Origin of the sequence: Pseudomonas sp. AP19 (assembly GCF_001728855.1) — a bacterium.
GTDB classification, from domain to species: Bacteria; Pseudomonadota; Gammaproteobacteria; order Pseudomonadales; family Pseudomonadaceae; genus Aquipseudomonas; species Aquipseudomonas fluorescens.
This window is the reverse complement of sequence record NZ_LXJP01000039.1, coordinates 1-57,158: the sequence shown is the minus strand read 5'-3', so window position 1 is coordinate 57,158 and position 57,158 is coordinate 1. Positions and strand designations below refer to the sequence as shown.

At 60.3% G+C, this 57,158-nt stretch carries 51 protein-coding genes and 2 pseudogenes (1 of these 53 running past the window's edge); 23 read left to right on the top strand and 30 right to left on the bottom strand.

From position 1 onward, the window contains the following. The 4 genes from A7D21_RS23550 to A7D21_RS23535 all read right to left on the bottom strand — a co-directional run. Positions 1–1,491, bottom strand: partial view of an acetate--CoA ligase family protein gene (locus tag A7D21_RS23550; protein WP_053255488.1) — the 5' portion only. 618 nt of this gene lie to the left of the window's left edge; only the first 1,491 of its 2,109 coding nucleotides appear in the window; its start codon is at positions 1,489–1,491; its stop codon lies off the left edge, out of view. Positions 1,492–1,509: 18 nt separating this feature from the next. Further along, positions 1,510–2,670 carry an acyl-CoA dehydrogenase family protein gene (locus tag A7D21_RS23545; protein ID WP_053255487.1) on the bottom strand — a complete coding sequence of 387 codons (1,161 nt, stop codon included), beginning with the start codon at positions 2,668–2,670 and terminating at the stop codon, positions 1,510–1,512. A gap of 27 nt (positions 2,671–2,697) precedes the next feature. Further along, positions 2,698–3,489, bottom strand: a complete 792-nt coding sequence (locus A7D21_RS23540; protein ID WP_053255486.1) for an enoyl-CoA hydratase/isomerase family protein — start codon at positions 3,487–3,489, stop codon at positions 2,698–2,700. Positions 3,490–3,637: 148 nt separating this feature from the next. Next, on the bottom strand, positions 3,638–4,276 hold the full coding sequence (locus tag A7D21_RS23535; RefSeq protein ID WP_053255485.1) for a TetR family transcriptional regulator C-terminal domain-containing protein: 639 nt from the start codon (positions 4,274–4,276) through the stop codon (positions 3,638–3,640). Between the two features lie 194 nt (positions 4,277–4,470). Between A7D21_RS23535 and dkgB the strand changes: the two genes are divergently transcribed. Then, positions 4,471–5,289: a 2,5-didehydrogluconate reductase DkgB gene (gene dkgB, locus A7D21_RS23530; protein WP_069552811.1), complete on the top strand. Its 819-nt coding sequence runs from the start codon at positions 4,471–4,473 to the stop codon at positions 5,287–5,289. Here dkgB and A7D21_RS23525 read toward each other — a convergent pair. The 14 genes from A7D21_RS23525 to A7D21_RS23465 all read right to left on the bottom strand — a co-directional run bounded on the left by A7D21_RS23525 (position 5,286) and on the right by A7D21_RS23465 (position 24,225). Further along, the gene (locus A7D21_RS23525) at positions 5,286–5,708 is read right to left on the bottom strand and encodes a hypothetical protein (protein WP_053255483.1); all 423 of its coding nucleotides are present in this window, start codon (positions 5,706–5,708) and stop codon (positions 5,286–5,288) included. The two genes, dkgB and A7D21_RS23525, sit on opposite strands and share 4 nt — an antisense overlap. A gap of 134 nt (positions 5,709–5,842) precedes the next feature. Next, positions 5,843–9,469, bottom strand: coding sequence for a transporter substrate-binding domain-containing protein (locus A7D21_RS23520; protein WP_069552810.1), 3,627 nt, complete (start codon positions 9,467–9,469; stop codon positions 5,843–5,845). 6 nt (positions 9,470–9,475) lie between these two features. Beyond that, complete coding sequence (locus tag A7D21_RS23515; protein ID WP_053255481.1) at positions 9,476–10,102, bottom strand: response regulator transcription factor; 627 nt, start codon at positions 10,100–10,102, stop codon at positions 9,476–9,478. A gap of 304 nt (positions 10,103–10,406) precedes the next feature. Beyond that, positions 10,407–11,123 (bottom strand): MgtC/SapB family protein, encoded by a 717-nt coding sequence (locus A7D21_RS23510; protein ID WP_069552809.1) that lies wholly within the window; start codon positions 11,121–11,123, stop codon positions 10,407–10,409. Between the two features lie 106 nt (positions 11,124–11,229). Continuing rightward, positions 11,230–13,935: a magnesium-translocating P-type ATPase gene (mgtA, locus tag A7D21_RS23505; protein ID WP_069552808.1), complete on the bottom strand. Its 2,706-nt coding sequence runs from the start codon at positions 13,933–13,935 to the stop codon at positions 11,230–11,232. 435 nt (positions 13,936–14,370) lie between these two features. Further along, a complete protein-coding gene (locus tag A7D21_RS23500; RefSeq protein WP_069552807.1) occupies positions 14,371–15,000 on the bottom strand; it encodes a LysE family translocator in 630 nt (209 codons plus the stop codon). A gap of 78 nt (positions 15,001–15,078) precedes the next feature. Beyond that, positions 15,079–15,681, bottom strand: a complete 603-nt coding sequence (locus A7D21_RS23495; RefSeq protein ID WP_053255477.1) for a formyltransferase family protein — start codon at positions 15,679–15,681, stop codon at positions 15,079–15,081. Positions 15,682–15,737: 56 nt separating this feature from the next. Beyond that, a complete protein-coding gene (locus A7D21_RS23490; RefSeq protein ID WP_069552806.1) occupies positions 15,738–17,057 on the bottom strand; it encodes an aspartate aminotransferase family protein in 1,320 nt (439 codons plus the stop codon). A gap of 26 nt (positions 17,058–17,083) precedes the next feature. After that, positions 17,084–17,227 carry a hypothetical protein gene (locus A7D21_RS35885; protein WP_167422755.1) on the bottom strand — a complete coding sequence of 48 codons (144 nt, stop codon included), beginning with the start codon at positions 17,225–17,227 and terminating at the stop codon, positions 17,084–17,086. 31 nt (positions 17,228–17,258) lie between these two features. Further along, positions 17,259–19,100, bottom strand: a complete 1,842-nt coding sequence (locus A7D21_RS23485) for a carbamoyltransferase (RefSeq protein WP_053255475.1) — start codon at positions 19,098–19,100, stop codon at positions 17,259–17,261. Between the two features lie 89 nt (positions 19,101–19,189). Next, complete coding sequence (locus A7D21_RS23480; RefSeq protein WP_053255474.1) at positions 19,190–19,813, bottom strand: LysE family translocator; 624 nt, start codon at positions 19,811–19,813, stop codon at positions 19,190–19,192. Positions 19,814–19,826: 13 nt separating this feature from the next. Further along, positions 19,827–20,870, bottom strand: a complete 1,044-nt coding sequence (locus A7D21_RS23475) for an inosamine-phosphate amidinotransferase 1 (RefSeq protein WP_069552805.1) — start codon at positions 20,868–20,870, stop codon at positions 19,827–19,829. 18 nt (positions 20,871–20,888) lie between these two features. Then, complete coding sequence (locus A7D21_RS23470; RefSeq protein ID WP_069552804.1) at positions 20,889–23,090, bottom strand: iron-containing redox enzyme family protein; 2,202 nt, start codon at positions 23,088–23,090, stop codon at positions 20,889–20,891. A 121-nt stretch (positions 23,091–23,211) separates the two neighbouring features. After that, positions 23,212–24,225 carry an SGNH/GDSL hydrolase family protein gene (locus A7D21_RS23465; protein WP_069552803.1) on the bottom strand — a complete coding sequence of 338 codons (1,014 nt, stop codon included), beginning with the start codon at positions 24,223–24,225 and terminating at the stop codon, positions 23,212–23,214. 289 nt (positions 24,226–24,514) lie between these two features. Here A7D21_RS23465 and A7D21_RS23460 point away from each other — a divergent pair, with 289 nt between their 5' ends. Beyond that, positions 24,515–25,972: a PLP-dependent aminotransferase family protein gene (locus tag A7D21_RS23460; protein ID WP_053255471.1), complete on the top strand. Its 1,458-nt coding sequence runs from the start codon at positions 24,515–24,517 to the stop codon at positions 25,970–25,972. A gap of 24 nt (positions 25,973–25,996) precedes the next feature. On the opposite strand, the gene A7D21_RS23455 is transcribed toward A7D21_RS23460, so the two are convergent. After that, positions 25,997–26,596 carry a GNAT family N-acetyltransferase gene (locus A7D21_RS23455; protein WP_053255470.1) on the bottom strand — a complete coding sequence of 200 codons (600 nt, stop codon included), beginning with the start codon at positions 26,594–26,596 and terminating at the stop codon, positions 25,997–25,999. 12 nt (positions 26,597–26,608) lie between these two features. Further along, positions 26,609–26,953: an FKBP-type peptidyl-prolyl cis-trans isomerase gene (locus A7D21_RS23450; protein WP_053255469.1), complete on the bottom strand. Its 345-nt coding sequence runs from the start codon at positions 26,951–26,953 to the stop codon at positions 26,609–26,611. A gap of 397 nt (positions 26,954–27,350) precedes the next feature. Between A7D21_RS23450 and A7D21_RS23445 the strand changes: the two genes are divergently transcribed. Together A7D21_RS23445 and A7D21_RS23440 are read left to right on the top strand one after the other, a co-directional pair. Then, positions 27,351–27,596 carry a DUF6124 family protein gene (locus A7D21_RS23445; RefSeq protein ID WP_053255468.1) on the top strand — a complete coding sequence of 82 codons (246 nt, stop codon included), beginning with the start codon at positions 27,351–27,353 and terminating at the stop codon, positions 27,594–27,596. 165 nt (positions 27,597–27,761) lie between these two features. Next, a complete protein-coding gene (locus tag A7D21_RS23440) occupies positions 27,762–28,649 on the top strand; it encodes a nitrilase family protein (protein ID WP_053255467.1) in 888 nt (295 codons plus the stop codon). A gap of 9 nt (positions 28,650–28,658) precedes the next feature. Here A7D21_RS23440 and A7D21_RS23435 read toward each other — a convergent pair whose 3' ends face one another. Next, complete coding sequence (locus A7D21_RS23435) at positions 28,659–29,279, bottom strand: hypothetical protein (RefSeq protein ID WP_053255466.1); 621 nt, start codon at positions 29,277–29,279, stop codon at positions 28,659–28,661. 78 nt (positions 29,280–29,357) lie between these two features. Beyond that, entirely contained in the window at positions 29,358–30,326 is a 969-nt protein-coding gene (locus A7D21_RS23430; RefSeq protein ID WP_069552802.1) for a hypothetical protein, read from the bottom strand. 196 nt (positions 30,327–30,522) lie between these two features. Here A7D21_RS23430 and A7D21_RS23425 point away from each other — a divergent pair, with 196 nt between their 5' ends. The 3 genes from A7D21_RS23425 (at position 30,523) to A7D21_RS23415 (ending at position 32,691) form a co-directional block, all read left to right on the top strand. Further along, positions 30,523–32,019 carry a PAS domain S-box protein gene (locus tag A7D21_RS23425; RefSeq protein ID WP_069552801.1) on the top strand — a complete coding sequence of 499 codons (1,497 nt, stop codon included), beginning with the start codon at positions 30,523–30,525 and terminating at the stop codon, positions 32,017–32,019. Between the two features lie 130 nt (positions 32,020–32,149). Then, complete coding sequence (locus A7D21_RS23420; RefSeq protein WP_053255463.1) at positions 32,150–32,401, top strand: CsbD family protein; 252 nt, start codon at positions 32,150–32,152, stop codon at positions 32,399–32,401. A 14-nt stretch (positions 32,402–32,415) separates the two neighbouring features. Then, the gene (locus tag A7D21_RS23415) at positions 32,416–32,691 is read left to right on the top strand and encodes a DUF1652 domain-containing protein (protein WP_069552800.1); all 276 of its coding nucleotides are present in this window, start codon (positions 32,416–32,418) and stop codon (positions 32,689–32,691) included. On the opposite strand, the gene A7D21_RS23410 is transcribed toward A7D21_RS23415, so the two are convergent. The 4 genes from A7D21_RS23410 to A7D21_RS35880 all read right to left on the bottom strand — a co-directional run bounded on the left by A7D21_RS23410 (position 32,678) and on the right by A7D21_RS35880 (position 34,869). Continuing rightward, on the bottom strand, positions 32,678–32,863 hold the full coding sequence (locus A7D21_RS23410; RefSeq protein ID WP_053255461.1) for a hypothetical protein: 186 nt from the start codon (positions 32,861–32,863) through the stop codon (positions 32,678–32,680). The two genes, A7D21_RS23415 and A7D21_RS23410, sit on opposite strands and share 14 nt — an antisense overlap. Positions 32,864–32,869: 6 nt before the next feature. Continuing rightward, a complete protein-coding gene (locus tag A7D21_RS23405) occupies positions 32,870–33,178 on the bottom strand; it encodes an RcnB family protein (RefSeq protein ID WP_053255460.1) in 309 nt (102 codons plus the stop codon). 55 nt (positions 33,179–33,233) lie between these two features. Further along, entirely contained in the window at positions 33,234–34,250 is a 1,017-nt protein-coding gene (locus A7D21_RS23400; RefSeq protein ID WP_078827995.1) for a hypothetical protein, read from the bottom strand. A gap of 460 nt (positions 34,251–34,710) precedes the next feature. Next, a complete protein-coding gene (locus A7D21_RS35880; RefSeq protein ID WP_171902633.1) occupies positions 34,711–34,869 on the bottom strand; it encodes a hypothetical protein in 159 nt (52 codons plus the stop codon). On the opposite strand from A7D21_RS35880, the gene A7D21_RS23390 reads away from it, so the two are divergent. From A7D21_RS23390 to A7D21_RS23375, 4 genes are all read left to right on the top strand, one after another. Next, on the top strand, positions 34,858–35,415 hold the full coding sequence (locus A7D21_RS23390; protein ID WP_069552798.1) for a helix-turn-helix domain-containing protein: 558 nt from the start codon (positions 34,858–34,860) through the stop codon (positions 35,413–35,415). The genes A7D21_RS35880 and A7D21_RS23390 overlap by 12 nt on opposite strands. Positions 35,416–35,426: 11 nt before the next feature. Continuing rightward, positions 35,427–36,773 (top strand): glutamine synthetase family protein, encoded by a 1,347-nt coding sequence (locus A7D21_RS23385; RefSeq protein ID WP_053255458.1) that lies wholly within the window; start codon positions 35,427–35,429, stop codon positions 36,771–36,773. Between the two features lie 16 nt (positions 36,774–36,789). Next, positions 36,790–37,890, top strand: a complete 1,101-nt coding sequence (locus A7D21_RS23380) for a DNA alkylation repair protein (protein WP_069552797.1) — start codon at positions 36,790–36,792, stop codon at positions 37,888–37,890. Positions 37,891–38,036: 146 nt separating this feature from the next. Next, positions 38,037–39,896 (top strand): DUF3857 domain-containing transglutaminase family protein, encoded by a 1,860-nt coding sequence (locus tag A7D21_RS23375; RefSeq protein WP_069552796.1) that lies wholly within the window; start codon positions 38,037–38,039, stop codon positions 39,894–39,896. A 130-nt stretch (positions 39,897–40,026) separates the two neighbouring features. Here A7D21_RS23375 and A7D21_RS23370 read toward each other — a convergent pair whose 3' ends face one another. Further along, a complete protein-coding gene (locus A7D21_RS23370; RefSeq protein WP_053255455.1) occupies positions 40,027–40,920 on the bottom strand; it encodes a LysR family transcriptional regulator in 894 nt (297 codons plus the stop codon). Between the two features lie 129 nt (positions 40,921–41,049). Here A7D21_RS23370 and A7D21_RS23365 point away from each other — a divergent pair, with 129 nt between their 5' ends. From A7D21_RS23365 to A7D21_RS23340, 6 genes are all read left to right on the top strand, one after another. After that, complete coding sequence (locus tag A7D21_RS23365; protein WP_069552795.1) at positions 41,050–42,696, top strand: GMC family oxidoreductase; 1,647 nt, start codon at positions 41,050–41,052, stop codon at positions 42,694–42,696. Between the two features lie 65 nt (positions 42,697–42,761). Beyond that, a complete protein-coding gene (locus A7D21_RS23360; RefSeq protein ID WP_053255453.1) occupies positions 42,762–44,384 on the top strand; it encodes an MFS transporter in 1,623 nt (540 codons plus the stop codon). Positions 44,385–44,609: 225 nt separating this feature from the next. Continuing rightward, positions 44,610–46,562 (top strand): DNA topoisomerase III, encoded by a 1,953-nt coding sequence (locus A7D21_RS23355; RefSeq protein WP_069552816.1) that lies wholly within the window; start codon positions 44,610–44,612, stop codon positions 46,560–46,562. 131 nt (positions 46,563–46,693) lie between these two features. Next, positions 46,694–47,134 carry a CBS domain-containing protein gene (locus tag A7D21_RS23350; RefSeq protein WP_053255452.1) on the top strand — a complete coding sequence of 147 codons (441 nt, stop codon included), beginning with the start codon at positions 46,694–46,696 and terminating at the stop codon, positions 47,132–47,134. A gap of 8 nt (positions 47,135–47,142) precedes the next feature. After that, entirely contained in the window at positions 47,143–47,991 is an 849-nt protein-coding gene (locus tag A7D21_RS23345) for an NAD-dependent protein deacetylase (protein WP_069552794.1), read from the top strand. Between the two features lie 516 nt (positions 47,992–48,507). Further along, a complete protein-coding gene (locus tag A7D21_RS23340) occupies positions 48,508–48,837 on the top strand; it encodes a hypothetical protein (RefSeq protein WP_053255450.1) in 330 nt (109 codons plus the stop codon). A gap of 72 nt (positions 48,838–48,909) precedes the next feature. Here A7D21_RS23340 and A7D21_RS23335 read toward each other — a convergent pair whose 3' ends face one another. Further along, on the bottom strand, positions 48,910–49,815 hold the full coding sequence (locus A7D21_RS23335; RefSeq protein ID WP_069552793.1) for a LysR family transcriptional regulator: 906 nt from the start codon (positions 49,813–49,815) through the stop codon (positions 48,910–48,912). A gap of 133 nt (positions 49,816–49,948) precedes the next feature. Between A7D21_RS23335 and A7D21_RS23330 the strand changes: the two genes are divergently transcribed. Genes A7D21_RS23330 through A7D21_RS23320 form a run of 3 tightly spaced genes read left to right on the top strand, consistent with a single transcriptional unit; the run spans position 49,949 to position 52,531 of the window. After that, entirely contained in the window at positions 49,949–50,647 is a 699-nt protein-coding gene (locus A7D21_RS23330) for a CoA transferase subunit A (RefSeq protein WP_053255448.1), read from the top strand. Positions 50,648–50,678: 31 nt separating this feature from the next. Further along, entirely contained in the window at positions 50,679–51,338 is a 660-nt protein-coding gene (locus A7D21_RS23325) for a CoA transferase subunit B (RefSeq protein WP_053255447.1), read from the top strand. Positions 51,339–51,349: 11 nt separating this feature from the next. Continuing rightward, positions 51,350–52,531 (top strand): acetyl-CoA C-acetyltransferase, encoded by a 1,182-nt coding sequence (locus A7D21_RS23320; RefSeq protein ID WP_053255446.1) that lies wholly within the window; start codon positions 51,350–51,352, stop codon positions 52,529–52,531. Between the two features lie 92 nt (positions 52,532–52,623). Here the strand turns inward: A7D21_RS23320 and A7D21_RS23315 are convergent, their stop codons facing one another. Then, positions 52,624–53,040 carry a PaaI family thioesterase gene (locus A7D21_RS23315; protein WP_069552815.1) on the bottom strand — a complete coding sequence of 139 codons (417 nt, stop codon included), beginning with the start codon at positions 53,038–53,040 and terminating at the stop codon, positions 52,624–52,626. Positions 53,041–53,197: 157 nt separating this feature from the next. Here A7D21_RS23315 and A7D21_RS23310 point away from each other — a divergent pair, with 157 nt between their 5' ends. Then, on the top strand, positions 53,198–53,983 hold the full coding sequence (locus tag A7D21_RS23310; RefSeq protein ID WP_053255445.1) for a DUF4349 domain-containing protein: 786 nt from the start codon (positions 53,198–53,200) through the stop codon (positions 53,981–53,983). Here the strand turns inward: A7D21_RS23310 and A7D21_RS23305 are convergent. Continuing rightward, a pseudogene (locus A7D21_RS23305) lies at positions 53,984–55,069 on the bottom strand (DUF1615 domain-containing protein). A gap of 145 nt (positions 55,070–55,214) precedes the next feature. Here A7D21_RS23305 and A7D21_RS23300 point away from each other — a divergent pair. Together A7D21_RS23300 and A7D21_RS23295 are read left to right on the top strand one after the other, a co-directional pair. Then, positions 55,215–55,829, top strand: a complete 615-nt coding sequence (locus tag A7D21_RS23300; protein WP_053255443.1) for a LysE family translocator — start codon at positions 55,215–55,217, stop codon at positions 55,827–55,829. Between the two features lie 216 nt (positions 55,830–56,045). Next, a pseudogene (locus tag A7D21_RS23295) lies at positions 56,046–57,158 on the top strand (type IV secretion protein Rhs); the annotation flags it as partial.

Here is a 57,158-nt window from a genome sequence, read left to right as displayed (position 1 = left end):
GCCAAATGCGCGCAACGCCTGTTTGGACGCCCACTCATCCAGGGTCACACCACGGCCGGCCAGAGCCCGAGGGCACAGTGGTTCGAGGATCGATTCGCCCCGCTCAAGCAAGACGCGCCGATGGTGTTGGTAGTCGGCAATCCGCGCCCACGCCGCGAGCGCGTCTTCCACGCCCTGCAAGGCTGGAATGCCGTGGGCATGCAGGCGTTCACGGGCATGGACCGGCAACAGCTCGGGAAAAGCCGAGGTGACGAAACCGCGCTTGCCATGGCGGCTGAGCGCCGCGCAAAACAGCTCCAGCAGCAGGTCGCATTCCTGGCGCTCGCCGGTCAAGGCTGCCGGGTAATCCAGCACCAGCATGGCGGCATCAGTGTCGGTGCGCAGGGCCGTATCAAGCATGCGCTGCAGCGCTTCACGGTCGCCCCAGATGGCGGTGGTGAAATCCAATGGGTTGACCAGGTTCGCGTAACTGGGCAGCACCTGCGCCAGTTCAGCGCGCTGGCCTGCGTCGAGTTTCGGCAGGGCCAGATGGTTGCGCTCGGCGTAATCGGCAATCAGCCCAGCGTCACCACCGGAACAAGCCAGCGCGATCAGGCGCTTGCCTGACGGCAGGTTGCCGCACGCTGCGGCCTTCAAGGTTTCGACAAAACTCACCGGCCCGCTCACGCGGATCACGCCCAGACGGGCAAACAAACTGTCGTACAGCGCATCGGAGCCGGACAGTGAACTGGTGTGACTTAACGCCAGCTCGGCGCCGATCTGCGAGACGCCGGTTTTCAGCGCGATGATCGGAATGCCTTGTTCCAGGGCTTTGTGCGCCGCGCGGGCAAACCCTGGCACATTCTTCAGGCCTTCCAGGTGCAGGCCGATCGCGGTAACGCGCGGTTCGTCGAGCAATACGTCCATCAATTCGGCCACGCCCAGTTGTGCCTGGTTGCCCACTGAAGCCATGTAGGCAACCGGCAACGAGCGGTCGCTCATCGACAGGTTGTAGGCGAAGTTGCCGCTCTGGGTCAGTATCGCGACGCCCTTCTCTACCGGCTTGCCGCCATGGGCCACCGGCCACAACGCCGAGCTGTGCAGGTAGTCCAACAGGCCGTAGCAGTTGGGGCCGAGCAAGGCCATGTCGCCTGCCGCGTTGAGCAACTGCTGTTGCAGAGCTGCACCGTCGGCGCCGGTTTCGGCAAAGCCTGAGGCGTAGCAAATCGCGCCGCCTGTGCCGATGGCGGCGAGCTCGGCGATGCAGGTCAATGTCAGCTCACGGTTAGTGGCGACAAACACCGCATCCGGGCCGCACGGCAAATCCGCCACGCGGCGCACACAAGGGATGCCGTCAAGGTGGTCATGGTGCGGGTTAACCAGCCACATTTGCCCGGTGAAACCGCCGTCGGCGCAACGCTTTAAGGCGCGAGCCATGCTGCGCCCGCCAACAAATGCCAGGTGCCGGGGCGCCAGCAGGCGCTTGAGGTTGTCGCCCATAGTCTGGGACATAAGCGTTCTCCGCGCCGATCAGCGCAACAGCGGCCGCAACAGTTCGCGCGCAATGATATGGCGCTGGATTTCCGAAGTGCCTTCCCAGATCCGTTCGATCCGTGCGTTGCGCCAGATGCGCTCCACCGGTCCTTCATCCATCAAGCCCATGCCGCCAAAAATCTGCACGGCTTCGTCGGCGACCTTGCCCAGGGTTTCGCTGGCAAACAATTTGGCCATGCCAGCCTCGCCGTCAGTCATGCTGCCCTGGTCCATCTTCCAGGCCGTGTGCAGGGTCAACAATTCCGCAGCGCGAATCTGCGTGGCCATGTCCGCCAGCTTGAAACTCACGCCTTGATAGGTGCCGATGGGCTGGCCGAACTGCTTGCGATCCGCCGCCCATTGCAGCGACACGTCCAGCGCCCGCTGAGCCTGGCCGACGCAATTGGCGGCGACCATCACGCGGCCGGCGGTGAGCCAGGCATTGGCGACATCCCAGCCCTTGCCCACGTCGCCGAGCACCTTGGACGCCGGTACGCGGCAGTCGTCGAAGAACATCTCATAGGTGTGATAGCCGCGGTTGCTCACGCACTTGGGGCCTCGGCGGATGGTCATGCCCGGGGTGCCTCGGTCGACCAGAAACGAGGTCACCTCGTTGCGTGGGCGGCCGTGGTATTCATAGGTGTCGGTCACGGCAAACACGATGGCGAAATCGGCGTGCCCGGCATGGCTGATAAAGTGCTTGCTGCCGTTGATCACAAAGTCGTCGCCGCTGCGCACGGCGCGGGTCTTGATCGCGTTGGCGTCAGAACCGGCACCCGGTTCGGTCAGCGCGAAGCAGTCGATCTTCTGGCCCTGCACGCAGGGCAACAAGTAGTCCTCAACCTGCGTGCCGGTGCAGGCCATCAGGATCTTGGACGGGCGCGCGACAAACACATGCAGCGCCCACGAGACCTTGGACAACTCTCGCTCGATCAGTGCCTGGGACAGGTAATCGAGGCCGCCGCCACCGACCGCTTCGGGCATGTTGAACGCATAGAAACCGGCAGCGATGGCCTTGTCACGAATCTGCGCGGCAAGCGCCGGCGAGACCTCATCGGCACGGTCCACCGCCACCTCATGAGGCAGCAACTCCTTGGTCACAAAACTGCGTACCGCATCCACCAACATGTCTTGTTCTTGGCTGAGTTGGAAATTCATCGCGCTACCTGCTCGGAGGTGTTGGGGTTATTGGCCGCAGAAATGTGCCGGGCGCTTTTCCATGGCCGCGCGCAAGGCTTCGCCACCGTCGACACTGCGCCCGCACAACAGGCCGGCAGCCAGTTCGGCCTGCAGTTGCTCGGGCAGGCTGCGACCTTCGCCTTCGCGGATCAGGGTCTTGGTCTGGGCGAAGGCGAAGGTCGGGCCGTTGGCCAGGCGCGTCGCCAACTCAGTGGTGTGCGCGTGGAGTTGATCGTCGGCGACCACCTCGCCGACGAGGCCGGCAGCCAGGGCACGGTCGGCGCTCCACAGTTCATCGAGGAACAGCAGGCGCTTGGCCTGTTCGCTGCCGATCAGGCGCGGCAAGTGCCAACTGGCACCGGCATCCGGCGAGTAAGCCATGCGGGTGTAGCCGGCCTTGAAGCGCGCCGACTGCGCGGCGATGCGCAGGTCGCAACACAAGGTGAGGTCCATGCCGGCGCCGACGGCGGTGCCGTTGATCGCAGCAAGGGTGGGTTTGTCGAGGGTGTGCAGGCGGGTCATCAGGGCGTGCGCGGTTTCGGTCCAGCCGTAGGTTTCCAGGGCGCCACGCGCTTGGGCTTCAGCCCATTCCGCCAGGTCGGCGCCGGCGCAGAAGCTGCGCCCGTTGCCGGTCAACACCACCGCACGCACAGCGGTGTCGGTATTGAGCGTATCGAGCAAGGCATGCAGATGCTTGAGGGTCGGAATGTCCAGTGCATTGTGCTGGGCCACCCGGTTGAGAGTGATCCAGGCAACGCCTGCTTGCACATGGCTGAGCACGGGCGAATCGGTCGTCATGGCTTCCTCGAATTATTTTAATTGGTTTGAGGGGTGCGACATGGCGAGATACTAAACGAGTGTTCAGCAAGGAGGCAATCGGCAAACTGCAAATATTTTCAAACGGGAAATACCGGCCTGGACCTTGCGTCCAGGCGGCGAGAAAGGCTCAGGCTTTGAGTGGGTAACGCAGGCGACCGCCGCCCTGCAAGCCATCGACCCAGGCTTCGCAGATCTGGATGCCCTGCTCCGGCGTAAAGGTGCCCGGGTTGAGCCCCGACTCCAACCACAACCCATCGAGCAAGGCGCTCAAGCCGATGGCGGCCAGGTCGGCGTCGAACTGCTCCCATCGCTCCTCCCTGGCCATGTCCGTCAGGGCCGAGCGCATGATGGTGCGGTACTCGCCATAGGAGTGTTCGTGGGCCAGGTTGATGGCAGGCGCGGTCTTGACCGCGCCCCAGAATACCAGCCAGGCATCCAGCAGTTGCGGGTCGAGCAGCTGCGGAGAAAACGAGCCACGAAACAACGCCGACAAGCGTTCCCGAGGTTGCGGGGGTGCCTTGGCCATGGTCTCGCGCAACAGGCTCATGACTTGGGCGGTGATCGTGCGATAGGCCTCGGCCACCAGTTCATCCTTGCCCGAATAGTGGTGGCTGATCAGCCCCACCGACACCCCGGCCTCGGCACTGATCTTGCGAATCGAGGCGCCCTGGAAACCGTCGCGCTTGAGGCACGTGAGCGTCGCCTGGACCAGATTGGCCTTGCGCAATTCCGGCTCCATTCGGGAGAAACGGGATTCCTGGGTCATAGGGCGATTTCCTGCGGTTGAGTCGGCTGCACGACTCTACATCAGTCGCGGTAACCGAGCGACACCCGATCCAGCCTGCGCAGCAACGCCACTCGTGACTTCTGGTAAAGAGTCCTTTTCGGCTTCGGCGGTTTTTCCGAAGGAACGACGCGGGGATACTCGACGCCATTGTTCACCCCCTTGAGGAGTTACTGATGTCCATCCCGACCCACAACGTCCCCGCCTTCGGCCTCGGCACTTTCCGCCTGCAAGGCCAGGTGGTCATCGATTCCGTGCGCACCGGCCTGGAGCTGGGCTACCGCGCCATCGACACCGCGCAGATCTATGAGAACGAAGCCGATGTCGGCCACGCCATCGCCGCCAGTGGTGTGCCGCGTGATGAGTTGTTCATCACCAGCAAGATCTGGGTGTCCCATTTTGCCGATGGCCTGCTGATTCCCAGCCTGCGCGAAAGCCTGAGCAAACTGAAGATCGACTACCTGGACCTGACGCTGATCCACTGGCCATCACCGGAGGAGCAAATCCCCGTTGCCGAATTCATGGGCCAATTGCTTGAAGCCAAGCGCCTGGGCCTGACCCGCCAGATCGGCGTTTCCAACTTCACCATTGACCTGATGAAGCAGGCCATTGCTGCGATGGGCGCCGAGAACATCGCCACTAACCAGATCGAACTGCACCCCTATCTGCAAAACCAACAGGTCGTGGATTTCGCCACCGCCCAGGGCATTCAGATCACGTCGTACATGACCCTGGCCTACGGTGAGGTGCTGAAAGACCCGGTGCTCCAGCACATCGCCGAACGCCATCAGGCCACACCTGCGCAAGTGACGTTGGCCTGGGCCATGCAGTTGGGCTATGCGGTCATTCCGTCGTCGACCAAACGCGCCAACCTGGAGAGCAACCTCAAGGCCCTGCAATTGACCTTGAGCGCTGCCGACATGGCGCAGATTGCCGGCCTGGAACGTGGCCACCGCTTGACCAGCCCCAAGGGCATTGCGCCGCAGTGGGATTAACCCCCGGCGATCGGCTTGCAGGATAACTCCCGCAGCCACGGCAACACCCGCAGGCCTGTGGCGGCCGCGGGTGGGTCGATGATGTCCATGAAATGTTCAAGGTTGATGGTGTCAGGTACTCCGGGCAGCCGTACCAGCACAGGCGGCATTGCGCCAGCGGGTTTGCCGGGGTCGAGGTGGTCGTAGAGCAACACATGGCGTACCTGCGGCTGCGGCACGCTGGCCTGCGCGGCAAGCCCCGCACTGATGATCAGGACGTCAAACGGTTCGGCCGGGACCGCGGTGAGAATCTGGACTTCTTCGTAGGTTTGCACCGGCACAATCCGGTGATACCCCAACTGATTGAGCATTTTTTCGATGTACAGCCTTTGCAGGTGCTGTTCATCGGCAATCAGGATGGTCAGTGCTTTGTTCGGCATGGCAACCCCCTGGGCTGGCAGTACGCGTCATTGCGAGCGGCTCATTTTCCAGACATATCCAGAAGACAAAATCAGCCATGTTCCCCCTTCACGTAGGAGTTCTCCCAAATCTACCGAATGACCGTAAATCGCAGTCATGGCTGCTTGCCGTAGTCACTCAGTCGTTTATGCAAATCACCCATTGCCTGGTCTAACGCTTCAATTGCAGCCCCCAGTGCGCTGCGCGCCTGTCGTTCACAGAGGCTTTCCAGGGTTTCACAACAGGTGATCAACGCTTGGGCCTTGACCATTCGCGCCCCGCCCTTGACCCGATGAGCAAGGTCGTGCAGCCCGCGAAAACTGACCTCGCGTTGCAGCAACGGGAGCCTCACGCGGTCTGCTTCCAGGCTGTCGAGCAACGCATTCAAAAGCTCCTTGAGCGCTACTTGATCGTCCCCCGTGACCACCCTTAACGCAGCCAAATCAAATACCCCGTCAACGCCGGGTACGCCTGGGCTCAGCGCGAGCGAGGCCAATGCCGAGCGTAAGTCCTCAAGCCCGGCAGGTTTGAATAAGCAACCATCCATGCCCGCCTGCCGACAACGCTCGGTTTCTTCCGGCTGTGCATTGGCGGTAAACCCCAGTAGCAAACACGGCTTCAAACCTTGCTCACGCTCTTGCGCACGAATCTCACGCGCCAAGGCATAGCCATCCTTGAGGGGCATGTTGCAATCGGTAATCACCACATCGGGGTGCTGGGTTTGCCAGCGTTCAAGCCCTTGAACGCCCTCTTCGGCAGTGACGATGCGGTGCCCCAGAAAACTCAGTTGCCGGGCCAGCAGCAAGCGGTTGGCCGGGTAGTCATCCACTACCAGGATGTCCAATACACGGGTAGCCAGCACGGCTGGGGCCGGTGCTGAAACCTCAGGCGGCAATGCCGCTGCCCTGGCAAGCGTCAACGACACATCCACCCGCGTACCCTGCCCGAGCACACTGCTCAACTGCAGCTTCCCCGCCATCATTTCGCACAAATTACGGCTGATCACCAGGCCCAATCCCGACCCGCTACGCGCCGATTGTTCGGTATTGCTGCCCTGGATAAACGGGTTGAACAGCCGTTGCTGGTCCTCGGCACTGATGCCAATACCGGTGTCTTCTACCCATAACCTGAGGCTCAGTTGGTCTGCATCGGGCGCCACGACTGTATGCGCGCCCAACCGCACCTGGCCATCGGCGGTGAACTTGATGGCATTGCTCAGCAGGTTGGACACCACCTGTTTGAACCGCAACGGGTCGATCAACACCGGGCAATCAATCAGCGGGTCAAGCTCGACCTGCAGCGCCAGGCCCTTGGCGCGCGCCAGCCCTTCGAACACCCGTGCCACCGACGTCAACAGCTCATGCGGGTTGGCCGATTCCAGGGCAAGAGACAGGTGGCCAGACTCGATCCGCGCAATGTCCAGAATATCGCCAATCAACTCCAGCATGCCGTGGGACGCAACCGAGGCGACGGCCAGGGCATCACGGTCGGCACGCCCCTGTTCGGCGTTGGCAAGCGCCAGCTCGATCATGCCAATCACGGCGTTCATGGGCGTGCGGATTTCGTGGCTCATGGTCGCCAGGAACGTGGTCTTGGCACGGTTGGCGGCATCGGCCTCCTCCTTGGCCTCCTGCAATTGGCCCAGGAGCCGCTGGCGCTCGCTCACATCCACCCAACCGGCAATCATGCCCACCACGTTTTCGTCGCCATCACGGTACGGCAGCATCCAGTGATAAATGGTCAACACCTTGCCATTGGGCAACCTGAGTACCCGATCATGAATCTGCGGCTCGCCGCGCTCCATCAGCCGCAGGTAGTCCTCATGGAAAGACTGGGCCTGCGGCGGATTGCCGGTGTCGGTTTCTGTCACGGTCTTGCCGATCACCGCTTCGAGCCTGAAGCCAAAGACGTCCAGGAAAGCACTGTTGCAGGCCATCAGCCGCCCTTGGCGGTCACGCACGTAAATCGGGTGAGGCGTACCGTCGATCAGCACGCCCATAAAGCGCATCTGGTCGCTCAATGCCCGCTCGGCCTGGGCCCGTTTGCGTATCAGGCTGCGCAGGTAAATCGCCCATCCAAGGGTTACCAGCAGCAATACCGCCGCCACGCCAAACCCTTGGATAATCGCACTGCGATGGCGCAGCCAGTGGTCTTCGATGATCACATCGGACCGCCATGGGTTGCTCAACTCATCCATTTCCTGAGGGCTGATGCTCAGCAACGCCTTGTCCAATATCGAGTACAACTCCAACTCGCCACGGTTGACCCCAAACGTCATGCGTAAAGGATCAGAGCCGACCGTGCTGGTCACGCGCAAGCGGTCACGGTACTGAAAGGCAATGAGGTAACGCGCATAGATCAATGAATTGACCGCGCCATCGGCACTGCCGTTGGCCACCAGGGCCATCGCCTCCGTGGGGTTCCCGGCCTCCACAAAGTGGATACCGGGGTAGTCACGATTGATCACCTCACGCAGCGCGTTGCCGCTGGTCAACGCGAGACGTTTTCCGATCATGTCCTCCAGGGTCACCGTGCCGGGATAGTCGCTACGGGTGACCAATACCAGTGGGTTGGTCAGGTAGGGCCGTGTAAAGCGCACCTGATCAGAGCCTTCGATGCTCGACGCCACCACCGCCATCATGTCCGCCCTGCCCTTACTGACCGCGTCAATTTGCTGGGGCATCGAACCGCCGGAGACCACGTCGAACTTCAAACCGGTGCGCAGGCTGATCCGGGATAAAACGTCGGCACTCAAGCCCTCCAATTGCCCCTGTGCGGTGAAGGATGCCAACGGCAGCATCTGGTCGGATGCGACTACGCGGACCCGCGGGTGTTTCTCCAGCCAGCGCTGTTCGCTCCGGCTCAAGTGCAGCCGTTCCGCGCCCAGAAAACCAAGGTTGCCGGCACTCCAACGGCGCAATATGTCCATCTGTTGGTTAGCCGGGATCGCCCTCAGCGCCGTATTGATGATACGCAGCAAGCGAGTGTTGTCGCGGGCCACGGCGAACGCGAAAGCGTTGGATTCCAGGGTGGAAAAATCCGCCATTTGCACATTGTTGAGGTGGTTACGGTTGATCTGGTAATTGGCGGTGATGGCGTCCCCGAGATAAACATCGGCACGGCCAAATGCCACGGCGCCGATGGCCTCGAAGATAGAGGGAAACAGTTCCACATGGGCCTTGGGATAATAAGCTTCGACGACATCGGGCGGCATGTAGTGATAGAGCATCGCCACGCGTTTGCCTGCCAGGTCGACACTCAGGGATTGGGTGTCTCCGGTACGGGTAACCAGGATCGGTTGATCATTGGCGTAGGAACGCGACAGGACCAACTGTGAGTCACCTGCTTCAAATCCGTTGGCCGAGCCAAGGAAATCAATGGCGCCCTGCTTGAGTGCCTCGATCACTTCATCGCGCGTATCGTAGCGCCGGACCTCAACGGTAATATTCAGCAGCTGTGCGAGTAACTTCGCATAGTCAGCCGTGACGCCTTCAAGCTCGTCGTTGTTATTGGTCAGTTCGAACGGCCCGTAATCGGGCGCGGAAACCCCCATCAACAGTGTTCGCCGCTCGCGCAACCAGTGCCAGTCGGCTTCCCCCAACACCACGGACGGGCCAGTACCGTCAACGTTGGAGTGCCCCAACAAGCGCAGGGTATGCGGCTCATCAAGGCCAACGGCCGTCAGCGGAAGCAGGCTCATCAATAGCAAGGTGATGAACCCTCGAACCTGGGCACGGGTCATTTCAAATCAAATCAGATGATTGCGCTGGGCAAACTTGGCCATGTGCACCACGGACGACATGCGCAGCTTCTCCTTGAGCCTCGTCTTGTACGTACTGATGGTCTTGTGGCTCAGCAGCATTTGATTGGCAATTTCGTTATTGCCCAGCCCCAGCGCCAGCATCTGCAACACCGCCAGCTCGCGATCCGACAGCAACTGCACCAGCTCCAGTTCCGTAGCCTGCAAATCATCACGGCGTACCGAACTGCTCGGCAAACTGGGAAAGCAACTGTAGTTGGACATCACGGCCTTGATCGCTTTTTGCAGCTCGTCGAGTTCCCCGGTCTTGGCGACAAACCCCATCGCGCCAGCACGCATGCAACGCGAGGAAAAGAACTCCGGCAGGTACGACGTCAGCACCAGGATCTTGCACGGCAAGCCCAGCGCCTTGACTCGACTGATCACCTCCAGCCCACCCAGCTTCGGGATGGCCAGGTCAAGAATGATCAAGGCCGGGCGCCCCTCCCTGGCCTTCTGCACGGCATCGGCACCATTACCTGCCTCATCAATCTCGCTGAAGCCTTCCAGCGTCAGCAGATGGCGGACGGTTTTGCGGATAAACGGGTGATCGTCAACGATTAACGCTTTGCTCATAACACTCCCCTGAGAGGTAAGTAGACTTACACACCACACGGGACACAGGTACCTGTGAGAAATGACAGTGCCGACCAGCGGCGCGGTCCCCACTCAAGGACGATAGCCAGGCTATGCCTGGTCCCTTTCGATTGAAAACAGGCCGAACACGTACAGCCAAACCGCTGCCGCCGGCTAGGTACAAGGGCGCAACCTTAGCAACGAAACGACGTTTCAATCGAAGGGATAGTCCCAACCATATGTAGGAGTTTTCCTCGCAAAAGCCTTCACCACCCAACGCTTTTTCAGCCTTTTTACGCCTAGGCTAATCGGTGGTACTCGGGCTCCAGAAAGCCTGCACGACCAGGGTCGACGTGGAGATGCGCGCCACCAGCGCATCCAGTTCGTCGCCATCGACTGACGTGGCGGCAAGGGTGGCCTCGATTTCCACTTCTTCGCTGCCGAATGGGCGTACGTCGACGTCGCTGGCCGGGTAGTTGCAGCGCGCCAACTCGGCTTCCAGCAATACCATCACCGCCTGTTGCTGGCTGCGCCGTGCGATGACATACAGGATGTTGGTGACCTCGGCCGACACCACGTCCAATGGCTGACGGTTAATGTTATTGACGATTGGCCGCAGCAAGGTATTGGCCGCCAGTACAAACAGCGTGCCGAGCAGTGCTTCGAGGATCAGGTCGGCCCCCGCACACGCCCCCACCGCCGCCGAGGCCCAGAGCGTGGCGGCGGTGTTGAGCCCGCGCACATTGCCTTCCTCACGCATGATCACGCCGGCCCCCAGAAAGCCGATGCCCGAGACCACATACGCGACGACCCGCACCGCGCCTTCCGCACCGCCCAGGCGGTTGGCCATGTCGACGAAAATCGCTGCGCCCACCGCTACCAGCACGTTGGTGCGCAAGCCCGCCGTGCGCTGGCGGTACTGACGCTCAAAACCGATCAAGCCACCGAGGATAAACGCCGCGGTGAGGCTGACCAAGGTGTCGACCAGGGTGCTGAGGTTGATGTTGTTGATGGCTTGCATAAAAACTCTCCTTGAATGCAGCAGCAAGCTGATTGCGCCGTTGGCCGCTGTGGGCGCTGGTTTGCCGACGCCCACAGCGGCCAACGGTGTGACGCAGTAAGGCTGTTTACTGCCAGCCGAACCTGCGGATATAGAAGCCCTTGACCGCTTGGGTCAGCGCCATGTACGCCAGCAAAATCACCGGCAGGAATACGAAGTACAACGACGGCAACGCCTGCAATTTGAAGTAGTGCGCCAGCGGCCCCATCGGCAGGAAAATCCCCACGGCCATGATCACCCCGGTCATCACCAGCAACGGCATCGCCGCGCGGCTTTGCAGGAACGGGATTTTCGGCGTGCGGATCATGTGCACAATCAGCGTCTGGGTCAGCAGCCCCACCACGAACCAACCGGACTGGAACAGGGTCTGGTGGTCGGGCGTGTTGGCATCAAACACATACCACATGAGTGCAAACGTGGTGATGTCAAAGATCGAACTGATCGGACCGAAAAACAGCATGAACCGCCCCACTTCGCCCGGCTGCCAGCGCTGCGGCTTGGCGAGCATTTCGTCATCGACGTTATCGAACGGAATCGCGATCTGCGAAATGTCATACAGCAGGTTTTGCACCAGCAGGTGCATCGGCAGCATCGGCAGGAACGGAATAAACGCACTGGCCACCAGCACCGAGAACACATTGCCGAAATTGGAACTGGCGGTCATCTTGATGTACTTGAGCATATTGGCGAAGGTGCGGCGGCCTTCGAGCACGCCCTCCTCCAGGATCATCAGGCTCTTTTCCAACAGGATGATGTCAGCCGCTTCCTTGGCGATGTCCACGGCGCTGTCCACCGAAATACCGATATCCGCCGTGCGCAACGCCGGCGCGTCGTTGATACCGTCGCCCATAAACCCCACCACGTGCCCGTTGGCCTTGAGCAGGCGCACGATGCGCTCTTTGTGGCTCGGTGTCAGCTTGGCGAATACGTTGGTGGTTTCCACGGCCTTGGCCAGCTCGGCATCGCTCATGTCTTCAATAGCGTTACCCATCAGCAAGCCCTGCTGTTCCAGGCCCACTTCGCGGCAGATTTTGGCCGTCACCAGCTCGTTGTCACCGGTCAGCACTTTGACCGCCACACCATGGGCTTTCAGGGCCTTGAGTGCCGGCGCGGTGCTCTCCTTGGGTGGGTCGAGAAACGCGACGTAGCCGATCAATGTCAGGTCTTTTTCATCCGCCAGGCTGTAGGTGTCGCGCCCCGCCGCCATCGGCTGTGCTGCCACTGCCACAACGCGCAGGCCTTCTTCGTTGAAGGCCGCCGTCACCTGGCGAATGCGCGCCAGCAACTCATCGGTCAGCGCTTCGTTGGTCTCGCCATGGCGCACGGTGTTGCACACCGACAGAATCTCTTCCACCGCACCCTTGCAGATCAACAGGTGCGGCTGGTCCTGCTCGGCCACCACCACCGACATGCGACGCCGGTTGAAGTCAAACGGAATCTCATCGACCTTCTGGAACGCCGTGCCGACTTGCAAGTCGCGGTGCACCTCGACGTGCTCGAGCACCGCCACATCCAGCAGGTTTTTCAGGCCGGTCTGGTAGTAGCTGTTGAGGTAGGCCATTTCCAGCACGTCATCAGACTCTTCGCCCCACACGTCCACATGGCGCGCCAGGAAAATCTTGTCCTGCGTCAGGGTGCCGGTCTTGTCGGTGCACAGCACGTCCATAGCGCCGAAGTTCTGGATCGCGTCCAGGCGCTTGACGATGACCTTCTTGCGCGACAGAAACACCGCGCCCTTGGCCAGCGTGGAGGTGACGATCATCGGCAGCATTTCAGGGGTCAGGCCCACGGCAATCGACAGCGCGAACAACAACGCCTCGGTCCAGTCGCCCTTGGTAAAGCCGTTGATGAACAGCACCAGCGGTGCCATCACGAACATGAAACGGATCAGCAACCAGCTGACTTTGTTGACGCCATGCTGGAACGAGGTGGTCGCACGGTCAGTGGCAGTCACGCGTTGCGCCAGCGCGCCGAAATAGGTGCTGTTGCCGGTGGCCAGCACAATCGCCGTCGCCGCACCGGACACCACGTTGGTGCCCATGAACAGGATATTTTCCAGGTCCAGCGGGTTACGCGCCTGGCTGTCGTGCTGGTGGACGAACTTCTCCACCGGCATCGATTCGCCGGTCATCGCCGCCTGGCTGACAAACAGGTCCTTGGCGCTGAGCACGCGGCAGTCGGCGGGAATCATGTCACCGGCCGACAGCACGATCAGATCACCCGGCACCAATTGTTTGATCGGCAGCTCAATGCGCTTGGCCCTGTCGCGGCGCAACACCGTCGCGGTATTGCTGACCATGGCTTTCAAGGCGTCGGCGGCCTTGTTCGACTTGGCCTCCTGCCAGAAGCGCAACAGGGTCGACAGCACCACCATGGAGAAAATCACCGTGGCCGCCTTGATGTCGTCGGTCAGCAAGGAGATCAGCGCGAGCAAGGTCAGCAGCAGGTTGAACGGGTTCTTGTAGCAGTGCCACAAGTGCACCTGCCACGGCAGCGGCTGCTCATGCTCGACCTCGTTGAGGCCGTACTGCACGCGCAAGGCGTCGGAGTCCTGAGTGCTCAACCCCTCGGTGTGGCTGCCCAATTTGCCGAGCAATTGCACAGCACTGCTATTGGCCGCGACCACCAGGGTTTGCGCCAGGGTCGGCGGTACTTCGCGGCTGACGTTGGCGTCGGTCACGGTCTCGAGCATCGCCAGGCGGCGAAAATGCCGGGCAATGTGCCGGTTCCGCAGGAAACCGGCGAAGAACTCTTTGAGCAGTGTGAGGTTCATGGTGTAACTCCTGCGCGAGGAAACCTTCGTGCAGGTACGACCGACTGCACTGCGCCCTTTTCAAAGGCACAGTCAGCCTGGCCCGCCGGCCATAAAAGGCAGGCGCGTCCGTAACCTCCTGATTGATATCAGGGGCTGGTCAGCGTCGATGAGAGGGGGTCGGGCAGGTGCCAGGACTGGCCGCTGCCGCAATGCCGCTTCTCGCTTGGTTGGCGAGACAACGGCATCGGAAGAATGCGCGTTACCTTGCCAAGTATGTGCCGGTTACCGAAACCGGCCGACGACTGTCACTCGAACAAGTACCCACTTAGGGTCTCCGCTATTGATGAAAACGCGCGGAGTTTACGCCCCGACTCCGGAGGAGTAAACCGTAGGAAAGTTTACCAACAGGGAATAGGAGGATTCTTCAGGGTGGGTTCAGGAAAGCATTCGGCGTCACAGCAGTGACGTGAGAAAACCGATCGCAACGAATGAATAGAAGGCGCCGCAAATCAGGCCGAACGATTTGCGCGTCCGGGTGAAAAACGGTTCCGCCGAGTGGGAGGAAAAGGCCAGTGCGTAGGCACAGAAAATCAGAAACCCCAACAGCGCACAGCCCGCCACCAGCACAAAACTGGTCCAGGCCGGCGCATTCGCGCTGAGCCCCACAGTGGTCACGGTGAACCAGGTCAAGGCCGCTTTGGGGTTGGTCAAGTGAATGCCCAGCCCCTGCAAATAGAAGCCGAGGTTTCGGGTCTGTTTTTCCCGCACCCGTGCCACCATCGTCGCGTTGTGGGCCAGTGCGCTACGGATCGACTTCCACGCGAGGAAGAACAGGTAGCACGCCCCCAGCACCTTCAGCCACAGCAGGATCTGGGTATTGGACATCAACAACGCCGAGACACCGGCAGCCGTCATCGCCCCCCAGCACAGCGACCCGGAAATCACCCCGGCCGCCAAGGCCAGGCCTGGCGTGCGTCCATAATTGAGGGAGGTATTGGCGATCGCCAGATTGCCAGGCCCAGGGCTGGCGGTGCCGATCACGTAGACGCCCAGTGCCGCCACGAAACTCGAAAACTCGAACATAGATGCTCTCTTACCCGTCGCGCCAACGCGCAGTGAACACTTCAAGCCACGAGCGGCTTGAAGTGACTTGCCCAAAAACTACTTGAAACAACGATGATCCGGCTCTTGGGCACGAATCTTCTCCATCCAGGGCTTGAGTTCCGATTGTTTGTACAACCGCTCCCCCCAGTTCTCCGGCGAAACCGGCAACGGCCGCCCTACCAGGATGTAGTCGGTCAGCAGATGAATAAACTGCTGCAAGCAATACGCGCCGACATGCAGGCGCAGGGACGATGCTGTCTCGGCCGGCGCCACATTGAAGCGCGCGACGTTGATGATCTGGCCACTGTCGACCGATGGCGCAAGGTGGTGGCACGTCGAGCCGTAGGTTTCATCGTTGTAGTAAATCGCGTAATGCTGACTGCCCAGCCCGCGATACTTGGGCGGCGCTGGGTGCAGGTTGATCGCGCCCTTGCGCGCATTTTTATAAATGCTCTGCGGGAAGATGAAGTCGCCACGGTAGGAGATGATCCAGTCGCCTTCCCAATTATCCAGGTGATAGGGGTAAGGATCGCCCGGGTCCCAACAAAACACCTCAAGGTTGGAGAATACGGTCTTGGCGAATTCCACCCCATGATCGCACCAGTCCATGGTGCACACCGACAGCAGGACTTTGTCCTTGCACGGCTCGATTGTCTGCATCTTCACTGCTCCATCTCTACGTAATTTGGGTGAATGCGCGATACATCACCTGACGGCTAATGAGCCACGGCCCGCACCACCGCACTGAACCGTTCAACCATTTGCGCCAGCTCGTCTTCACGGGTGATAAATGGCGGTGCAAACAGCACATGATTGCCTTGTACGCCCTGCACGGTGCCACTGCCGGGGTAGATCAGCAGGCCGCGCGCCAAGGCCTCTTGCTTGAGGGCTGCGGCATACGCGCCACCGCCTTTGAACGGCGCCTTGGTGGCGCGGTCTTGCACAAATTCAACACCGACAAACAGCCCTCGTCCGCGCACATCGCCGACGGTATCCAGGTCACTCAGGCTTTCCTTGAGCCAGCTGCGCAGTTGCTCGCCGCGCTGGCGCACCTGGGCCAACAGTTCGTCTTCAACGATGACCTGCTGCACCTCCAGGGCGATGGCACAGGCCAGCGGATGGTTGACATGGGTTTGGCCGTTGCCCAATACGCCCGAGCCCTGAGCCATCACCGAATGCACCTGCTCACTGATCAGCAGCGCTGAAATCGGCATGTAGCCGGCGGCGAGGCCTTTGCCCACGGCAACCATGTCCGGCACGATGCCGTCGTCGGCATACGCGAACAGCTGCCCGGTACGGCCCATCCCAGCCATCACCTCGTCGAGAATCAACAGCACATCGTGGCGCTCGCAGACCGCCTTGATTTTGCGCAGGTAACCCGGCACCGGCGGAACAGCGCCGCTGGTCGAGCCCACCACCGTTTCAACGAAAAACGCCGCGACATTTTCGCTGCCCAAGGCGCGGATTTTCTGGTCCAGCTCTTCGGCCAGACGGGTCGCATACTGCTCTTCACTTTCGTCGTGCCGCTGATCGCGGTAGGCGTAGCACGGCGACACGAATTCGGCCGCCGGGAACAACTGGCCAAACACCGATTGACGCTGCGGGTTACCGGAAATGCTCAGGGTGCCCAGGGTGCTGCCGTGGTAGCTCTGGCGCCGGGAAATAAACACCGACTTATTCGGCAGCCCGCGTTCGCATTGGTACTGGTAGGCGATTTTCATCGCCAACTCCATCACCTCCGAGCCTCCCGACAAAAACTGCGCCCGCGCCAGGCCGCCGCTGCCCGCCACCAGGTACTCCGCCAACGCTTCAGCGGGCGCCGTGGTGAAGCTGCCGGCATGGGCCCAGGCGAGTTTTTTCGCCTCCCGCTCGAACGCTGCAACGATGCGCGGGTGGGCATGGCCCAGGCTCGACACCGCGACACCGCCACAGGTGTCGAGGTAGCGTTTACCCGTCGCGTCCTCCAACCAGCACCCGGCGCCACCCACCGCAAGAATCGGTGAGGTATTGAGGTTTTTGTAAATCACCTTTGACATGGACACAGATCCTTAGGCCGATGGCGTTACGGTTGTTTGACGGCGTGATCCCAAGCGGACGGCGCCTGGTGGAAGCGACGGCCAAACCGTGAGGAATGCAGCACCGAACGCGTCAACCCGACGGGCAGAAGGACCACCATGAACACGATAAACGCGAGAAATCTCAGCATGGAAAAAGCTCCGAAAAGTTAGAGGTCACGATCAGTCCAGCGGGATTTCGTTGCGCCAGTCGACGCTGTCAACAAAGGCAGGCTGGCCCGGCCGCTCCAGTACGTAATGGCCGAGTACCAGAACGTCCATTTCCGTGCGCATAAAGCAGGCATACGCCTCCTCTGGCTTGCACACGATGGGCTCGCCACGCACGTTGAACGAGGTATTGACCAGTACCGAACAGCCTGTGCGTTGCTTGAAACTGCGCAACAAGTAGGTGAACGGGGCGTTGTTTTCCTCGGTCACCGTTTGCACCCGCGCCGACAGGTCGACATGGGTCACTGCCGGCAATTGCGAGCGAACATTGTTGATGCTGCCCAAGCCACGCTCCGGGCCGCCCTCTTGCAACGATTGCGGGGTTTTGATGGCGTCCGACACCGGTGCGACCATCAGCATGTAGGGGCTTTTTTCGCAGATATCGAAATAGCTCCCGGCGTCCTCGGCCAGTACTGCCGGGGCAAACGGGCGGAACGACTCGCGGTACTTGATCTTCAGGTTCATCGTGCGTTGCATCTGCGGGTTGCGTGCATCGCCGAGAATCGAGCGCGCGCCCAGGGCACGGGGGCCGAACTCCATACGGCCCTGGAACCAGCCCACCACCGCGCCATCGGCCAGTCGGCTGGCGACCTGGTCATACAGCCCGTTGTCGTCGTAGCGAATGAAGGGGTATTGGTTTTCCAGCAGGAAGGCCGCGATTTCTTCATCGTCGAAGCCCGGCCCCAACAGGCTGCCGCTCATGGCGTCCGACTTGCTGCTTGCCAGGTGCGGGCGACCGCAACGCTTGACCGCATAATCCATCGCGGCCCCCAAGGCGCAACCGGCATCCCCGGCTGCCGGCTGGATCCAGATCGAGTCAAACCGCCCGGAGCGACTGAGCACGCCATTGGCCACGCAGTTCAATGCGACCCCACCGGCCAGGCACAGATTGCGCTGGCCGGTCTGCTTGACGGCGGCCGTCGCCAACCCCAGGACCACCTCTTCGGTGACTTTTTGAATCGACGCCGCGAGGTCACATTCACGCTGCGATATCGGGCTTTCGGGTTGGCGGATCGGCCCGTCGAACAGCGCTTCGAAGGCCTCCCCTACCATGCGTTCACCGCGCAGGTACTCGAAGTACTTCATGTTCAACGTGAACGAACCGTCGGGGCGGATATTGATCAGCTCATCGCGAATCTTGTCGGCATAGATGGGTTGGCCATAAGGCGCCAACCCCATCAATTTGTACTCCCCGGAATCGACCTTGAAACCGCAGTAATAAGTCATCGCCGAATACAGCAGGCCGAGGGAATGCGGGTAGGAAATCGAGTTTTTCAGCTCAAGGCTGGAGCCCTGGCCTTGCCAGATCGTGGTCGAATGCCATTCGCCAATGCCGTCGATACACAGCACCGCGGCGTTCTCGAACGGTGAGGGATAGAACGCAGCCGCCGCATGCGAGCGGTGATGCCGCGACGCCTGGGTGCGCGGCGCCTTGCCCCGCCCCAGCGCCTCAAGCTGCTCATCGACGAACTTGAGCACGTTCCACTTCCAACGAATCCATTCCGGCATTGCATTGATAAATGTGCGGGCGCCGCCGATGCCGCCACTGGCGAAAGAGGACATCACCCGGGAGAATTTCTCCTGAGGGTCTTCGTAATAGACCACAGCCTCCAGCTCATCCAGGGTAATCCCCTCGGCATCCAGGCAGTACGCAATCGCCTGGGCCGGGAATGCCGGGTCGTGACGAACACGGGTGAAGCGCTCTTCCTGAGCGGCAGCCACGGGCACGCCGTCCTTGACCAGGGCGGCAGCACTGTCGTGGTAGAAGGCAGATATTCCTAAAACATACATAGCCATTTAAGTGTGCATCCTCATCACATCCTGCCAATCCGTGGAGTTGCCTGTGCCCGTCGAGCGGTGAGCGGCACAGCAACTTTCTATGCGTTTTAAAACCATCCTTGAGCGAATGGCAGACTTTTTATGACCGGTATCAACGACACCACCAGCACCAGGCTCATGGCGATATTGAAGACCTTCAAATGCCGCGGCCGCGTTAGAAAGCGCCGCAGGTACTGCCCAAAAAACACCCACACCATCGAGCACGGTGTGCCGAACAAAAAGAACAACAGCGCAATCAGAAACACCTGCAGGGTGTAACCGCCCAGGGGCGACGTGTAAGCCAACACCGCGCCCACCGCCATGACCCAGGCTTTCGGGTTGACCCACTGAAACAATGCCGCACCCGTGAACCCCAAGGGCTGGCGGGACGGGTCACCGAGGTCGGTGGTGGGCGAGCGCGCGATCTGATACGCGAGAAACAGCAGGTACACCGCCCCGATCACTTGCAACCCGTCATGCAGGCCTGGGTACTGCCGAAAAATCGCGCCGGCGCCCAGGCCGACCGCCACCACCATCAACGGAAAACCGATGTTGATCCCGGCCACATGGCGCAGGGTGCGGCCCATGCCGAAGTTGGCGCCCGAGGACATCAACATCACGTTGTTCGGCCCCGGCGTGACACAGGTGGCGATCACGAACAATGCCACCGCGTAGTAATCCAGAGCCTGCATCACTGCCCCCTTATCAACGGTAGTCTTCCAACGTGCCGCGTCGACGGATATCAACGGACACACAATGGAAGCCGCCGCTCAAACTGCGCGCATGCCGCATCTTCAGCGGCGCCACATCGATGCCATGGCGTTCCAGCGCACGAATCAACGGGACTTGCTGGTCGTTGATCACCGCCAACGCCGGGTTGACCATGATGAAGTTCATGCCCTGCCAGATGGATGCACGTGGGTAGGACCAGCAGTAACCGGTGTCGACCATGTCGGGCGCCCAGATAATGTCCCAGTGCTTGAACACCTCCGGCACCTGGTCCTTGCCGATACGCTCAGGGTTCAATACCACCAACCCGGGCCGTACCAGGGTGATCGTGGTGTCCAGGTGCGTACCGTCGTAGAACCCACTGAGGGCGTGCACGCGGTATTGATCACCGAGCACGCGCTTGAGCCATTCGTAGCCCAGCCGATTGCCACTGCGCGACTCCAGATAAAGAATGTCGCGCCCCATACGCAGCACGTTGGCCGCATCGAAAATAGGCTCCTCATTGGCAATGATCGACCCTTCACGCGGGTTCACCCGGTAAGTGTTGTCCCCCAGTTGCGGCTTGGGGGCCGAGATCCAGTTGGCGCCGCTGGCGAAATACGCTTGCAGGTGTTCACGGTAAGCGAAGGGTTCGAAGTAGCGGCTGCGCAAGGCCATCGGCGCTTCAATGATGGTCTTGCCGATCGGCAGCAAGACGTCCCGTGGGCAGTAGTTGTATTCACCGTCGGTCTTCCAGTCGGACGTCCCGAAGACCTCGGCGTGGTAGGACTTCCTGGGGCGGCGTACGGTAACGCCATGCCCGACCAGAAAGGCTGCGAACGCGTCGAGGTCTTCTTCGGCCTCTGCAACGACCTGCTCGGGATAGGGGCCCGACGGAATCTCATGCATGGCGTCGTGATGTTCACTGTAATCAAGCGCGAACAGGCCCTTGTCCGGCCGAGGCACGCGCGCGCCATGGGCGATACCCACGATCATTTCCTCGAGGGGGTCCCATTCGTTATGCACTTCTACCAAAGACATAGTTGCTCCTCGTGGGGGTTACTGATCGGTCGCGTGCGCCAACACTTCGCGAGTGATCGGCAGATGATGGAGATAGCCGTTTGAAGCCGTTGCCCGCTGCGTACGCGGTAACACCCGCCCTACCGATGACAGGCCCAGTCGACTCAATATCGAATCCCACTTGCCCGGCATCGGCGCGAGTGATTCATAGCCCACGCGCACGCGCTGCCATTGCTCGGCAACGGCTTGCGCCGTGGGCAATGCACGCATGTACGCGTCAATCGCATCAGCAGCCCAGGCCGAGTGCCCAGTGGAAACGTTGTCGATGGTGTTATGCAGGTCGACGAACGCGGTGCTGAAACCGTAGTGGCGCAGAAAACGTCGCGCAGAACGATAAGTACCGCCCACGCCGGATAACTCCATCGCCAGGTTCATGCCGAGAATTTCCGGCATAAAGGTCACCGGCAGCTTGCCCAGGCACAGCCAATACACCGGCAAGCGGAACGACGCCTCGTCCAGGCGCGGGTCCTCGGCAAATTCACGGCTGCCGGTTGGCGCCAGCTCGAAATCCATCTCGCGCAAGCCGTCGCGGTAGATCTTCGGATGATTGAGCGCAGCGACACCGTTGCCCAGCTCATCCCAATACGTCTGAAACAAGCTGTAGCCGACATGGGAAGACGCCAACCCGACATCGGTAAACCCTTGCAGCCAGGCACCGTCGATCAGCGTCAAGGGCGCCAGCTGCAGGGTTGAATCAACGATTTCTTCACGGCTCGGCATTTGCGCCGGGTCGCTGTTATCGAATTGCTGGCCGTGCTGGTCATGCTTGTCGAGCAACCAGGCGCGCAGCACATGGGTGCCCCAGTGTTCGGGCAGTTGGCGCCCGGAGGTGTTCAGTGAGCGCTGCGAACGCGCCAGCCAACGGGACACGTAGGCGTGAGCAAATTGCAGGGTGGAGGCCTCCAGCGCCCGCCCCTGCAAAACGAAATAGGCTTCGCGCAAACTCTGGGGCCAATGGCCGAGACTGGCCTCGGCGCCCACGGTTTGGCGGGCCTCAATGGCCACGTTATCGACCGGTTGGCGAGGCAGCTGCTGACTGCCGGCGAGCTGGGGTAAGGCGTCGATCCATTGGCGAATCACGCTCAAATCCGCGTCACTGAAGATGCGGAACATGCGCCCCGTCGGCGCTACGAGGCTGGTCACCAAGAGGCTTTTTTTCGCGTTACCGGGGACGATCAAGCGGCTGCGAGACAGCACATCCAGCAAGGGCGCCGGGTCGGTCTGTGCCTCCTCAAGCCAGAGCGCCAGGCTACGGCCTTCGATCAGGTAGTTCTGGTGATACACCGCGCCAACCCTGGCCAAGCGTTGCACCAGCTGCATCATGGCCTGCTGCGGGCACGTGGCGGTCAACGAAGCGTTGTACAGCCGGGCATTCCAGCGCTGCAACGCACCGAATACCCAACTGGCGCCACGCATCAAGCGGGCCTGGCGGGCGTCACTTTGCAAAGCCACCTGGCGCGCGACCCACTGGCTGATCTGGCGCAGCGAAGCCGGCTCCATGCCAGGGAATGACTCGCTCAGGTCCAGGCGCCGTACTTCCAGCGCCATACCGTCAAGGTGCCCCATCGCCGCCCAGCCCGGACATAACCCCACCGCCCGCAATGCCCAGTCGATACCGCACAGCTCATCACCAAATTCATCACTGCGCCGGCTCAGCGCCAACAGCAATGCAGGCAACTCAAATGCGTCGTCACTGAGGTCCGGCAACGTCGACAGTTGCGCAGGTGCCAGGGCATAAGCCGTCAGTTGCAACTGGCCCAGCAGCGCCTTGAAATGGTGGGCCCGTGACGCATTCGGGTAACCGACGCCCACGTCATGGGCGAACAATTGCATGATTCGTAGCTGCGCCGGGTCTTCGAAAACCCCGGGCGCACTCATGCCTTGAAGCCAGCAGCCGAGCACCGAGGCCATCGGTGCCGAATAAGTGGCCAGCGCCTGCGCAAAGCCAAGGGTGTTGTTGCGTTCAGCGGCCAGCGCCGCAGCGCTGGCGTATGCCGTTGCCTGAGACACTTGCCACTGATCGATCCGAGGCGACAGCAGCGCCAGCGGCGTTGGCTCGCCGCTGCCCACCAGACGGTTGAGGTACGCAGCCTCCAGAAAACATTCAGGGTCGAGCGCCAGGCGATACAACTCGCGCCAGCTACCCTCTTCCATCATGCGCGTTGAAACCGAGCCATCCATAGCCGATACCTTGTCCAATCAAACGTCAGAACATTGGATAAATAGAGGAGTCGGGTTTTTTCTTCTTTTTTCCAAACAGGCGCTGAAAAAACTTTTTGATCGATTTCATGAGCAAGTCCTTTTACCGAGTGACATCAAGAATAAGTTTCGAAACCAGGTCGTTGCCGAAGTCGGTGAAGTGAATACGGTCGACAAACTGCCAATCGTCCGGGCCCAGGGCCTCAGCCAGCAAAGGCGTGATATCGACAAAACCGACGCCCATGCCCTGTGCCCCGGCCCGCAAACGCTGGGCGTAGGCTTCACGCACTGAGGTCTGCAGGATGTCGCCGTACACGTCGGTGAAGTTTCCTGCCTGGTCGAGCTCGGCGAACAATTGCTGTTCTTCCGGGCTACCGGTTTCCCGTACCCAACCGGCCAGCGGTTGCAGGATGAACGTCAACTTCGCCCCCATGTCGGCAGCCAGGGCACGCCAGATATCCAGGTGCTGCAAGGTCAGGTTGGCGGCGTAGTCAATCTGCTCCTCCATCGACTGCGGCGCCGGGGGCTCGGGCTCAGGTTCCTGCGCCTTGCCAAACAGATTCGACAGGCTCCACGACGTGGACGCCGGCTCCGCAGGGGCCAATGCCTCGAAAAACTGATGGCAATTGAAGAACGCCCCATACTCGCCGCGATAATGTTCGGGCTGCCGAGCCAGGCCGAGGTTGTTGAAACCGGAAAACAGCACGATCTCGTCCACCTTCGGCAAACGGTGCTTATTAAGGGTGAACAGGGTCAATTCTTGAGTGGAGTTGAAACTGCGACCGCCAAAGTTGAGCCAGTGCTGGCCACGGGGGTCGTTTTGGGTGAGGCGCGACGCCAATGTCTGGCTGTCAGCACTGGCGCCAATACCGAATACCGTCGAGCTGCCCGCCAGCAACCTGACCGGGCCACTGCTTTGGCCACCGTCGGCCACCGAATACCGCGTGGTCAACGACTCCGAGTAGCGAAACCCCGCCGAATCGGTATTGACCACGAAGGAGCGATGGTCAGTCGGGTGGAAGTACATCAAATAAGGTAACCAACGAACCTCGCCACCATCGGTGAACTTCTGTTCATATTCGGCCATTTGCGGTGTGAGCGTCATCCTTGCCGTCATTGCGCGTGGTCCTCTCGTTATTCGCTGGGCAGATTCAGGTATCTGTATGGGTCATGCCGGGCATGTCTTGAAATTTGACTGTGCCAGGTGCTGCCTTGCCATTTCGCGACTACCCTAACCATGGTCCTGCACCGTTACGGGGCTCATCATCCCAAGACCACGATGTGTATTGCAGATACAGAAAACCCCAATCTTTTAAATACAGATTGGCCTTTTTGTAAGAAAATTCTTCAAAAAAACCCCTCTCTGTACCTTCTTAAGTGACAGATGAGCGGCTACAGTCAGAACCATGACTCTCTATCTGAACCTCGCCGAATTTATCAGCAGCCGCATCGAGCAGGGCCTTTATGGCCCCGGCGAGCGCCTGCCCTCTGTGCGCACACTCAGCCATGAGCACGGCGTCAGCCTGACGACCGTGCAACAGGCCTACCGTGTATTGGAATGTTCGGGGCTTGCGATACCACGCCCCAAGTCGGGCTACTTCGTGCCGGCCAACCGACGCATCGCGCCCTTGCCACAAATGGGCCGGCCGATCCTGCGCCCGGTGGATATTTCCCAATGGGATATGGTCCAGGAGCTGATGCGCTTCGATGAGAACGCCGATATTGTTCAATTGGGATGTGGCATGCCGGACATCACCGCGCCCACGCTCAAGCCACTGCTGACGGCAATGGCACGCATCAGCCGGCGCAGCGATAACGCCAGCCTGCAGTACAACCGGATTCAGGGTGTATTGGCGTTGCGCGAGCAGATCGCAAGGCTGTCGATTGATTCGGGCTGCCGCCTGAACCCGGCCGATATCGTCGTCACCAGCGGTTGCCAGGAAGCCCTCTCCACCGCCATCCGCGCGATTTGCTCACCCGGCGACATTGTCGCCATTGCCTCGCCGAGCTATCACGGGATGATGCAGATCCTCAAGGCGGCCGACCTCAAGGCCCTGGAGATTCCCACCGACCCCGTCACGGGCATCAACCTGGAAGCCCTGGAAATGGCCATGGAGCAATGGCCGATCAAGGTTATCCAGTTGACCGCCAACTGTAATAACCCGTTGGGCTACATCATGCCTGACGAGCGCAAACTCAAACTGATACGCATGGCCCAGCGCTTCGACGTCCCGATCATAGAAGACGATATCTACGGTGACCTGTCGCACCGCTATCCACGGCCGCGCTCACTGAAGTCCTTTGACGAGGACAATCGGGTGCTGCTGTGCAGTTCATTTTCCAAGACAGTCGCGCCTGGCTTGCGCGTTGGCTGGATCGCACCCGGGCGCTATCTGCCACAGGTGCTGCACATGAAATACATTGGCTCCGGCGCGACGGCCACCCAGCCGCAGTTGGCGGTTGCCGAATTCATCGCCAAGGGCAATTACCTCCTGCACCTGCGTCGAATGCGCAAACAATACAAGCGCAATGGCGACCTGATGAGCGAGTGGGTCAACCGCTATTTCCCGGCGGGCACCCGCGTCAGCCAACCGCAGGGGGGCTTTACGCTGTGGGTCGAACTGCCCGATGAGTTCGACATCTACACCCTCAACCAGCTGCTCGAAGCCCAGGACATCCAAGTGGCGAACGGCAATATGTTCTCGGCAGCAGGAAAATACCGAAACTGCATCCGCCTGAACTTCGCCAATGCACCGACGCGCAAAGTCGAGATGGCGGTACTCAAGGTCGGGCAAACCATCAGCCAACTGAAGCAACTGGAGGCCAACGGTGGCCAGGCCCGGCAGGATGGCCCAACCGTTTGAGGTGGCACGCTTGCCTTGCGGCGGTTACGGCGAGTCGGGGCGATCCCGACCGACTCGCTCCAGGTACTCATCCACCCGCCCGCCGGTCAGCGCCTTGACCTGAATCGACACGCAATTGACCTGCCGCCCCATCCGAATGCCTTCACGGCGTCGTACCTGCACATACCCAAGCCGCGGCCAAAAGCGCTCGGCCTTGTGATTGCCGATGACCACGGTCAGCCGCAACCACTGGGCGCCTTTGCCGATAGCCCACGCCTCAAGATCCGCATGCAGCTGCCGCGCAAGCCCGGTGCCATGCAAGCGCGTATGCACCAGCAGCAGCCCGATATGCCACACACCGGCCGCCAACAGGTCGGCGGCAATGTTCACGACCGCAACCAATTGATCATCCGCATCGCGGTAACCCAACCAGTACATCCGGCTGCAGCGCCAGCCTGCGGGCAGTTGGCCCTGCAACTCTTCGTGCGCCTCAGTCGGCAAAGCGGGCTCGCCGTTGACTGCGATGAAATAATCCGGCGCCAGCTCAAAAAACCGCTGCAACTCAGCCGCATCACTGACCTGCAGTTCAACCACTCGAACACCCGTGACGGCGCAACCCGGCAACGGCGGTGAATCAACGTCCATGTTCAACTCCGTTCAGTCATCCCGCGTCAGCACTTCCAATAACTCAATCTCAAAGCGCAAATGGCTATTGGGTTTGATATGCGCGCCCATCGAGCGTTCACCGTAGGCCAGGTGCGCAGGCACATACAACCTGCGCACGCCGCCGACCTGCATACCCATCAAGCCTTGATCCCAGCCCTTTATGACGCGCCCGGTGCCGATCACGCATTGGAACGGTTTGCCACGCTCCCAGGACGAATCGAACACCGTGCCGTCTTCCAAAGTGCCGGTGTATTGGGTGGTAATCAGCGCACCTTTGACCACGGCTTTGCCGTCGCCCACGCGGATATCAGTGATCTGGAGTTCGTCGTGACTCATGGGAGGCTCGTTGAAGGTGTAAAGGCTGGGGTTTTCCCAGAAACGGGTGGGCTTGGCAAGTGTAGGAACAGTCTGATCAACGACATTTCCCTTTAACTTGCAGGACGTTTCCGAGAGAATCCCAGCCGCTTGCGCCGCTCAAATTGCATGGCTAGTCTGCGTCGGTCACTGCCAATTCAGTGATTCGGGGTTTGGTAGACCACGAGTGATTAGGCGCAAAGCGCCCCCTTCTGCAAGGCGCTTTTTTTCGGCCCTGCGTTATGGTGGCCGTGCGCAGGGCACCTTCGGGTGCACCGGGTCCTAATCACCGGTCTACCAATCTGCGCACGGTCACCACCCTAAACGTCGTTTGGTAGCGATGGTGGTGACTTTCCAACTTTGATTAGGAGTTGAAATCATGGACAAACTTGTCCCCGCACCACCCGCATCAGAACCGCACTTCTTCACCACCACCCAAGCGCTCAGCTTCGAAGACGCCCTGGCCCACGCCAGCAGTGTGCTGCGCTGTGCAGCCGTTGCGGCACAGACGGCGAGTGAGCAACTGGACGGTGATTCACGCACATTGGTGATCTCGGTATTGCACCTGGTGGACATGGCCAGCGTGATGGTCGACCGGTCACTGGAGTGCATGCAGCCGCACTAAGCAAGTCGCGGCAAGAAGTCGGGTTTCTTGCCGCGAATAAACTCAGCCGATTTGCAAGCCCCTCTGACAACTCGAAGTGAAAGCGCCTGATTTATCCCCACCGATCAAATCGACTCTTATGAAAGGCCAACCACCAAGGTTGCATTCCCTAAGAGGTCATCCGCAATGCACCAAGCCACCAGCCCTGTTCATGTTTGCGTCATACAATTCGATCCTCAGGTGGGTACCGACCACCGCAGCGCGAACCTGCGCCATAGCCTGGAGCTGGCGACGGAAGCCGCGAACGGCGGCGCCACGTTGATCGTGCTGCCGGAGCTTTCAAACTGCGGTTATTACTTTGCCAATCGCCAGGATGCCTTCGATCACGCCGAACCCATTCCCAAAGGCAGAAGCGTGCAGGCATGGGTGGAGTTTGCCTGCCGCCATCAGGTGTATCTGGCCGCGGGCTTGAACGAAATCGACGGCATGCAGTTATTCAACACAGCTGTTCTGATAGGCCCGAACGGCTTTATCGGCAAGTACCGCAAGGCTCATCTCTGGAATTTGGAAAAGCTATGGTTCACCCCTGGAGATACGGGCTTTCCAGTCTTCGATACGCCCATCGGCCGAATTGGCCTGTTGATTTGCTGGGACATCTGGTTTCCCGAAGTACCGCGCATTCTCAGCCAGCAAGGGGCCGATATTATTTGCAGCCTGAACAACTGGGTATGGACGCCGCCCCCAGTGTTCGATGAATCCGGCACGTGTATGGCGTCCTATCTGACAATGACGGCCGCTCACGTCAATAACGTGTTTATCGCCGCCGCCAACCGAATCGGTGAAGAACGCGATGCACGTTACTTGGGGTGTTCGTTGATTGCCGGGACCCATGGCTGGCCTATCGGCAAAATCGCGTCAGCCAACCGACAGGAACTCGTGTTCGCCGATATCGACCTCAGCCATGCGCGCAGCGCGCCGATCTGGAATAGCCTCAACGACTTGCAAAGGGATCGGCGCATTGATCTCTACGATCAGACACTCGGTTACACCCGACACCGTGCATTACCGCGATAAGTGGCCCACTCACAACCAGTGCCAAAACCGACTCCAAAACCCGCGCCCCAAATCATTCTTGCAGCCCGCGTATTGCGCCGCATACATCTGCGAACGCGCCTGTACCTTGCTGGCCACCGGCGGCAGCCAGGCTTTGGCCGCATAGGTACGCTGGCGGTAGCCGCCCCAGCCTTCGTGGTAGTTCAGGTATTGGCCGTAGGCGTCGTATTTGTACACGCCGTTGATGGTGTAGGTCTTGTCCATGTACCAGCCGATAAAGTCGATGGCGTCGTCGAAGTCCCGACGGTTGGCGCCGCTGCGGCCGGTGCTCTTGCGGTAGTCGCTCCACACTTCATCCTTGGCCTGGGCATAGCCGGCGGCGGTGGAGACGCGGCCCCAGGGGATGATCCACAGCAGGTATTTGCGCGGGGCCAGGGCGTCCTGACGGAAGCCGGACTCCTGATACATGATCGCCAGCGGCACCTGGATCGGCACGCCCCAGCGTTTTTGCGTGACCTTGGCGGCATCGTACCAGTCATCTTTTTCGCGAAAGATGCCGCAGATGTCGTTGGGTGTGCGTGGCGGCGACGTACCGCACGCCGCCAGCATTGAGGTGAGTAATAACAGCCCGACGATTTTGCCTGCGCTCAAAGTGCACCTTTGCGTAATCCGCGTAAAAAGCCGGCATTTTACGCGTTCAGCAAAGCGGCGTCCTTGCCGCAAACACTTTTAAGCCAAAGGCACTCGGCGAGTGGTCAGCGCCATACGCCCGACAAAGAAGCTCAGGGCTACGCCCAACAGCAACAGGGCCAGGGTGCTCCAGGCTGCGTGGGAGAGCTGTTTAGCCGCCACTTCACCGGCTTCACGGGCTTTCTGTTCGGCCTGCTGCTTCAGCTCGTCAACTTTTTGCATGGCTTGCTGATAAGCCTGGGCATAGTTGTCGACGATCTGGGTCGCTTTCTCTTTGCTCTTGCCGGTACGGGCGGCAACGATGTTGATCAGTGCATCTTTATCCGCAGCGTTCAGCGCCGGTTCACCCGAGGCTTTCACGCGTTCGAACCACTGCTTCAATGCTTCGCCAGCCTGGGCTGGATCGGTGGCCGCAGCGGTAGCCGATTGCTTGCCGTCAGCGGCAGCCTGGTCAGCCTTCTGCTCAACGTTGGCGGGGTCCAATTCAGGCTTGCCGCTTTGCTTGAGCAGTGTGTCCAGTTGGCCTTGCAGGCTGTTCCAATCCAGCTGGATGCCCTGCTCGCTCAACTGCTGCTTAACACTGTTACCAATGCCCGGTGCTGCCGCCGCAATGCCGCTACCGGCAGCCGACAGACCTTTGCCCACGACGTTGCCAGCGGTGCCGACCACACTGGCGGCCAAACCCGCCAACAGCCAGGTGGTGAGCAAGGTGGTGACGGTCCAGGTCAACACACCGTGCAGGCCACCGCGATCCGGCGCTGTGCGGCCAGCCACGAAGGCACCGACGCCGATGGCGATCAGTGTCGACACGAACAGCCAGATCCCGGCGCCCGTACCAAAGCCACTCAGCGGGTTACCTGCTTGCATCGGGTCGACGGCACTCGCCCCGATAGCCGTACCGAGCACACTCAGCACCAAATAGGTCACCAGTGCAATTGCACTACCGGCCAATACCGAGCTCCAGGACACACGAAACAGCGAACGATTGGTTTCATAGACAGTGGTCATACAAAGGTCCTTCACAAGTTATGAGAGCAAGGCACAGTGCCTTGATGGTTGTGAGTGTGGCGAAAGGACATACGTTCAGTCGTGGTCCAAATGCACCAGATGAACTGGTACATTCGCACTTCCCGCGTCGCACTTTCTCTGCACTATCCTCAACCCCGGGTGTCGTACCCCCATGTGCCATCTACCGGGAGAAACCATGAGCCAGGATGTCCTCGCGAAAGAAACCAACTGCCGCCATTTGCAGCAGATCATCTCCGGCTTATCCGACGGTGTGATCCTGGCAGAGGTCGACCAAACCATTCTCTGGGCGAATGAAGCCGCGCTGACCATGCATAGGGTGAGCGAGGTCGAGCAGCTCGGTGCCAATACCAAGCAATACGCCGAGCGTTTCGCCTTGCGCTACCGCAACAACCATCCGTTGCAACTGGACAACTACCCGCTCAGCCGCGTGGCGGCCGGTGAAGAATTCAGCGATGTGGTCGTGGAAGTCACCCCAACGGCCGACGAAGAGCGCAGTTGGGTGCACCGCGTGCGCAGCCTGGTATTGAACGACGCCCACGGCGAGCCGGAGTTGTTGGTGCTGATCCTCAGCGACGCCACCGAGTGGGCCAGCGCCGAGCAGCGCTTCGAGAAAACCTTTAATGCCAACCCGGCGCCCGCGGTGATCTGCCGCCTGAGTGACTTGCGCTACATCAAGGTCAACCAGGGTTTCCTGGAGATGACCGGCTACAACCGAGACCAAGTGATCGGCCGCTCGGTGTATGAACTGGATGTGCTGGAGCATGCCGAGCGCAAGGACCTGGCCGTGCAGCGCCTGGGCGAAGGCGCGACCATCCCGCAGATGCAGGCCGAACTGCGCTTGCCCGAAGGCGGCAGCAAACTGGTGATCGTCGCCGGCCAGCCGTTGGACATGAACGAGGAAGACTGCATGCTGTTTTCCTTCACTGACCTGGAGCCGCGACGCAAGGCGGAAATAGCCCTGCGCCAGAGCGAAGAACGCTTCGCCAAATCGTTCCGCCTGACGCCCGTGCCGACGCTGGTGTGCAGCGCTGCCAACCGGCAGGTGGTGGATATCAACGAAGCATTCATGAACATCACGGGCTACATCAGCGAAGAGCTGATCGGCAAAACCGTCGAAGACATCCACTTTATCGACAGCCCCCAGGCAGGCGCGCAGCTGTTCGCCACCCTGGAAAAAGCCGGCAATCTCGACGGCCAGGACCTCAAGGTGCGCAAGAAGGGTAACGAGGTGATCGACTGCGTGGTCTCCGCCGACACCGTGATTATCGAGGACGTGCCCTGCTACCTGTTGGTCATGATGAACATCACCGAGCGCAAACGCTCGGAACTGGAGTTGGTGGCGGCCATCGAGGAAGTCATGCAGGACGCCTCGTGGTTCAGCCAAACCCTGATCGAGAAACTGGCCAACGCCAAGAGCGTCAACAGCCCCAACTTGCCGAGCGTGAGCTTTACCGATCTGACCGCCCGTGAGCGCGATGTGCTGGGCTTGATCTGCGAAGGCCTGGCCGACAAGGAAATTGCTTCGCGCCTGAAACTGGCACCCAACACGGTGCGTAACCATGTGGCCACGGTGTACTCCAAACTCGGTGTGCACAGCCGCAGCGCGGCGATCGTTTGGGCCCGTGAACGCGGGCTGTTCGCCGGTGAATTGCGAGTAAAAACCAAGCAATAGAGTGCAAATGCACTAGTGCGACCAGTGCAAATTCGCCTTATTGAGTCGCGATGCGCTGCATAACCTTGAAGAGTGGGCACAGGGCTTTAAGTCCCGTGCCATCAGGTTTGATCTCTTTGAGGAATGCACCATGAAAAGCGAACAAGTCAAAGGCGCCATGGAGAAAGTCGCGGGCAAGGCCCAGGGCTTTATCGGCGACCTGACCGGTGATGAGCAATTGCACGCTGAAGGTGTTGCCCGCCAGGCCGCAGGCCAATTGCAGCAAACCTATGGCGACGCGCTGGAGACGGTGAGCGAATTTGCCAAAAACAAACCGCTGGCTACCGTGGCTGTCGGTGCCGGAATCGGTCTGCTTGTGGGTCTGTTGCTGCGTCGTCGGTGAGGAGGCTGAGCCACATGTTCACGCTCTCGCAACTACGTAACTGCATTGAAGAGGCGCTGCTGCCCCTCACCTGCGAATTCACCTTGTGCCGGGACGCTTCGCTGACACTGAAAGTGTTCGATGCCGAAAGTGGCCGGGTTGACCGGGTGGTCACGGGCATCAGCGTCAGCAAGTTGCAGTCGCCACATGCCGTGGAAAAAATGGTTGAAGAACTGCGCTATGAACTGCAGAGCAACACCATGGGCCACCTGACGCTGGACGACCTGCCCCTGTCGCCTACGGCGCAATAACCGCGCACTGCCCAAGTGGCCGCCGCTTCAACGACGCGCCACTCACGTAAAACACCCCACCACCTACGATAAACGCCGCCAGCATGCAGAACATGCCGTGGGCCGGCAGGCTGGCGTTGAAGGTAACGCGACCGGTGTGGTCGGTTACCTTCGCGCCAGCGTCAGCCAACAACAGCGGTCATTTCTTGACGGGCGTGATCTCGAGAATGGTGCCGTTGGTGGTTTTCAGCAGCACAAACCTGTCACCCACCCGAGCCCACTGGCTGTCCGCTTCAGGCTGCTTGAGGCCACGTTTTTTCCAATCGCTGACGGCCGATTCCTTGCGCATCAGCATATCGGGGGCGCGGTCGCCCTCTTTCAAATCACGCGCGTTGATGTTTGAAGGCTTTACGGTTTCTTGGGGCGTATCACCGGCCTGCACGACAAAACTGGCGGTGGACAGGCCGGTGGCGACCAGCAGGCAAGCGGCGAGGATTTTAGACTTCATGGGTGCTCCTTCAATGAATGATGCGTACCCAGGTTCCGACCGCGGGCACACAAAATCATTCAGCATGATATCGAGCACTGTGCTTGTGCCATTCAAGATTGCCGGCAACCCAGGTGTTCAGGCCTGCGAGGTAGCGTTTAAGCAATGGCGGTGCATCAACACTCAAAGCACGTTCGGCAACTTCGTAGTCGAGCATGACCGCGTCATGGATATCAGCAATCAAGTCGATCGCCTCCTGGAGCGAGCATTGGTGTTGAGCTGCCAGTAAATAGGGCAACTTGAACGTACCCACCTCGTTCATATGCTCTTTGTAGGCGGAGTACAAATCATTGACCAGCGTCGTCGCAAGTGACGCCAATACAGTGACGCGATGGACAGCAGGTTGCGAATACATGTTGGCCGGGACCTCGTACCCGCCGATTGGGTCAATCAGCACCAGGCATGGCCAGAAACTATTGACCTGCCTGCTCGCCAGGTACTCGGCGACCGTAGGCTTGGTGCCATACACCCGCCAAGCCCCCTCAGCTGCCATCGCCACGAACATCGCAATACTGACCTGACGGACACGGGCAACCTGCGAAGGTGTGCAAAACTGGATGACTCGCTTCATATACGCCTGCAACCCACGCAACACCGGATCGCCGCTCAATTGTTTCTTCAACTCGGCGTTAAATGGCTCGGGCAGATAGCAAGGGTCCATGGCTGCAATTGCAAACGACAGGCGAGGAGCAACCTGCCTAGGGTCTGAATCCAATGTCCGGTCATCGCAATAGTGGTCGTCCACCGCGAACAGTGCTGCCAGGCATTGCGCCTGTAGCAATAGGCGATCGGGGTCATCGGTATCGGCATGACACACCATGGCATAGCGACCGAAATCCGACGCTCGGATTTTGTCCAGCTTGCCAGGGAAAATGCCAATGTGGCTGATCCACTCCATCAGCCGGTCGTTGACCACCCGTCCCAGCGTTTCGTCGATCCGTACCGGCACAGGACAACGAAGCGCACGAACAACAAAGGGCGCTATCGCTGCGTGTTGAATGTCATCAGCGGGTTTGGTAGGTAACTCTTTCATAGCAAGACGCCTCCGTCTTCACTACTGGGCGTTACTGCTGACCCGACTGCGTGAAATGTATGAGTGGATTGTCAAAAAAACCGTGCGCGAGTTGAATTCTGTCAATCTTAGTTCCTTTTTCAGATAGCACACCCTCGCCGTCCTGATCCACGCCGTGCGTTACGTCGACCTGATCGCCCTGGATCGGCCCAGGCACTTCTACACCGAGCACTAACCGGTGGGCATGCTGGGAAAAGGCCGCTGCGGGCAGCCGGCTGCTTCTACGTCAGGGCGTGCTCAGCGCAAAGGTCCCGAGGTGCCGAAAGCAAGCCCTGCGCTGTACGCCCTACGGTGGGTTACCGAGAACATCTGGCTGCATCAGTGTCAGATGCAAACGGGCGGGCAAAAGGCAGATTGAGAACGGGCTGGGTTGCCTTACCCGGCCCACAAAAAGTCGAGGTTGGTGCCAAACTCAACGAAATTATTCGCCGGTTACCCCGTACCCGAGCGGGTCGCGCATTGCTGTAGCACCTGCGCCAAGGCGAATAAATGCTGCTCCAGCCGCATGCGCATTGCCGATATGAAATAAATCCTGTAATTTTTCATGAAATTTATCGAAATAAATTTCATGAACCAACAACAAGAACTCGACACCCTGGCCGTCCTGATCCACGACCTGCGCAAGCACAAGAAACTCACCCTCGCCCAACTCGCGCAAAAAATCGAGCGCTCGGTGGGTTTCCTGTCTCAGGTGGAACGCGGCCTGTCGCGCCCGACCGTGGCGGACTTGACTGCCATCAGCCACGCCCTCGATGTGCCCACCACCTATTTCTATAGCCTGCCCAAACCCAAGGCGGTGGCCTGGGTCACGCGTCCCAATGAGCGGCGCACGGTGTACTACGCCAATGGCATTACCGACATCCTGGTCTCGCCGAGCATGAACGCGGCCTTTTCGATGCTCGACAGCCTGCTGGCACCCGGCGCCAACAGCGGTGAACAGACCATGAGCGACCGCGCCGAGCAGGCCGGTTTTGTGCTGGAGGGCGAACTGACGCTGTGGGTGGACGGTGAGGCCGATCCGGTCACCCTCGGCCCTGGCGACAGCTTCCACCTCGCCAGTTTCGCCCATTGCCGCTATGCCAACCTGACTGAACTGCCCGCCCGCGTGCTGTGGGTTTACAACTAGGAGCAAGACCCGTGAAAAGCCATTCCTCCACGCTGCTGGCCGAGGTACGGACGTTCCGCCAGAACCACCCTGACGTGCGTTACGTTGACCTGATCGCCCTGGACATTCCCGGGCATTTCTATGGCAAGCGCTACCCGGTGGACATGCTGGAAAAAGTCGCTGCCGGCAGCCCGTTGAAGCTGCCGCAAAATGCTGTGCTGCTGGGGGCGCAGGGCGGGCTGTTCAAGATTGGTGACTATTGCTTTCACGATGGCGACCCGGACGCCAACCGCCGCCTCGTGCCAGGCACGCTCAAGCCGGTGAGCTGGGAGTCACAGCCGCTGGGGCAAATGCTGATTACCTCGGACGGTACCGAAGCGCCGATCGAATTCGAACCCCGCGAAGTCTTGGCCAAGGTCCTGGAGCGCCTGCACCACAAAGGCATCCATCCGGTGGTGGCGTTCGAGTTGGAGTTCTATCTGTTCGATAAAAAGCTGGACAGCGGCCTGCCGCAATTCGCCCGCGACCCGCTGAGCGATGACCCCGATGACCAGCCCAACCTGCATATCGAACGGTTGTCGCGCTTTTCTGAAGTGCTCGACGATATGGCACAAACCGCCAAGGACCAGGGCATCGACATCACCGTCATCACCGCCGAACTCGGCCCCGGCCAGTTTGAAATCAACTTCGGCCACCTTGACGACGGCCTGCGCGCAGCCGACTGGGCCGCCCTGTTCTGCCGCAGTACCCGTGGCGTGGCACTCAAACACGGTTACCGCGCCAGCTTCATGGCCAAGCCTTATCTGCAATACCCTGGCAGCGGCATGCATGTGCACGTGAGCCTGTACGACGGCGCGGGCAACAATGTGCTCGCGGCGCACCAGCAACAACCGCTGCGTCACGCCGTGGCCGGTTGCCTGGAACTGCTGCCGCACTGCATGCCGATTTTCTCGCCCAACCACAATGCCTTCCGCCGCCTGGGCGGTACGGTCAATGCGGCGACCCGCGCCAGTTGGGGCTTTGAGGACCGCGATGCGTGCGTGCGCATTCCCGAGTCCGACCCGCGCAACCTGCGTATTGAACACCGCCTGGCCAGTGCCGATGCCAACCCGTATCTGGTCTTGGCGGCGATCCTCGCAGGGTTGGAGCATGGCCTTGAAGCCAGGCAAGAACCCTTCGCCCCGTTGAACGAGGACCGAAACAGCGGTGCCGACTTCCCCCTGGAAATGCTCGACGCCGTGCGCGCCATGCAACATCAACCCGTGGTGCGCGATAAACTGGGCGGCGAATTTGTCGACGTGTATTGCGAGAACAAACGCCAGGATCATCTGGCCTTTCAACAAGAGATCAACGCGCGGGAATACCGCTGGTTTCTCTGACGCCCTGGAACCCCCGATGACCGAGCAAAGCGCCCCAGCCCTCAAGGAAATCTTCAACGTCGAACGCCTGCAGCACATCGCCCGCGAAATGTCGGCGGTGTACCCGGCGTTCGACGCCAAGGGGTTTCTCAAGCATGCCAAGGCGGGGCTTGCCGAGTTGTCGGTGATGCAGCGCATGGCGCGGGTCAGCGAAAGCCTCCACGCCGTCATCCCCTTGGATTATGCGCAAACCCTCAAGCTGCTTTACGCCCTCGCCCCGCGTCTGAACAGTGGGTTTGTCAGCCTGTTCCTGCCGCACTATGTGGCCAGTTACGGCCAAGACGACTTCACGCGCTCCATGGCCGCGCTCAAATATTTCACTACGTTTGGCTCGGCCGAGTTCGCCATTCGCCACTTTTTGCTGCACGACTTCAAGCGCACGCTGGCCGTACTGCAGGCATGGTCGCTGGACGACAACGAACATGTACGGCGCCTCGCCAGTGAAGGCTCACGCCCGCGCCTGCCCTGGTCCTTTCGCCTCACCGAGGTGCAGGCCAACCCCGAGTTGTGCGCGTCGATCCTCGATAACCTCAAGGCTGACAGCAGCCTGTATGTGCGCAAATCCGTGGCCAACCACCTCAATGACATCACCAAGGATGACCCCGACTGGGTGCTCAGCCTGATCGAAGGCTGGCACCTGGATAACCCGCACACCGCGTGGATCGCCCGCCACGCGCTGCGCAGCCTGATCAAGCAAGGCAACACCCGTGCGCTGACGGTCATCGGCGCCGGGGCCCGCGCCGAGGTGAAGATTCATCACCTGACGGTCACACCGGCAGTGATCACGTTGGGCGAGCGCATCAGCTTCTCTTTCAGCCTGGAGTCCACTGCCGCCACCGCACAAAAACTGGTGGTGGACTACGCCATCGACTACGTAAAAAGCGCGGGGCATAGCGCGGCCAAGGTGTTCAAGCTCAAGGCCTTTTCCTTGGAAGCGGGTGAGCATCACAGCATTCGCCGCGAGCAACCTATCCGCGAGCTGACCACGCGCAAGCACTACCCAGGCAAACACTCGGTACACGTGCTGATCAATGGCGAGAAGCTTGGAACCGCCGAGTTTGAGCTGCTGAAACCCTGACATTTCTTACACAAAAGGCTCTATTCCGGGCCTTTCAGCCAACGTCATTGTCGAACAATCCTAGATTTTTTTGTTGAGACCCATTATCATCTGCGCCTTATTGCTACCCACCGGGTAGTTGTTTCAATGTGTCACCCGAGGCGCCCATGTACCGTTTTTCGTTTCAACGCCCTTTGATTGCGCTCAGTCTGGGGCTGGTCACCCATTCCGTTAGCGCCGCCCTGCAACCCATGGCCGAAGCCCCGCTGGCCGGCGACACCGAGTTGCATTGCCATTTCAACCGCGATGCCAGTACCGACTGCACCACCACCTATCACTACACCATCCTTGCGCCTAACGGCCGCGAAATGCTCTCGCGCATCGACTTCGATTACTCCGAAGGCAACACCTTTGAAGTGATCAGCGCTCAATCCACCCAGCCTGGCGCCAGGCCGATCGCGCTGGATGCCGCGCAAATCGACACCCGCACCGCGCCCAACCCGGACCAGGGCTTTCGCCGCGACAAACAGACCTCCCTGGCCTTCCCGAACCTGCGCGTCGGCACCCAGGTTCGTTACACCGTACGCGAACATCGCGCTGCCAAGCCGCTGATGACCCAGTTTCACTACGCCCTCACGTTCGGCCCGAGCGCGGTCCGTCGCGACCACGTCAAGGCACGCTTTACCGCTGAGCGACCGATCCAGTGGCGCAGCGAACTGTTCGACGATTTCAGCGTGACCCCGTCGGCCGATGGCAAGACCCTGGACGTGGTCCAAAAAACCCCGATCTATCTCAACTACATCAATGAGTCACCCGGCGCCGCACTGATGCGTACCCCGCGCCTGGAAGTGGGCAGCGCCATGGATCGCCAAGCGTACTTCGGTGATTTCGCGCAACGCTATAACCAGATCCTCGGGGCCCAACTACCCGCGCAAAGTGCCGCAGCCGTGGCCGCCGCACGCGGTTTGCCACCGGCTGAACAAGTCGCCGCGCTGATGCAGCACATCAATGATCACTACCGCTACCTGGGCGACTGGCGCGCTACGGAGCGCGGCTATGTGCCGTTCAATCTGGCTGAAATCGAGCAGCATGGTTATGGCGACTGCAAAGACCTGGCAATCCTGCTGACCGCCATGCTCAAGGCCAGTGGCATCAAGGCCGAGACGGCGTGGGTCAGCCGTGGCGAAGTGGTGGATTCCTTGCTGATTCCCGGCACCAACGCGCCGAACCACGCCATCGTGCGTGCGGAAGTGGATGGCCAGGTCTGGTGGCTCGACCCGACCAACCCGGTGTTTGCCCCAGGCCAGACGCTGCCCGATATCCAGGACCGCTGGGTGTTGGTCAACGACGCCCAAGGCCAGGTGCGCGAAGAACATATCCCGCTGGAGCGTCCCGAAACCAGCATGCGTCTGAACAAGCAGGTGCACTACGACCAGCAAGGCAACGGTGCGACTCAAGCCACTATCGTCTTCAGCCGCCTGCCGCTGATGCAAATGAGCGTGTCCGACCGCCAACAGGGCGCCACCGCCACCGACCAGGACCTCTGCGCGCGTTTCGGCAGCGAGATCAGCGACTGCCACATCACCCGCTCACCCACCGCGTTTGTGGTGCACGACGGCTACACCGTCAGCGCAACCTTGAACGACCATCGCGCCCTGGAAAAGCTGGCAAACAACTACGTCTACACCGATGAGTCACTCAAAGGTCTTTGGGATGGTTTTATCAATTACCGCCGCAACGGCCAACAGGCGGACCTCTACATGGGCAACCCGGAGACCCACGACTACAGCTTCGTGCTGACGGGCGGCAAGATGGAAAAAGCGATCCCCGGCTGCCAGGTACGCTCGCCGTGGTATGACCTGGACCTGGAAGGGCAACGCACGGATGACGGGTTGCGCTACCACTATCGCCTGAGCCAGAAAACGCGTTGGCTGACCCATGCTCAAATCACCAGTGATGCGTTTGGCAAGATGATAGAAGACGCGCGGGCCTGTGCCGAACAGGTGCATCAGGTGGTAAAACTCTGAGCCCTGGCTGACACCCAATCAACCTTGAGGGAGCGGGCTTGCTCGCGAACGCGGTGGCGCAGTTAATACATTTACTGACTGACACGCCGCTTTCGCGAGCAAGCTGCGCCCACAGGTTCATCCGGCTTCTTCAACTGGATTCGCCGAGCAGCAAACCTTGCTCGTGTGCGCACAACTCCACCACGTAATCCCACAACACGCGCAGCCGCACGGACTTGTGCAACTCCCGACGCGAACTGATCCAGTAGCTTCGCTCAATCCCCTCCCCCGGCAGCAACGGCACCAGGTCCGGGTCGCCGGCAGCCATGAAGCATGGCAACACGGCAATTCCCAATCCCGAACGCGCAGCCTGATGCTGGGCAATCACGCTGGTGCTGTGGAACACCACCTTGGGGTTGCGGCAAAAGCTGCTGAGGAGTTTGAGTTCCTGGCTGAACAGCAGGTCGTCTACGTAATCGATCCATGCGTGGGCGGCGAGGTCTTCGCGTTTCTCGATCGGCGGGTGACGATCCAGGTAGGCACGGCTGGCGTAAAGCGCGAGGCGGTAGTCAGTGAGTTTGCGCGTGACCAACTGATCGACGCTGGGCCGTTCGAGGTGGATGCTGATTTCCGCTTCGCGGTTGAGGATGCTGACGAAGCGCGGCACGGCCACCAGTTCCACTTCCAGCCCCGGATAACGCTCAAACAGCCCGCCCATGCGGCTGGCGAGGAACATCACGCCTAAACCTTCGGCCACCCCCAGACGAATCTTGCCCAGGGGCGCGGCGCGATGGGTGAGTTCGTCTTCGGCCAGCAGCGCGACGTTTTCCATGGCTTCGGCGTGTTTGAGCAGGGCTTCGCCGGAGGGCGTCAACTCGTAGCCCTGCGCGTGCTGTACAAACAGTGCGGTACCGAGGCTTTTCTCGATCGCCTCGATGTGACGGGCCACGGTGGCATGGGTGGTTTTCAGACGCTGCGCGGCGGTGAGCAAGCGGCCACTGCGTTGCAACTCAAGAAAAAACCGTAAGTCATTCCAGTCGAACATGTCGTCTCCGTTGCGAGAGCCTGAGCCGCACTGTTTAAAAACGCACAGCAGCTGGGTAAAAACTAACATTTTTAAGACGAAAACTAACAACTAGGATGGAGCCAATAAGAAAAACAAGCGAGACCTCAGATGCCCATTGCAGCTGCTGAATACGATTACGTGGTCGTCGGCGCCGGCCCCGCCGGTTGCCTGCTGGCCAACCGACTGTCCGCCAACCCCGCCCACCGCGTGCTGCTGCTTGAAGCCGGTGGCCGCGACAATTACCCCTGGATCCATATCCCCGTCGGCTACCTGTTTTGTATCGGTAACCCACGCACCGACTGGTGCTTCAAGACCGAAGCCCAGGAAGGCCTGCAAGGCCGTGCACTGAGTTACCCACGCGGCAAGGTGCTGGGCGGCTGCTCCTCCATCAACGGTATGATTTATATGCGCGGCCAGGCCCGGGATTACGACGGTTGGGCTGCGCAAGGCAACGCCGGCTGGGCCTGGAAGGACGTACTGCCGCTGTTCAAGCGGAGCGAAAACCATTTTGCCGGTGGCTCGGAATTTCACAGCGACGGCGGTGAGTGGCGCGTCGAGCAGCAGCGCCTGCATTGGCCGATCCTGGATGCCTTTCGCGATGCGGCGGCGCAAAGTGGCATCGCGCCGATCAGCGACTTCAACCAGGGCGATAACGAAGGCTGCGGCTACTTCCAGGTCAACCAGAAAGCCGGGGTACGCTGGAATGCGGCCAAGGCGTTTCTCAAGCCGATCCGCCAGCGGCCGAATCTGACGGTGCTGACCGAAGTGGACGTGGACCGTGTGGTCCTGGAAAACGGCCGCGCATCCGCGGTGGTCGGACGTCAGCACGGCCAGCCGGTGAGCTGGAGAGCGCGCAAGGAAATCGTGCTGTGCGCCGGCTCGGTCGGCTCACCGGGCATCCTGCAGCGCTCGGGGATCGGCCCCTCGAATGTGCTCAAGCCGCTGGGCATCCATGTGCTGCATGAACTGCCTGGCGTGGGCGGCAACCTGCAGGATCACCTGCAGTTGCGGCTGATCTACACGCTGGAAAACGCACGAACCCTGAATCAGATCGCAGGCACCCTGTTGGGCAAGATGGGCATGGGCCTGCGCTACCTGTATGACCGCAGCGGTCCACTGTCGATGGCGCCCAGCCAGCTCGGTGCTTTTGCTCGCTCCGGCCCGGAACAGACCTCGGCCAACCTTCAATACCATGTACAACCGCTGTCCCTGGAGCGCTTCGGCGAGCCGTTGCATGCATTCCCGGCATTCACCGCATCAGTTTGCGACCTGCGCCCGCAGAGCCGTGGCCGTATCGATATCCGCTCGGCAAACCCGGCGGATGCGCCATTGATCCGGCCCAACTACCTCAGCCATCCGGAAGACCTGCGGGTTGCCGCCGACGCGATCCGCCTGACGCGGCGCATTGTCGCCGCACCGGCGTTGAGCGCGTACAAACCGGTGGAATACCTGCCCGGCGACGCGCTGCAAACCGAAGCACAACTGCACGAAGCCGCCGCACGGATCGGCACGACCATCTTCCACCCGGTGGGCACCTGCCGCATGGGCAGCGACACCGACGCCGTGGTCGACGCCCAACTGCGCGTGCACGGCGTGCCCGGCCTGCGCATCGCCGATGCCTCGGTCATGCCCCGCATCACCTCCGGCAACACCTGCTCACCGACACTGATGATCGCGGAGAAAGCCGCGCAATTGATCCTTTCGCCGAACACAAGGAGCCTCGCCCCGCAGAAAGACACGGTTCATGCAATCTGAATAGCGGCGCCGCACCCGGCGCCGACAGTGGAACAACAATAAATAATCACTGTGAGGGATACCCGATGTCAGAACACGCTCAACCCCTGGGCTCCGCGGTCCGCGCGAGCACCGGCAGCGAATCAAGAAAAGTCATTTTCGCCTCGTCCCTGGGGACGGTGTTCGAGTGGTATGACTTTTTCCTGTACGGCGCCCTGGCGGCGGTGATCAGCAAGCAGTTCTTTGCCGGGGTCAACGACACCACAGCGTTTATCTTTGCCCTGATGGCCTTTGCCGCCGGCTTTGTAGTCCGGCCGTTCGGCGCGTTGGTGTTTGGGCGCCTGGGCGACATGATCGGGCGTAAATACACCTTCCTCGTGACCATTATTTTGATGGGCGTGGCGACCTTCTGTGTCGGGCTGTTGCCCACCTACGCCAGCATCGGCATTGCGGCGCCGGTCATTCTGATCGTGCTGCGCATGCTGCAAGGCCTGGCATTGGGCGGCGAGTACGGCGGCGCCGCCACCTATGTGGCTGAACATGCGCCCGCCGGTAAACGCGGCCTGCACACCAGCTGGATTCAATCCACCGCGACCCTCGGCCTGCTGCTGTCGCTGCTGGTGGTGCTGGCCTGCCGTTACTTCACCGGCGACCAGTTCGAGGTGTGGGGCTGGCGTATTCCGTTCCTGTTCTCCATCGTGCTGCTGGGCATTTCCACCTGGATTCGCATGAGCCTGCATGAGTCACCCGCGTTCCTGAAAATGAAAGAGGAAGGCAAGGCCAGCAAGTCGCCGATCCGCGAGTCCTTCGGCAAGTGGGAAAACCTCAAGGTGGTGCTGATCGCGCTGTTCAGCATCAACGGCGGGCAAGCGGTGACCTTCTACGCGGCGCAGTTCTACGTGCTGTTCTTCCTCACGCAATTCCTGAAGATGGACCCGGCGCTGGCCAACATGCTGTTGATCATCAGTGTGGTGATCGGCGCGCCGTTCTTTATCCTGTTTGGCTGGCTGTCGGACAAGGTCGGCCGTAAGCCAGTACTCATGCTCGGCTTGCTGCTGGCCACCGTGCTGTATTTCCCGATCTTCAAGGGGTTGGCGCACTACACCAACCCGGCGATGGACCAGGCCAGCCACCAGGCCCCGATTACCGTACTGGCCGACCCGGCCACCTGCACGTTCCAGTTCGACCCGGTGGGCAAGGCGCGTTTTGACAGCCCGTGCGACAAGGTCAAGACCTTCCTGGTCAAGCAGGGCCTGCCATACAGCAGCGCTGTAGCCCCCGCGGGCAGCCCGGTACAAGTAAGCGTCGGTGACGTGCGCATCGATGGCTTCGACGAAGCCGCCCTGCGCGGCGCGGTGACCCTGGCCGGTTACCCGACGTCGGCGGACATGGCCCAGGTCAACAAGGTGATGGTCGTGGTGCTGATCGTGGCGCTGATCCTGATCGCCGCGATGTGCTACGGCCCGCTGGCGGCGTTGATGGTAGAGCTGTTCCCGACGCGCATCCGCTACACCTCGATGTCCCTGCCCTACCACATCGGTAACGGCTGGTTTGGCGGGTTCCTGCCGACCGTATCGTTTGCCTTGGTGGTGTACACCGGCGATATTTTCTATGGCCTGTGGTACCCGGTGGTCGTGACCGGGGTCAGTTTGATTGTGGGGTTGTTCTGCCTCAAAGAAACGCGGAATGTGGACATCAATAACAACTGATCTAAAAAACGCCGAACATCCCCTGTGGGAGCGGTCTTGCCCGCGATGGCGATTGTTCAGTCACCGTTGTAATGACTGACACATCGCTATCGCGGGCAAGCCCACTCCCACATTTTGGTTTCGCGGTGCTCACACACATTGCTGTACATCCATACAGATAATGGTTGCTCAAATCCTTCTGACTCAGCATCCTGCAAGGCATCAACCCGATGTGACGTGATGACCATGCGGCTGTACCTCTGTGAAAAACCCTCCCAGGCCAAGGATATCGCGGCCGTGCTCGGCGCCAGTCGCCGTGGCGATGGCTGCTGGCTGGGCAATGGCGTCACAGTGACCTGGTGCATCGGCCACCTGCTGGAAACCGCCCCGCCCGATGCCTACGACGCCAAATACAAGCGTTGGGTGCTGGCCGACCTGCCGATCGTTCCGGAAAAATGGAAAATGCGGGTCAAGCCCAAGACCGCCAGCCAGTTCAAAGCGGTCAAGCGTTTGCTGGGGGAAGCGCAGGAACTGGTGATCGCCACCGACGCCGACCGTGAGGGCGAGATGATCGCCCGTGAACTGGTGGAGCATTGCCGTTACCGCGGGCCCATCCAGCGGCTATGGCTGTCGGCGCTCGATGACGCCTCGATTCGCAAGGCCCTGGCCGCGCTCAAGCCGGGCGCCGAGACTTTCAGCCTGTATCACTCGGCCCTCGGCCGCTCCCGCGCCGACTGGCTGATCGGTATGAACATGAGCCGTTTGTTTACCTTGCTCGGGCGCCAATCCGGTTATCAAGGCGTGTTGCCGGTGGGCCGGGTGCAAACCCCGACGTTGCGCCTGGTGGTGGACCGCGACCGCAGCATCGCAGACTTTGTGCCGGTGGCTTATTGGGCCATCGATGTCGACCTGCGCCATGAACGCATGACCTTCACCGCGCAATGGCGCGCCAGCGAGGATGCCTGTGATGATCAGGGCCGCTGCCTCAACCCGCAACGGGCTCGGGAGGCCGCCGAGGCGATCACCACTGCCGGTACTGCGCGCCTGGTGAAACTGCGCACCGAACGCATGCGCGAGGTAGCCCCCCTGCCCTTCGACCTCGGCACATTGCAGGAAATCTGCTCGAAGAAGCTCGGCCTCGGCGCCCAGGAAACCCTGGATATCGCGCAATCCCTTTACGAAACGCACAAGGTCATCACCTACCCGCGCAGTGATTGCGGCTACTTGCCGTTAAGCCAGCACGGCGACGCGCCGAAGATTCTCGCAGCGCTGGGCCGTGCGGATGCGGCGGTGAACGAGCTGATGCCGCATATCGACCCGCAACGCCGTTCGCGAGCCTGGAACGACGCCAAGGTCAGCGCGCACCACGGCATCATCCCGACCGGCGCAGGCAAGGACGTCGGGCAACTCACCGGCAAACATCGCGCGGTCTACACCCTCATTCGTGCGCGTTACCTGGCGCAGTTCCTGCCCAACCATGAATACGATCGTACCCAGGCGGATTTCGACTGCGCCGGCCAGGCGTTGCGCGCAGTCGGCAAGGTCGTCATCGAGCCGGGCTGGAAGCGCGCGCTGCCCGAAGCGCAGGCGCCCGCCAAGGGCCGAGAGGCCGCCGCACCGCAAGCGTTGCCGACGCTGGTGCAGGGCCAGGATTATGCGGTGGCCAAGGTCAACCTCAAGGACCTGTGGACCCAACCGCCCAAGCCGTTCACCGAAGGCGACCTGATCAAAGCGATGAAAAACGTCGCCAAACTGGTGGAAGATCCACTCCTCAAGCAAAAACTCAAGGACACCACCGGGATTGGCACCGAAGCCACGCGCGCCGGGATCATCCAAGGCCTGCTGGACCGTGGTTACCTGGTCAAAAACGGCAAGGCACTCTCCGCGACTGCGGCGGCGTTCAGCCTGATCGACGCGGTGCCACGGGCGATTGCCGACCCCGGCACCACCGCGATCTGGGAACAGGCACTGGACATGGTGCAAAGCGGTGAAATGAGCCTGGAAGAGTTTGTCGCCAAACAGGCCGCCTGGATGAGTAAACAAGTGGCGCGCTGCAATGGCATGCGCATGACCATCAGCGGCCCGGCCAGCCCTGCAGGCCGAGGCGCTACGCCGTGGAAAAAGAAACGCAAGAGCACCCCGCGCAAAACGCCAGCCACCCCCGCCAAGCGAGCGAAAAAACCGATAAATGCTGGATAACGTCGAAAAAATCCGGCGAATGACGTTTTTCGACGGGTTTAACGCCGCTTTGGACCTTGCTCCGTCGTGGGCCGTCTAGGATTCTGTAGGTGACCCGCTGACTTCCCAACAACAACACCGGAGTGGCCGCCATGAAGACCGTTGCACAATTGCTCAAAGCCAAGGACCAGAAGAATCACGACGTCCACACGATCCAATGGGACCACACCGTGTTTGAGGCACTGGTGCGGATGTCCGAGAAAAACGTCGGGGCCTTGCCGGTCGTCAAAGAAGGCACGGTTGTGGGGATCATCAGCGAACGTGATTACGCGCGCAAACTTATACTCAAAGGCTTATCGTCGGTCACCACCAGGGTGGATGAGGTGATGAGTTCACCGGTGATCACCGTCGATACCCATAAAACTGTCGAGGCGTGCATGAACATCATGACCGACAGTCACCTGCGCCACTTGCCCGTGGTCGAAGACGGCAAACTGCTGGGCCTGCTCTCCATCGGTGACCTGGTCAAGGAAGCCATTGCCGAACAGGCTGACCTGATCAAGCAACTGGAGCAATACATCCGCGGCGAATAGGAGACCCCATGCTCGACACGCTGGACTATCAACAGGACCACCTCGATGCGCTGCACCGGGCCATGGCTGAACGGCGCTTTTTGGTGTTGACCGGTGCGGGGATCAGTACGTCGTCGGGTATCCCTGACTATCGCGACAGCGAGGGCGTGCGTCGAGGCAAGGCGCCAATGATGTACCAGGAGTTCCTGGCCACTCCTCAAGCGCGGCGCCGCTACTGGGCGCGAGCGATGCTGGGTTGGCCACGGGTATGCATCGCCCAACCGAACAAGGCGCATCGGGCGCTGGCGACATTGCAACAACGCGAGCGCATCAGCGGGCTGATCACGCAAAACGTCGATGCCTTGCATGACCAGGCCGGCAGCGATGAGGTGATCGAACTGCATGGCAGCCTGCATTGGGTGCTGTGCCTGGATTGCCAACAGCGCAGCGAGCGCGATGTGATCCAGCGGGTCATGGAAGATCAGAACCCGTATCTGGCCGGCGTTGATGCCGTGCAGGCGCCCGATGGCGATACGCTGCTCGATCCAGCCTTTGAAGAGCGCTTCCAGGTCCCTCACTGCCCTTACTGCAACGGCCAACGGTTGAAACCGGATGTGGTGTTTTTTGGCGAGAATGTCGCCCAGGCAACGGCGGCCAAGGCAATGGCTGCGGTGATGCACGCCGAGGGTTTGCTGGTAGTGGGCTCATCGCTGATGGCCTACTCGGCGTTCCGCCTGTGCAAAGCAATGGTGGAACACGGCAAGCCAGTGATTGCCATCAACCTGGGCAAGACCCGTGGGGATGAGCTGTTACAGGTAAAGATCGAGGCCTCATGCGAGCGGTTGCTGCCCTTGCTGGTCGAGCGATTGGGGCAGTAGGACACTGCAGATCAAAAAATGTGGGTTCGGGTGTTGGTTCGACGATCGTGCCCTTCGACCCACCGCACAAAAAATGACGCCCGAGTCACGTTTTCGCGCATTCTCCCGTCCCTGCTGCGATTTATGTAGTGCTCTAAAAAAATCACTACATAACCGTTGACGTAACCTTTTTGTCCTTGCATTATCGAGACGTCTCCCGGATCGGGAGCGTTGGTAACAAGCGTTTTGAACAAGCTCGTCTGACCGCCGAGCTGTTTTTTCCGGATGTGCACTGCCCACAAGGCAGATTGATGAAGTTGACCGGCTCGAAAGAATCGGTACAAGGGGCTCAAACGCTACTTGTCTTCGTTATGAAACCATTGCGTAGCAGTTCATCAGCAAGACTACATGCATCAGGTTCAAGACCCTGCCCGTATTCGGCAGACCGTCACTGACGCCCGGTTTTCGGAACCGGAGACAACTAAGCAGTATTAACGAATCAACTGATAGATCGCCAACTGGTCAAGGGGCTTACACATGAATCTGAACAACCAACCTACTATCGATGAATTGGCTGAGATGTTCGCAGCGCAGAAAGACAAACTCGACGACCATATCCTGTGGATTGGTAAATCGGGTGAAGTCAACATTGACTGCCTGGCGCCCCATACCGAAGAAGCCGAGTTCGACCGTAACCACCATGAACTGGCGGCGCGCCTGAAGATGTACCGCCGCGGCCAGGGTTATGTTGGCAAGAAAGCGGCTGCCGATCGCAACTTTATCGAGCAAGTTTTTCACACACTTAATACCGAATGGCAGCACCTCAAAGGCCAATCGCAGGTTAAAGTGATTGATAGATACTGCTGATAACAGTGCCACTTAATTTTAAGCCCGCTCGTTTATTCGAGCGGGCTTTTTAATACCTGACGTTGCTTAACTTTATAGCCGTGCAGGAAACCTGCCCTTCGCCGCTTCATCGCGAAAAATATCAAACAACACCTGCGCCGCCGCCGACAACTCATGCCCGGGTTTGGTCAGAACACCAATGGGCCGCTCGATCACCGGATCGCCCAACGTAATGCAATGGGCACCCGCCTCCTCCATCTGGCGTGCGCACAATGCCGGTACGGCACTGACGCCCAGGCCGTTAGCAACCATCTTGCCCACCGTGGCCAGTTGATGACTCTCCAGCGCCACCGGCAACTTCATCTGCAAGGCACCCAAGTGTTCCTCCAACATCACCCGCACCGTGGAGGGCCGTTGCAGAGTAATGAACGGTTGCTCCAATAAGGTTTTCCAGTCGATTTCGGCACACTGTGCCAAGGGCGAATCGCCCGGCACCACGGCGATGAACCGGTCCAGGTACAACGGCGTGAATGCCAATGACGAACCTTCGGACGGTTCGAACGCCACGCCCAGTTCCACCTGACGGTCGCGGACCATCTCCAGTACCTGCTCGTTGATCAGGTCATGCACCGTCACATTCACCTGAGGGTAACGTGCGCGGAATATCTTCAGAATCGGCGGCAGCAGGTTGCCCGCAAACGAGGGCATCGCGGCCACGGTGACGCGGCCACGCTGCAGGGTGAAGCGCTGGCGCAGTTCATCCTCGGCGTTGTCCCACTCCGCAATCAGGCGCCGCGCCAGGGGTAACAACGATTCACCTTCAGGCGTCAGCGCGACGTTGCGGGTATTGCGGCTGAACAGGCGGCCACCCAAGCCCTCCTCCAGCCCCTTGATCGTCAGGCTCAAGGCCGATTGGGAAAGGTGCAGGCGCTCGCAGGCAGCGGCGAAACTCAGGCTCTGGGCCACGGCGAGAAAGGCTCGCATCTGTTTAACGGTCATAAAGCTGCTCCGGGCCACACGTCGACTATGCTGTTTTCTAAATCAATCAACCTTAAAAAACAACTTAACAAATCAATGCGTCGGCGCAACACTCGGCTCATTGGCTGGCCCACAAACAATAAAAGAGGTGCATATGGCAGGTTTCGATAAACGCGTGGCGTCCTATGAAGAAGCACTGGCAGGCCTGGAAGACGGCATGACGGTGCTTTCCGGTGGTTTTGGCTTGTGCGGCATTCCGGAAAACCTCATCGCCGAGATCAAACGCAAAGGCACCCGCAACCTGACCGTGGTTTCCAATAATTGCGGCGTCGACGGTTTCGGCCTGGGCGTGCTGCTGGAAGAAAAGCAGATCCGCAAAGTGATCGCGTCCTACGTCGGTGAAAATGCGCTGTTCGAGAAGCAACTGCTCAGCGGCGAAATCGAAGTAGTGCTCACCCCACAAGGCACCCTCGCAGAAAAAATGCGCGCAGGCGGTGCCGGCATCCCGGCGTTCTTCACCGCTACCGGCGTCGGCACCCCGGTGGCCGAAGGCAAGGAAACCCGCGAATTCAACGGTCGCCCGTACCTGATGGAAGAGTCCATCACCGGCGACTTCGCGATTGTCAAAGGCTGGAAAGCCGACCACTTCGGCAACGTCATCTACCGTCACACCGCCCAGAACTTCAACCCGCTGGCCGCCACCGCCGGCAAGATCACCGTGGTCGAAGTTGAAGAAATCGTCGAACCGGGCGAGCTGGACCCGGCGCAGATCCACACCCCTGGCATCTACGTCGACCGGATCATCTGCGGCACCTTCGAGAAGCGCATCGAACAGCGCACCGTCCGCAAATAATCCTCCAGCCCAAATAATAAGGAGACAAGAAATGGCTCTTACCCGCGAACAAATGGCTCAACGCGTCGCCCGCGAAATGCAGGATGGTTTCTACGTCAACCTCGGCATCGGCATTCCGACCCTCGTGGCCAACTACATCCCCGAAGGCATGGAAGTGATGCTGCAATCGGAAAACGGCCTGCTGGGCATGGGTCCGTTTCCGACTGAAGAAACCATCGATGCCGACATGATCAACGCCGGCAAACAAACGGTGACGGCGCGCATTGGCGCGTCGATTTTCTCCTCCGCCGAGTCCTTCGCGATGATTCGCGGCGGCCACGTCGACCTCACCGTGCTCGGCGCGTTTGAAGTCGACGTACACGGCAATATCGCCTCATGGATGATCCCCGGCAAACTGGTCAAAGGCATGGGCGGCGCCATGGACCTGGTGGCCGGCGCGGAAAACATCATCGTCATCATGACCCACGCCTCCAAGGACGGTGAGTCCAAGTTGCTCAGCCAATGCAGCCTGCCGCTGACGGGCGCCAAGTGCATCAAGCGTGTGCTGACCGATCTTGCTTACCTGGAAATCGAAAATGGCGCTTTTGTCCTCAAGGAACGCGCACCTGGCGTCAGCGTTGAAGAGATTGTGAGCAAGACCGCCGGTAAACTGATCGTCCCGGACCACGTTCCAGAAATGCACTTCCAGTGAGGACAGATTCCATGCAAGACGTCGTGATTGTTGCTGCCACCCGCACCGCCGTGGGCAGCTTTCAAGGTTCGCTGGCCAGTATCCCGGCGCCGGAACTGGGCGCGGCCGTGATCCGTCGCCTGCTGGAGCAGACCGGCCTGGACCCGGCTCAGGTGGATGAAGTCATCCTCGGCCAGGTGCTCACCGCCGGCAGCGGCCAGAACCCTGCGCGCCAGGCGTCGATTCTCGCCGGCCTGCCGCATGCTGTGCCGGCCTTGACCCTGAACAAGGTGTGCGGTTCTGGCCTCAAAGCGCTGCACCTGGGCGCCCAGGCGATTCGTTGCGGCGACGCTGAGGTGATCATCGCCGGCGGCATGGAAAACATGAGCCTGGCGCCGTACGTTCTGCCCGCTGCGCGCACCGGCTTGCGCATGGGCCACGCCAAGATGATCGACAGCATGATCACCGACGGCCTGTGGGATGCATTCAACGACTACCACATGGGCATCACCGCCGAGAACCTGGTGGACAAATACGGCATCAGCCGCGAAGCCCAGGACGCCTTCGCCGCAGCCTCCCAGCAGAAAGCCACTGCAGCGATTGAGGCCGGTCGGTTTGTCGATGAAATCACCCCGATCCTGATTCCTCAGCGCAAAGGCGACCCGGTGGCTTTCGCGGTCGATGAACAACCGCGCGCCGGCACCACTGCCGAATCCCTGGCCAAGCTCAAGCCCGCGTTCAAAAAAGACGGCAGCGTCACCGCCGGCAACGCCTCCAGCCTCAATGACGGCGCGGCGGCGGTACTGCTGATGAGCGCGGATAAAGCCAAGGCACTCGGCCTGCCCGTTCTGGCGCGTATTGCCAGCTACGCCAACGCCGGTGTTGACCCCGCCATCATGGGCATCGGCCCGGTCTCGGCCACCCGCCGCTGCCTGGAGAAAGCCGGCTGGAGCCTGGGCGAGCTGGACCTGATCGAAGCTAACGAAGCCTTCGCCGCGCAATCCCTGGCGGTGGGCAAAGAGCTGGAGTGGGATGCGGACAAGGTCAACGTCAACGGTGGCGCTATCGCCATCGGCCACCCGATCGGTGCCTCAGGCTGCCGCGTGCTGGTGACCCTGCTGCATGAAATGATCAAGCGCGATGCCAAGAAAGGCCTCGCGACGCTGTGCATCGGTGGTGGTCAAGGCGTAGCCCTCGCCCTCGAACGCAGCTGATTCAAGAGCAACATGGAAAAGGCCCGGTTCCACGAAAACCGGGCCTTTTCTTTGCGCGGCAGGCCTGAAAAAACACCCAGATGACTTCACTGTCAGTCGGTACGAGGCACCGCAAACACCGCGCTCGCCCGCGCGACGACCTTCTCCCCCACCTGCAAACTCGCCGTGGCGAACGCCATCTGCCGACCCCGTTGATGATGCTCCAACCGCACCACCATCCACTCACCCACCTGCACCGCGCCCAGGTAGTCCAGGGTCATGCTCGCGGTCATTAACGGCAACGCTGGCTCGCTGGAAAACGCCATCGCATACCCCATGCCGATATCCGCCAGAGTCGCTAACACCCCACCGTGCACCGTGCCGCGCCCATTGGCATGGCGGTTGTCGGCGCGCAGGCCGATTTCCAGCTGCCAACCTTCACCGCGGCAATACGCCGGGCCTAACAAGTCGAGCAACAGGCTGCTGCGCGGCAGCGAGACGAACCCTTCGGGCACAGTGTGAGCGATCATGGCGCGTTCTTCCTTGGCATAAGGTTTGAGGTGTACGCCTGGCTCTGCGAGGCTGCCATCACCATCAGCCACGCAAATTCTGCGCGATGCTTTGCGTAAATACGCCAGACCCGCTTTAATCGCGATCCATTTCCCCTGCACCGCCAAAGGAACTGCCATGCGCCATCTGGAAGGCACAACAAAACCGCTGCTTCTGATCTTGCTGGCCGGCCTGGCCCTGGCGGGTTGCTCGCCCAAGGATCACTCCCGCGCCTCCGTGATCAACGGCGAACAAGGCCGGGCCGGTGCGCAGTTGGCCTATGAGCATGAGCTGACGCTGGCGCTGCCTGGCGCCCTGCTTGCACCACGTATGCACGCTACCCGTGAGGCGTGTGAGTCGGCACGTTTCGGCGCCTGCAATATTCTGGGCATCACCGAGGATGACCATGGCGGCACGCTCATCCTGCGCATCGCGCCTAGCGGCGTGGAGCCGATGGTCACACTGGCCGCTGAAGGCGGGAAACTCGGCCAGCGCATCACCAGTGCCGAAGACCTGGCCGACGCGGTGGCCGATGTGCGCCGTCGCCAGGATCGCCTGCAAGCCCAACAGCAACGCCTCGACGAACTGGCCAAGCGCAAGGACATCAGCGTCAGCGACCTGATCGCCCTGAGCAAGGAACAGGCCGCTGTCGAAAACGAACTGCAGGAACTGGCACAGGTCGCCGCGGGCCAGCAACGTCGCCTTGATACCAACCGTGTGACCCTGAACTTCCGCTCTTCCGACGGTGCGCATCAACAGTCACGCTTCAGCCGAATGTTCAGCAACCTGGGTGACAACCTGGTAAACGGCACGGCGGACGCCCTGGAACGCGCCAGTTATGTGCTGCCGTTTTTGATCCTGGCGTTCCCGGTGGTGTGGTTGTGGGTCTGGCTGTGGCGCCGGTTCGTTAAACGCCGCCCATGATCAGCGCTTCATACAGCGCTGATAGCGCTCATCCACCCGCTTGGCAAACCACGCCGTGGTCAGGTTGCGGGTGATCTTCGGGCTCTTGAGCACGATGCCCGGCAGGATCGCCCGTGGCATCGGCTTGCCTGCCGCCTTATCCGCTAGAGCAAACACACGCTGGTAGAGGGTGGTCTGCTCAAAGTCCAATTGCTCGCCCTGCTCCAGTTGGCTGCGGATGCTGGGGTTGCGCATGTCCAACTTCGAACCCAGTGAGCGCACCGCCAGCTCTGTGGTACCCGGCAGCAGCGACCCATAACGAATCAAATCCCCGTCCAACGCCAGCTCGGTGCCGCTGGCACGGCTGACGGCAGCCTGAAACGCAGCGTTACGGCTGGCATACCAGCCCGCGTTGAAATCGGCGAAGCGGTACAACGGCTGGTCGTAGTTCACCGGGTAACCGAGCAGATGGGTGATACCAAAATACATCCCACCACGACGGGTGAAGACTTCGCGTCGAATCGTGCCATCCACGGTGTAGGGATAATCACGGGCGTGTTATTGCGCAAAGTCGATGCTGACCTGCATGGGGCCGGCGGTATGCACCGGGTTGAAACCGTCAAACAAGGTATTGCCCAAGGGCACACTGCTGATGAAATCATCAAAGATGCCGCTGAGGTCCTTCTCTGTACGTGCGCCAGTGAGACGATCGGCGTAAGTCTTGCCGCTGGGCGAGCGCAATTGCAGCGCGGCACGCACCACAAACGCCGGGACATGGACCTTGCCGGCACGGCGCAGAATTTCGTCCTGGGCGATCTTGCCCATGTTCGGTACGGGTGGGTCGACCTGGTAGGTGGACTCTTGCTCGGTCACCGCCAGCACAGCGCAGATATGCTCGGTGCTGGGGTAGATTTTCTGGGTGTCGAAAGCGGTGTAAATGTCCTGGGCCCAGCCACTGCGGTCCGGTACCGAGGCTGGCAACAGGCGCACGATCTGCGCCTTTACCTCGGCTTCGCTGCGCTCAGGCTGCTGCGGGCCACGTGGGGTGGAGCAGCCGGCCAGCACCAGCAACGTAGTGAGGCACAGGATCAGACGGCTTGAATACATGGGGCTTCCTTGAATAACGACGGGCCGGGCAATGCGGATATCGACAGGTAAGTCTAACCGGGGTTCGCCAACCTGGTGCACTCGCCAGTTATCACCGAACGTGACAGCATCCGTCATCAGCCATTCGCACACGGAGTTGGATGCCATGCTCAGTCTGAATGTCCTCGTCACCTGCCTGATCGTCTTACTGATCCCCGGCACTGGGGTGATTTTTACCGTCTCTACCGGCCTGACCTCCGGCAAACGCGCCAGCATATTTGCCGCGCTGGGCTGCACCGCCGGGATCATCCCGCACTTGTTGGCGTCGATACTGGGCCTGTCCGCCCTGCTCCACACCAGCGCCTTGGCCTTCGAAGCATTGAAATTCGCCGGCGCGGCCTACCTGCTGTACCTGGCCTATGCCACCTGGCGTGACCGCTCGGCCTTTGCAATGAACGACACGCCGACAGTTGCGACCGCGCGCAGCCTGATCCTGCGTGGCTTCTTGCTGAACATTCTTAACCCCAAGCTGACAATTTTCTTCCTGGCCTTCCTGCCTCAATTCGTAACGCCAGGCGGCACCGCGCCGGCCTTGCAGATGCTGGTACTGAGCGGCGTGTTCATGGCGATGACGCTTGCAGTGTTTGTACTGTATGGCCTGTTGGCGAATGTGTTTCGTCGTGCAGTGGTCGAGTCGCCACGTGTGCAGAACTGGCTGCGACGCAGTTTTGCCACGGCCTTTGCCGGGCTGGGGTTGAACCTGGCGTTTGCGCAGCGCTGAGAACGCGTTGAATCATGTCAATGGATCACCGACAAGGACTACTGAAACTTCCCACGTAACAGCCGGACAAGCTCTACAGATCTCTCCTTAAAACCTCTGCAAAGTCCTTCGCCTGATCACACAGTGCGAGGGATTGCAGATGGTTTTCTTTGTTAAAGCCCAGGGTTTTGGGGCTGTCGCTTGAACACGGCCATTGGCAGGCTGGCCCTGACCCCAATGGATGCCAAGACGGTCGATGTTGAAACCGTCTTGCGCGACTTTAGAGAGTGCCTGAACACCTTTGACGACTGGGCTGCGAGCTTCTGGAGCTTTTCGGCGCTGGATGTCGAGCAGGTGTTCAAGGTCGGCGACGAGGTGGCGCTGGTCGCGCCCATCCACCGCGCCATTTTTCCCAGCAGCACTGTTGCTACCTGCCAGGCCAACGGCACGTTGACCCTGGTGCACATGTTCCAGAGCACGCGGTTTGTGCCGATCGGCAACACGCCGGTGGTGCTGCAACGTGTCGATCCCAACGGCGGGCCGCTGGGCGAGCCAATCCACAAGACCATCGGCCCCAGCGGCATTCTCGAAATCACCGACTGCGACCGCAACCAGCCGTACCGAATCAGCTTCTATCCCAACGTTTCCACAGATCACGTCAAGGCGCTGTACGCGTCTTATCAGTCGGTGATCGGGGCGTTGGAGGCGCGCCTGCGCAGCGAGTGGAACGGCACGTTCCAAGCGCAGTGGAAAGACTACACGAACGCTACTCCGCTGGATCGGCGCCGGGTGCTGGAAGCGGCGTTTCTCAGTGGCATGGGCAAAGCGCTTTACGGGCTGTGGGACAACATCACGCAACTGTTTGACTTGCTGGCGGACATCCAGCCCAACAGCGAGAAATTGCTGCAATACATCTCCCAAACCGAACTTGATGAACTGCTGAAGCTCGGCAACGACGCGATTGCCAACGGCCTGCTGATACTCAGCGATGAGCCGTTGTTGTTCATTTATGTGTCGGCGATGGTCAGTTGGATGCGAATGCTGCCGCCGCAAGAAATGAACGAACTGATGGGGGAAATCACCGGCGAGGTGTTGATCAACCTGCTGCTGATCTGGGCGACTGCGGGAATGGGTGTGGCGGTACGCCTGGGTACGCAGGTGCTGGGGCACATCAAGTCTGGGCGGGCGCGGGATCTGCTGGAGTTGTTGGCGACCAAGCTGGTGATGCCCAGGTTGGAGCTGCATGCCGAGGCGGTGAAGCCACTGCTGATTGGTAGCGCGGCGACGCCGATCAAGACGGTGCCGGTTGCGCCGTTGAAGGCGGGGGAGCAGTTGGTTTCCAACCCGGTG

What these genes read in the sequence shown, in the direction of transcription:
- A7D21_RS23420 (WP_053255463.1), top strand. Translation starts at nt 32,150, where the DNA reads ATGAAAAGCGAACAAGTCAAAGGCGCCATGGAGAAAGTCGCGGGCAAG.
- A7D21_RS23425 (WP_069552801.1), top strand. Translation starts at nt 30,523, where the DNA reads ATGAGCCAGGATGTCCTCGCGAAAGAAACCAACTGCCGCCATTTGCAG.
- A7D21_RS23355 (WP_069552816.1), top strand. Translation starts at nt 44,610, where the DNA reads ATGCGGCTGTACCTCTGTGAAAAACCCTCCCAGGCCAAGGATATCGCG.
- A7D21_RS23445 (WP_053255468.1), top strand. Translation starts at nt 27,351, where the DNA reads ATGGACAAACTTGTCCCCGCACCACCCGCATCAGAACCGCACTTCTTC.
- A7D21_RS23450 (WP_053255469.1), bottom strand. Translation starts at nt 26,953, where the DNA reads ATGAGTCACGACGAACTCCAGATCACTGATATCCGCGTGGGCGACGGC.
- A7D21_RS23300 (WP_053255443.1), top strand. Translation starts at nt 55,215, where the DNA reads ATGCTCAGTCTGAATGTCCTCGTCACCTGCCTGATCGTCTTACTGATC.
- A7D21_RS23535 (WP_053255485.1), bottom strand. Translation starts at nt 4,276, where the DNA reads ATGACCCAGGAATCCCGTTTCTCCCGAATGGAGCCGGAATTGCGCAAG.
- A7D21_RS23460 (WP_053255471.1), top strand. Translation starts at nt 24,515, where the DNA reads ATGACTCTCTATCTGAACCTCGCCGAATTTATCAGCAGCCGCATCGAG.
- A7D21_RS23330 (WP_053255448.1), top strand. Translation starts at nt 49,949, where the DNA reads ATGGCAGGTTTCGATAAACGCGTGGCGTCCTATGAAGAAGCACTGGCA.
- A7D21_RS23480 (WP_053255474.1), bottom strand. Translation starts at nt 19,813, where the DNA reads ATGCAGGCTCTGGATTACTACGCGGTGGCATTGTTCGTGATCGCCACC.
- mgtA (WP_069552808.1), bottom strand. Translation starts at nt 13,935, where the DNA reads ATGAACCTCACACTGCTCAAAGAGTTCTTCGCCGGTTTCCTGCGGAAC.
- A7D21_RS23500 (WP_069552807.1), bottom strand. Translation starts at nt 15,000, where the DNA reads ATGTTCGAGTTTTCGAGTTTCGTGGCGGCACTGGGCGTCTACGTGATC.
- A7D21_RS23415 (WP_069552800.1), top strand. Translation starts at nt 32,416, where the DNA reads ATGTTCACGCTCTCGCAACTACGTAACTGCATTGAAGAGGCGCTGCTG.
- A7D21_RS35885 (WP_167422755.1), bottom strand. Translation starts at nt 17,227, where the DNA reads ATGCTGAGATTTCTCGCGTTTATCGTGTTCATGGTGGTCCTTCTGCCC.
- A7D21_RS23340 (WP_053255450.1), top strand. Translation starts at nt 48,508, where the DNA reads ATGAATCTGAACAACCAACCTACTATCGATGAATTGGCTGAGATGTTC.
- A7D21_RS23465 (WP_069552803.1), bottom strand. Translation starts at nt 24,225, where the DNA reads ATGACGGCAAGGATGACGCTCACACCGCAAATGGCCGAATATGAACAG.
- A7D21_RS23545 (WP_053255487.1), bottom strand. Translation starts at nt 2,670, where the DNA reads ATGAATTTCCAACTCAGCCAAGAACAAGACATGTTGGTGGATGCGGTA.
- A7D21_RS23380 (WP_069552797.1), top strand. Translation starts at nt 36,790, where the DNA reads ATGACCGAGCAAAGCGCCCCAGCCCTCAAGGAAATCTTCAACGTCGAA.
- A7D21_RS23360 (WP_053255453.1), top strand. Translation starts at nt 42,762, where the DNA reads ATGTCAGAACACGCTCAACCCCTGGGCTCCGCGGTCCGCGCGAGCACC.
- A7D21_RS23370 (WP_053255455.1), bottom strand. Translation starts at nt 40,920, where the DNA reads ATGTTCGACTGGAATGACTTACGGTTTTTTCTTGAGTTGCAACGCAGT.
- A7D21_RS23455 (WP_053255470.1), bottom strand. Translation starts at nt 26,596, where the DNA reads ATGGACGTTGATTCACCGCCGTTGCCGGGTTGCGCCGTCACGGGTGTT.
- A7D21_RS23315 (WP_069552815.1), bottom strand. Translation starts at nt 53,040, where the DNA reads ATGATCGCTCACACTGTGCCCGAAGGGTTCGTCTCGCTGCCGCGCAGC.
- A7D21_RS23490 (WP_069552806.1), bottom strand. Translation starts at nt 17,057, where the DNA reads ATGTCAAAGGTGATTTACAAAAACCTCAATACCTCACCGATTCTTGCG.
- A7D21_RS23520 (WP_069552810.1), bottom strand. Translation starts at nt 9,469, where the DNA reads ATGACCCGTGCCCAGGTTCGAGGGTTCATCACCTTGCTATTGATGAGC.
- dkgB (WP_069552811.1), top strand. Translation starts at nt 4,471, where the DNA reads ATGTCCATCCCGACCCACAACGTCCCCGCCTTCGGCCTCGGCACTTTC.
- A7D21_RS23375 (WP_069552796.1), top strand. Translation starts at nt 38,037, where the DNA reads ATGTACCGTTTTTCGTTTCAACGCCCTTTGATTGCGCTCAGTCTGGGG.
- A7D21_RS23475 (WP_069552805.1), bottom strand. Translation starts at nt 20,870, where the DNA reads ATGTCTTTGGTAGAAGTGCATAACGAATGGGACCCCCTCGAGGAAATG.
- A7D21_RS23345 (WP_069552794.1), top strand. Translation starts at nt 47,143, where the DNA reads ATGCTCGACACGCTGGACTATCAACAGGACCACCTCGATGCGCTGCAC.
- A7D21_RS23390 (WP_069552798.1), top strand. Translation starts at nt 34,858, where the DNA reads ATGAACCAACAACAAGAACTCGACACCCTGGCCGTCCTGATCCACGAC.
- A7D21_RS23485 (WP_053255475.1), bottom strand. Translation starts at nt 19,100, where the DNA reads ATGGCTATGTATGTTTTAGGAATATCTGCCTTCTACCACGACAGTGCT.
- A7D21_RS23325 (WP_053255447.1), top strand. Translation starts at nt 50,679, where the DNA reads ATGGCTCTTACCCGCGAACAAATGGCTCAACGCGTCGCCCGCGAAATG.
- A7D21_RS23515 (WP_053255481.1), bottom strand. Translation starts at nt 10,102, where the DNA reads ATGAGCAAAGCGTTAATCGTTGACGATCACCCGTTTATCCGCAAAACC.
- A7D21_RS23320 (WP_053255446.1), top strand. Translation starts at nt 51,350, where the DNA reads ATGCAAGACGTCGTGATTGTTGCTGCCACCCGCACCGCCGTGGGCAGC.
- A7D21_RS23440 (WP_053255467.1), top strand. Translation starts at nt 27,762, where the DNA reads ATGCACCAAGCCACCAGCCCTGTTCATGTTTGCGTCATACAATTCGAT.
- A7D21_RS23470 (WP_069552804.1), bottom strand. Translation starts at nt 23,090, where the DNA reads ATGGATGGCTCGGTTTCAACGCGCATGATGGAAGAGGGTAGCTGGCGC.
- A7D21_RS23510 (WP_069552809.1), bottom strand. Translation starts at nt 11,123, where the DNA reads ATGCAAGCCATCAACAACATCAACCTCAGCACCCTGGTCGACACCTTG.
- A7D21_RS23335 (WP_069552793.1), bottom strand. Translation starts at nt 49,815, where the DNA reads ATGACCGTTAAACAGATGCGAGCCTTTCTCGCCGTGGCCCAGAGCCTG.
- A7D21_RS23405 (WP_053255460.1), bottom strand. Translation starts at nt 33,178, where the DNA reads ATGAAGTCTAAAATCCTCGCCGCTTGCCTGCTGGTCGCCACCGGCCTG.
- A7D21_RS23525 (WP_053255483.1), bottom strand. Translation starts at nt 5,708, where the DNA reads ATGCCGAACAAAGCACTGACCATCCTGATTGCCGATGAACAGCACCTG.
- A7D21_RS23350 (WP_053255452.1), top strand. Translation starts at nt 46,694, where the DNA reads ATGAAGACCGTTGCACAATTGCTCAAAGCCAAGGACCAGAAGAATCAC.
- A7D21_RS23540 (WP_053255486.1), bottom strand. Translation starts at nt 3,489, where the DNA reads ATGACGACCGATTCGCCCGTGCTCAGCCATGTGCAAGCAGGCGTTGCC.
- A7D21_RS23400 (WP_078827995.1), bottom strand. Translation starts at nt 34,250, where the DNA reads ATGAAAGAGTTACCTACCAAACCCGCTGATGACATTCAACACGCAGCG.
- A7D21_RS23365 (WP_069552795.1), top strand. Translation starts at nt 41,050, where the DNA reads ATGCCCATTGCAGCTGCTGAATACGATTACGTGGTCGTCGGCGCCGGC.
- A7D21_RS23430 (WP_069552802.1), bottom strand. Translation starts at nt 30,326, where the DNA reads ATGACCACTGTCTATGAAACCAATCGTTCGCTGTTTCGTGTGTCCTGG.
- A7D21_RS23495 (WP_053255477.1), bottom strand. Translation starts at nt 15,681, where the DNA reads ATGCAGACAATCGAGCCGTGCAAGGACAAAGTCCTGCTGTCGGTGTGC.
- A7D21_RS23310 (WP_053255445.1), top strand. Translation starts at nt 53,198, where the DNA reads ATGCGCCATCTGGAAGGCACAACAAAACCGCTGCTTCTGATCTTGCTG.